General features: G+C 59.9%; 44 protein-coding genes (1 of these 44 only partly in view). 27 read left to right on the top strand and 17 right to left on the bottom strand.

The features are described from left to right. On the top strand, positions 1-1,021 hold a 1,021-nt coding region (gene rlmF, locus KGA81_RS22705; RefSeq protein ID WP_223548647.1), incomplete at its 5' end, for a 23S rRNA (adenine(1618)-N(6))-methyltransferase RlmF. A gap of 66 nt (positions 1,022-1,087) precedes the next feature. On the opposite strand, the gene KGA81_RS22700 is transcribed toward rlmF, so the two are convergent. Continuing rightward, the gene (locus tag KGA81_RS22700; RefSeq protein ID WP_007905514.1) at positions 1,088-1,369 is read right to left on the bottom strand and encodes an HU family DNA-binding protein; all 282 of its coding nucleotides are present in this window, start codon (positions 1,367-1,369) and stop codon (positions 1,088-1,090) included. A gap of 396 nt (positions 1,370-1,765) precedes the next feature. On the opposite strand from KGA81_RS22700, the gene yejK reads away from it, so the two are divergent. Together yejK and KGA81_RS22690 are read left to right on the top strand one after the other, a co-directional pair. After that, on the top strand, positions 1,766-2,770 hold the full coding sequence (gene yejK / locus KGA81_RS22695) for a nucleoid-associated protein YejK (protein WP_007972706.1): 1,005 nt from the start codon (positions 1,766-1,768) through the stop codon (positions 2,768-2,770). After that, positions 2,770-3,120, top strand: a complete 351-nt coding sequence (locus KGA81_RS22690) for a glutaredoxin family protein (RefSeq protein WP_223548645.1) — start codon at positions 2,770-2,772, stop codon at positions 3,118-3,120. The genes yejK and KGA81_RS22690 overlap by 1 nt, the downstream gene beginning before the upstream one ends. A gap of 46 nt (positions 3,121-3,166) precedes the next feature. On the opposite strand, the gene KGA81_RS22685 is transcribed toward KGA81_RS22690, so the two are convergent. The 4 genes from KGA81_RS22685 to KGA81_RS22670 all read right to left on the bottom strand — a co-directional run bounded on the left by KGA81_RS22685 (position 3,167) and on the right by KGA81_RS22670 (position 5,755). Beyond that, on the bottom strand, positions 3,167-4,102 hold the full coding sequence (locus KGA81_RS22685) for a glutathione S-transferase family protein (protein WP_223548643.1): 936 nt from the start codon (positions 4,100-4,102) through the stop codon (positions 3,167-3,169). Positions 4,103-4,190: 88 nt separating this feature from the next. Then, positions 4,191-4,511, bottom strand: coding sequence for a GIY-YIG nuclease family protein (locus KGA81_RS22680; RefSeq protein WP_223548641.1), 321 nt, complete (start codon positions 4,509-4,511; stop codon positions 4,191-4,193). A gap of 40 nt (positions 4,512-4,551) precedes the next feature. Then, the gene (locus KGA81_RS22675; RefSeq protein ID WP_223548639.1) at positions 4,552-5,022 is read right to left on the bottom strand and encodes a nuclear transport factor 2 family protein; all 471 of its coding nucleotides are present in this window, start codon (positions 5,020-5,022) and stop codon (positions 4,552-4,554) included. A 106-nt stretch (positions 5,023-5,128) separates the two neighbouring features. Then, positions 5,129-5,755, bottom strand: a complete 627-nt coding sequence (locus tag KGA81_RS22670; protein ID WP_223548656.1) for a response regulator — start codon at positions 5,753-5,755, stop codon at positions 5,129-5,131. Between the two features lie 383 nt (positions 5,756-6,138). Between KGA81_RS22670 and KGA81_RS22665 the strand changes: the two genes are divergently transcribed. The 4 genes from KGA81_RS22665 (at position 6,139) to KGA81_RS22650 (ending at position 11,381) form a co-directional block, all read left to right on the top strand. Beyond that, positions 6,139-6,765: a DUF1120 domain-containing protein gene (locus tag KGA81_RS22665; protein ID WP_223548637.1), complete on the top strand. Its 627-nt coding sequence runs from the start codon at positions 6,139-6,141 to the stop codon at positions 6,763-6,765. A gap of 156 nt (positions 6,766-6,921) precedes the next feature. Further along, positions 6,922-7,638: a fimbria/pilus chaperone family protein gene (locus KGA81_RS22660; RefSeq protein WP_223548635.1), complete on the top strand. Its 717-nt coding sequence runs from the start codon at positions 6,922-6,924 to the stop codon at positions 7,636-7,638. 109 nt (positions 7,639-7,747) lie between these two features. Next, positions 7,748-10,228 (top strand): fimbria/pilus outer membrane usher protein, encoded by a 2,481-nt coding sequence (locus KGA81_RS22655; protein WP_223548633.1) that lies wholly within the window; start codon positions 7,748-7,750, stop codon positions 10,226-10,228. A 10-nt stretch (positions 10,229-10,238) separates the two neighbouring features. After that, positions 10,239-11,381 carry a DUF1120 domain-containing protein gene (locus KGA81_RS22650; protein ID WP_223548631.1) on the top strand — a complete coding sequence of 381 codons (1,143 nt, stop codon included), beginning with the start codon at positions 10,239-10,241 and terminating at the stop codon, positions 11,379-11,381. Positions 11,382-11,393: 12 nt separating this feature from the next. On the opposite strand, the gene KGA81_RS22645 is transcribed toward KGA81_RS22650, so the two are convergent. The 6 genes from KGA81_RS22645 to KGA81_RS22620 form a co-directional block, all read right to left on the bottom strand. Continuing rightward, positions 11,394-12,698, bottom strand: a complete 1,305-nt coding sequence (locus KGA81_RS22645; protein ID WP_223548629.1) for a CynX/NimT family MFS transporter — start codon at positions 12,696-12,698, stop codon at positions 11,394-11,396. Then, positions 12,688-13,347 carry a FadR/GntR family transcriptional regulator gene (locus KGA81_RS22640; protein ID WP_223548627.1) on the bottom strand — a complete coding sequence of 220 codons (660 nt, stop codon included), beginning with the start codon at positions 13,345-13,347 and terminating at the stop codon, positions 12,688-12,690. The genes KGA81_RS22645 and KGA81_RS22640 overlap by 11 nt, the downstream gene beginning before the upstream one ends. A 232-nt stretch (positions 13,348-13,579) precedes the next feature. Beyond that, complete coding sequence (locus KGA81_RS22635; protein WP_003171943.1) at positions 13,580-14,344, bottom strand: amino acid ABC transporter ATP-binding protein; 765 nt, start codon at positions 14,342-14,344, stop codon at positions 13,580-13,582. A 28-nt stretch (positions 14,345-14,372) separates the two neighbouring features. Further along, positions 14,373-15,470, bottom strand: a complete 1,098-nt coding sequence (locus KGA81_RS22630; protein WP_223548625.1) for an amino acid ABC transporter permease — start codon at positions 15,468-15,470, stop codon at positions 14,373-14,375. 10 nt (positions 15,471-15,480) lie between these two features. Continuing rightward, entirely contained in the window at positions 15,481-16,662 is a 1,182-nt protein-coding gene (locus KGA81_RS22625; RefSeq protein WP_223548623.1) for an amino acid ABC transporter permease, read from the bottom strand. Between the two features lie 65 nt (positions 16,663-16,727). Then, positions 16,728-17,759, bottom strand: coding sequence for an amino acid ABC transporter substrate-binding protein (locus KGA81_RS22620; RefSeq protein WP_007972676.1), 1,032 nt, complete (start codon positions 17,757-17,759; stop codon positions 16,728-16,730). A 468-nt stretch (positions 17,760-18,227) separates the two neighbouring features. Between KGA81_RS22620 and KGA81_RS22615 the strand changes: the two genes are divergently transcribed. From KGA81_RS22615 to KGA81_RS22595, 5 genes are all read left to right on the top strand, one after another. Continuing rightward, a complete protein-coding gene (locus KGA81_RS22615; RefSeq protein WP_223548621.1) occupies positions 18,228-18,884 on the top strand; it encodes an alpha/beta hydrolase in 657 nt (218 codons plus the stop codon). 98 nt (positions 18,885-18,982) lie between these two features. Further along, on the top strand, positions 18,983-20,473 hold the full coding sequence (gene rhlB / locus KGA81_RS22610) for an ATP-dependent RNA helicase RhlB (protein ID WP_223548618.1): 1,491 nt from the start codon (positions 18,983-18,985) through the stop codon (positions 20,471-20,473). A 123-nt stretch (positions 20,474-20,596) separates the two neighbouring features. After that, positions 20,597-21,541, top strand: a complete 945-nt coding sequence (locus KGA81_RS22605; protein ID WP_223548616.1) for an ornithine cyclodeaminase family protein — start codon at positions 20,597-20,599, stop codon at positions 21,539-21,541. Between the two features lie 134 nt (positions 21,542-21,675). Next, entirely contained in the window at positions 21,676-22,803 is a 1,128-nt protein-coding gene (locus KGA81_RS22600) for an NAD(P)/FAD-dependent oxidoreductase (RefSeq protein ID WP_223548614.1), read from the top strand. Between the two features lie 90 nt (positions 22,804-22,893). Further along, a complete protein-coding gene (locus KGA81_RS22595; RefSeq protein ID WP_108214957.1) occupies positions 22,894-23,535 on the top strand; it encodes a transcriptional regulator in 642 nt (213 codons plus the stop codon). 133 nt (positions 23,536-23,668) lie between these two features. Here KGA81_RS22595 and KGA81_RS22590 read toward each other — a convergent pair whose 3' ends face one another. The 6 genes from KGA81_RS22590 to KGA81_RS22565 form a co-directional block, all read right to left on the bottom strand. Further along, positions 23,669-24,445: an ABC transporter substrate-binding protein gene (locus KGA81_RS22590; RefSeq protein ID WP_223548612.1), complete on the bottom strand. Its 777-nt coding sequence runs from the start codon at positions 24,443-24,445 to the stop codon at positions 23,669-23,671. A 320-nt stretch (positions 24,446-24,765) separates the two neighbouring features. Next, entirely contained in the window at positions 24,766-25,218 is a 453-nt protein-coding gene (moaE, locus tag KGA81_RS22585; protein ID WP_223548610.1) for a molybdopterin synthase catalytic subunit MoaE, read from the bottom strand. A 3-nt stretch (positions 25,219-25,221) separates the two neighbouring features. Next, positions 25,222-25,464, bottom strand: coding sequence for a molybdopterin converting factor subunit 1 (gene moaD / locus KGA81_RS22580; protein ID WP_223548608.1), 243 nt, complete (start codon positions 25,462-25,464; stop codon positions 25,222-25,224). Further along, positions 25,461-25,934 carry a cyclic pyranopterin monophosphate synthase MoaC gene (gene moaC / locus KGA81_RS22575; protein WP_223548606.1) on the bottom strand — a complete coding sequence of 158 codons (474 nt, stop codon included), beginning with the start codon at positions 25,932-25,934 and terminating at the stop codon, positions 25,461-25,463. Before moaC ends, moaD begins: the two co-directional genes overlap by 4 nt. A 227-nt stretch (positions 25,935-26,161) precedes the next feature. Beyond that, positions 26,162-27,556, bottom strand: coding sequence for a PhoH family protein (locus KGA81_RS22570; RefSeq protein ID WP_223548604.1), 1,395 nt, complete (start codon positions 27,554-27,556; stop codon positions 26,162-26,164). A 336-nt stretch (positions 27,557-27,892) separates the two neighbouring features. Then, entirely contained in the window at positions 27,893-29,017 is a 1,125-nt protein-coding gene (locus tag KGA81_RS22565; protein WP_223548602.1) for a polysaccharide deacetylase family protein, read from the bottom strand. Positions 29,018-29,284: 267 nt separating this feature from the next. On the opposite strand from KGA81_RS22565, the gene yaaA reads away from it, so the two are divergent. From yaaA to KGA81_RS22490, 15 genes are all read left to right on the top strand, one after another. Continuing rightward, on the top strand, positions 29,285-30,064 hold the full coding sequence (gene yaaA, locus KGA81_RS22560) for a peroxide stress protein YaaA (RefSeq protein WP_223548600.1): 780 nt from the start codon (positions 29,285-29,287) through the stop codon (positions 30,062-30,064). Positions 30,065-30,890: 826 nt separating this feature from the next. Next, a complete protein-coding gene (locus KGA81_RS22555) occupies positions 30,891-32,207 on the top strand; it encodes a nucleotide sugar dehydrogenase (RefSeq protein ID WP_046041959.1) in 1,317 nt (438 codons plus the stop codon). Between the two features lie 200 nt (positions 32,208-32,407). Further along, entirely contained in the window at positions 32,408-33,889 is a 1,482-nt protein-coding gene (gene alg8, locus KGA81_RS22550; protein ID WP_411736572.1) for a mannuronan synthase, read from the top strand. A 36-nt stretch (positions 33,890-33,925) separates the two neighbouring features. Beyond that, a complete protein-coding gene (locus KGA81_RS22545) occupies positions 33,926-35,095 on the top strand; it encodes an alginate biosynthesis protein Alg44 (RefSeq protein WP_223548598.1) in 1,170 nt (389 codons plus the stop codon). Positions 35,096-35,110: 15 nt separating this feature from the next. After that, the gene (gene algK / locus KGA81_RS22540) at positions 35,111-36,610 is read left to right on the top strand and encodes an alginate biosynthesis TPR repeat lipoprotein AlgK (RefSeq protein WP_223548596.1); all 1,500 of its coding nucleotides are present in this window, start codon (positions 35,111-35,113) and stop codon (positions 36,608-36,610) included. Continuing rightward, positions 36,607-38,088 (top strand): alginate export family protein, encoded by a 1,482-nt coding sequence (locus KGA81_RS22535; RefSeq protein WP_223548594.1) that lies wholly within the window; start codon positions 36,607-36,609, stop codon positions 38,086-38,088. The genes algK and KGA81_RS22535 overlap by 4 nt, the downstream gene beginning before the upstream one ends. Before the next feature lie 26 nt (positions 38,089-38,114). Beyond that, on the top strand, positions 38,115-39,704 hold the full coding sequence (gene algG, locus KGA81_RS22530) for a mannuronan 5-epimerase AlgG (RefSeq protein ID WP_223548592.1): 1,590 nt from the start codon (positions 38,115-38,117) through the stop codon (positions 39,702-39,704). A gap of 10 nt (positions 39,705-39,714) precedes the next feature. Next, complete coding sequence (locus KGA81_RS22525; RefSeq protein WP_223548591.1) at positions 39,715-41,166, top strand: alginate O-acetyltransferase; 1,452 nt, start codon at positions 39,715-39,717, stop codon at positions 41,164-41,166. Positions 41,167-41,174: 8 nt separating this feature from the next. Next, entirely contained in the window at positions 41,175-42,299 is a 1,125-nt protein-coding gene (locus KGA81_RS22520; RefSeq protein WP_223548589.1) for a mannuronate-specific alginate lyase, read from the top strand. Positions 42,300-42,428: 129 nt separating this feature from the next. After that, positions 42,429-43,994: an MBOAT family O-acyltransferase gene (locus KGA81_RS22515; RefSeq protein WP_223548587.1), complete on the top strand. Its 1,566-nt coding sequence runs from the start codon at positions 42,429-42,431 to the stop codon at positions 43,992-43,994. 11 nt (positions 43,995-44,005) lie between these two features. Beyond that, a complete protein-coding gene (locus KGA81_RS22510) occupies positions 44,006-45,181 on the top strand; it encodes an alginate O-acetyltransferase (RefSeq protein WP_223548585.1) in 1,176 nt (391 codons plus the stop codon). A gap of 14 nt (positions 45,182-45,195) precedes the next feature. Further along, complete coding sequence (locus KGA81_RS22505; protein ID WP_223548582.1) at positions 45,196-45,852, top strand: alginate O-acetyltransferase AlgF; 657 nt, start codon at positions 45,196-45,198, stop codon at positions 45,850-45,852. 214 nt (positions 45,853-46,066) lie between these two features. Beyond that, complete coding sequence (locus KGA81_RS22500; RefSeq protein ID WP_218426788.1) at positions 46,067-47,518, top strand: mannose-1-phosphate guanylyltransferase/mannose-6-phosphate isomerase; 1,452 nt, start codon at positions 46,067-46,069, stop codon at positions 47,516-47,518. 289 nt (positions 47,519-47,807) lie between these two features. Next, positions 47,808-48,272 (top strand): multidrug transporter, encoded by a 465-nt coding sequence (locus KGA81_RS22495; RefSeq protein ID WP_223548652.1) that lies wholly within the window; start codon positions 47,808-47,810, stop codon positions 48,270-48,272. 33 nt (positions 48,273-48,305) lie between these two features. Next, positions 48,306-48,734, top strand: partial view of an SDR family oxidoreductase gene (locus KGA81_RS22490; protein WP_223548580.1) — the 5' portion only. 396 nt of this gene lie beyond the right edge of the window; 429 of the gene's 825 nt are visible here — the first part of the coding sequence; the start codon lies at positions 48,306-48,308; its stop codon lies beyond the right edge, outside the window.

Here is a 48,734-nt window from a genome sequence, read left to right as displayed (position 1 = left end):
CCGCCCCCCCAAGCCTGCGCGCAAAAAGCCTGCCCCGAAGACCCCGGCCGCGGCCGTCGCCCCGAAGGAAAAGGCCAGCCTGCACCCGCGCAATCGCCATCAGGGTCGCTACGACTTTCCGGCGCTGATCAAAAGCGCCCCGGAATTGAAGAAATTCGTGATCATCAATCCGTACGGCAAGGAAAGCATCGACTTCGCCAGCCCCGACGCCGTACGGGTGTTCAACCGGGCGCTGCTCAAGTCGTTCTATGGCATCGCTCACTGGGACATTCCGGCCGACTACTTGTGCCCACCGGTGCCAGGCCGTGCCGATTACGTGCACTTCCTCGCCGACCTGCTGGCCATCAGCAATGACGGTGTGATCCCCCGGGGCGCCGCCGTGAAGGTGCTGGACATCGGCATGGGTGCCAACTGCGTGTATCCGCTGATCGGTTACAGCGACTATCGCTGGCAGTTCCTTGGTTCCGATATCGATGCGACCGCCATTGCCGCGGCGAAGGCCATCATTCAATCCAATGGCTTGAACAAAGCGATCCAGGTACGCCAGCAGAGCAACCCCAAGCAGATCCTCACAGGCTTGCTGGAGAGCGCAGAGCGGTTCGACCTGACCATGTGCAACCCGCCATTCCACGCCTCTCTGGACGAGGCCACACGGGGCAGCACACGCAAATGGCGCGCCCTGGGCAAAGCCGATCCGAAACGCAAGCTGCCGGTGCTGAACTTTGGCGGCCAGTCGGCCGAGTTGTGGTGCGAAGGCGGTGAAGTACGCTTCGTAACCCAATTGGTCAGCGAAAGCGTGCAGGTCGCTCAGCAGGTGCTGTGGTTCAGCACGTTGGTATCAAAGGCGTCGAACCTGCCGGCGATCCAGACCGCCCTGAAAAAGGCCGGCGCCCTGGAGAGTCAGGTAGTGGAAATGTCCCAAGGACAGAAGCAGAGCCGCTTCGTCGCCTGGACCTTCCAGACCAAAGCGCAGCAACAGGCCTGGCGCCAGGCACGATGGAGCACCGCTTCAGCGCAGTGAGCGCTTTATCGCGCCCACAAAAAAACCGTGCCCGGATCGCTCCGGTGCACGGTTTTTTAACAAGTCTTACTTGTTGACAGCGTCGGTCAGGCCTTTGGCCACAACCAGCTTGATCACTTTCTTGGCAGCGATTTCGATGGCAGCGCCAGTCGAAGGGTTACGGCCAGTACGGGCAGGGCGCTCAGTCACTTTCAGTTTGCCGATGCCTGGCAAAGTGATTTCGCCGCCGTTTTCCAGCTGATCGGCAACGATTTGGCCCAGTTGGTCCAGAGCGTTACGCGCGGTGGTTTTCGGCGCGTCGATAGCTTCAGCGATGTCGGCGATCAGTTGGTCTTTAGTAAGAGCCATTTAGTGTTCCTTCCCTATCAAATTCATATGGATTGCAGAGTGCAATGTCAGCCATCGAGCCCGATCTTCTGGATCTGGCACCCTCGGCGAAATAACCTCGGGATCGGGGTTATAGATACCGAAATCAGGGTTTGGTTCGACCTGACAAAAGCTGACTGCAGGCTTAACGCAGTGACTTCGCGCAAGACCGGGCAAAACTAGCACACAGACGTGGAAATATCCGCCTCTAGCTACCCATTTGGTCAGCTTTATTGCGCTAAAACATGAAAAAACCCCCTAAGCGCCGCCGGTCACCCGCCAATTACCCTTCGCACCGCGCCAAAACCAGTGGTTGCGGTACACTGGGCGCTTTTTCGGGGGAGCACGCCCTCCTCTCTTCATTCAGCCGAGAAGCCCATGCCGATCCGTCATTGCATCGTCCACCTGATCGACAAAAAACCCGACGGCACACCTGCGGTTCTTCACGCCCGTGACTCTGAACTGGCTGAGTCCGCGGCCATCGAGAACATGCTCGCCGACCTCAACGAAAGCTATAACGCCAAACAGGGTAAAGCCTGGGGCCTGTTCCATCCGGAATCCGGCGCGTTCCCGTTCAGCGGCTGGCTGAAGGAATACCTGGAGGGTAGCCAGGATTTCACCGCATTCAGCCGAGTGGCGGTCGAGCACCTGCAAAAACTGATGGAAGAGTCAAACCTGTCGGTCGGCGGCCACGTGCTGTTCGCGCACTATCAACAAGGCATGACCGACTACCTGGCCATCGCCCTGCTGCACCACAGTGAAGGCGTGGCCGTGACCGACGAACTGGACGTGACCCCGTCCCGTCACCTGGACCTTGGCCAGTTGCACCTGGCGGCGCGGATCAACGTGTCCGAGTGGCAGAACAACAAACAATCCAAACAGTACATTTCGTTCATCAAAGGCAAGAATGGCAAAAAGGTTTCGGAGTATTTCCGCGACTTCATTGGCTGCCAGGAAGGTGTCGACGGTCCCGGTGAAACCCGCACCCTGCTCAAAGCCTTCAGTGATTTCGTCGAAAGCGAAGACCTGCCGGAAGACGACGCCCGCGAGAAGACCAAGACCCTGGTGGATTACGCCAGCAGCCAGGCCAAACTCGGCGAACCAATGGGTCTGGAAGAGTTGTCGGGACTGATCGACGAAGAACGCCCGAAGGCTTTCTACGATCACATCCGCAATAAGGATTACGGCCTGTCGCCGGAAATCCCGGCTGATAAACGCACTCTGAACCAGTTCCGTCGTTTCACCGGCCGCGCCGAAGGCCTGTCGATCAGTTTCGAAGCGCACCTGCTGGGATCGAAGATCGAGTACGACGAAGAGGCCGGCACGTTGATCATCAAGGGCCTGCCCACTTCGCTCACCGATCAGTTGAAGCGTCGCAACTGATGCTCGGCGGCATGCTGAAAAAATTCCTGCTGATCCTGCTGGTGGTCGCGGCTTACCAGAACTGGGGCAAGCTCGAGCGGGTGTTCAATCCTTCGCAAGTCGTATCGGAACAGACACAGGCCCAGGCCAACGTCGTGCTCTACGCCACCGAATGGTGTGGTTACTGCAAACTGACCCGGCGCTTTCTCGATCAGAAAGGCATTGCGTACAAGGAATTCGATATCGAGAAGGATGCCGTCGCGCGCGGGGACTATCAGGCACTGGGCGGTGGTGGCATTCCGATCATCGATGTGAACGGAACCCTGATTCGCGGGTATGACCCGGATGCGATTCTGGCAGCGTTGAAGTAACCCCACCTTGCAGGAGCTGGCTTGCCAGCTCCTGCAGGATTTGGGCTTACTGCGCTTCGATACGAAATCCAAAGCGCGGGAAGTGCACATGCACCACGCCGCCACGCTCGTCCTTGCGACGCACAATCAGTTCTTCGCTGCCGGCAAACAGCAGCTCTCCCACGACCGGATCAACGCCATAGTCCGTGGCCGCGATCACTACCTGTTGCCCCGCCTTGAATCCATTGGGATCGACGAACTGCTCATCCGGCAATGCCGCTGGCGTGGACGTGCGCGCCACTGCCAGAGCCTCCTCGGAGCTCATCTCGCTGGACGCACCATGACCGAAGCCCATAACCCTCGCATGCCAGGCGGTAACCGCCGGATAAGCATCGACCAGGGGGGCCGTGACCGGCGTCGCCTTGAGAAACCACAGTGAATGAGCCAAGGCGAAGTCGGCAATCGACGGCTCGCCAAACAGGTAATCGCCTTCTTCGCGCTGCAACTGTTGCTCCAGCCGCGACATGATCGTTGGCCACTGATGCCTGGCCTGCTCGGCGGACAGTTTTGTCGCGCTGCCGCCACTGAACAAACCGGCACGGTCAGCCAGAAACGCCTTGATCGCTTCCGGCGATAAATTGCCAAAACGCACCGCTATCGACTCCGGCTGGAACACCAGGCTGACCGCATGCTGGAACACCACTGAGTCGGCCCAGGCTGCAAATGACGCGGTGATCATTTCTTGACCCTCAGGGAAAAACGCCGGCAAGGCTTTTTCCTGCTCCAGTCGCCGGGCAATCAATGCCGTATCGCAATAGATATCTGCACCGACCTGCAACACCGGTGTCTTGCGATAGCCACCGGTCAGCGCCGTGAGATCCGGTTTGGGCATCACTGGCGGGATCTTCACCGAGCGCCAGGACAAGCCCTTGAAGCCCAGCAACAGGCGGGCCTTCTCGGCAAAGGGGGACGTCGGGTAATGATGCAGAATCAACTCGGACATGCTCGGCTCCGCCGCAAGAATCAGGAACCAGCAGCTTAGCGCGCAATCAGCTGGCAGCCTACAGATCTGCCTGATGGGAACCGATCATTCAGAGTGATAAGCCAGAGTCGGCGCTCGCCGCGTTCGCCACCAGGCATTCCTTGGCACTCTTCTTGAGTTTTTTGATCAGCCGTTCCTGACGCAACGCATCGCTTTTGTCGCGACAGCGTTCGGTGTAGACCAGGGCCATGGCCGGGCTGGAGAGAAAGAATCGTGCGCCCTTGCCGCTTTGATGCTTGGCGAAGCGCCGCAAGGGATCATCGCTGATCCCACAATAGAGCGAACCGTTGGCCGCGCGAACGAGGTAGACGAACCAGGTTTTGCTCGCGCAGGTGTCGGTGTCGACAGGGCTTTCGCTGAGGGTGGTCACGTAACGGTCCGGGCTTGAGGAAAAACAGGCCGGGATCTTATCAGCGACTGGCCTGGAATGCCTTCAGCCCCTTCAATGCCTGGGCGCGAACAGCGTTGCGCACCAGTGGCGTCCAGCCCAGCAACAGACCTTTGAAACCCAGCGCCTGACGCGACCAGGCCCACAGATCAAAACGGTCATGATGCTCACAGATCTTGCCATCACGAAAGACGAAACGCGCCTGGATATCGTTGATCACGATGTTGCCGGTCTGGCTGAACAGATAGGTCGCGACCCAGTGGGAACCGCCGGTGCGCTCATCGGCGTGAACATGGTCGAACGTCAGGGAAAAATCTTTGGCCCGAGTGGTCAGCATGCGCCACATGTCACCGGCATCGCGACCGCGAAGCTCGCCGAACGCCGGATCACTGAACACCACGTCATCGGTATAGCAGGCGCTCATGGCCTCGGCATCCAGCCGCTGAAACGCTTGATAGAACCGGGTAATCAATGCGCTGTTGGCGTCACTCATGCACAAGCTCCGTAAAATTGAGAATGCCTGCACGATAATCCGTAAATGCGCTGAACACTATTGGCATTCGCCACGAAAATATCAGGACTGCCAATCTACCACTAGGCTAGGGCGATATTCCGCTGTCACGGGCATAGGAGAAAAGATCGACATCCGTAGAGATGCCCAGCCTGAGCATGGCCATGTTTTTTTGTTTGCTGATGGTTGAGACGCTGCGTTTGAAGTGGCTGGCGATTTCGCTGACGGTCATGCCGCTGGCCAGCATCCGGACCACTTCATGCTCTTTGGCCGACAGTCGCGATTCGAGCAACTGACTGCTCGTATTGGCCAGCAGCGTGCGCAAACGCTCACTGAGGTAGCGTCGTCCGTCACACACCGCGTTGATCGCCAGGGACAGTTCGGTTGCCGAGTCGGCTTTGGCGACGATGCCCGATACTCCTTGAGCCAACGCCGCCTTCGCCGTTGTCATACTGGTAAACATCGTCACCAGAATGATCGGCAATGTCGGGTAGCGTCGCTGAATCGTATTCAGCATTTTCAAACCATCGGCGTGCTGCCCGCCCGGCATGGCGAAATCGGTAATCAGCAAATCACAGGGCGTTTCTGCAAGCAGGCTCATCAGGCTGTCCGCACCATCAGCCTCTCCCACAATTTCACATTGCCGGCTGGCATTGACGAGTATCCGCAGACCGATGCGAACGACGGAATGGTCATCTGCAATTACGACTCGCACCGTGGGAATCCTCCTACTTGTGGCTGGAAGATTCGGAAAATAGCGTCGTTCTGCGCCCTCCACAACGCCCCTAAAAAGCCTCGTTTTGACTTTCCTCAATGTATTCAGGGGCCGGGGCTTTTTACCCAGCAAACAACAGAAACGGCCTACATCGTTTCGCGCACCAGGCTACAGAGAAAGACTATCTCCTGACCGCACTCCGAAAGAATGCTTTTTGTAGTCGCAACATCCTTGAATACAAACAGCCATCCCTTTTCGTATTTGTTGCATTCCTCCCAAACACCCTTCTCGCTAAGTTGCGCCTATCAAGCAGTTTGTCTGCACCGGCGTTGTGCCGGACCCACCGTCACCTCATCCAACTTTTTTCAAGAACGAGTGAATACATGAACAAGACACTGATGACCCTAGGCACTGCATTACTCTTTAGCGTGACTTCGTTCGCTTACGGCAGCTCCAGCACCGACCTGACCGTCACGGGCGTGATTACACCGGCAGCCTGCACACCGAGCCTGTCCGGTGGTGGTGTTGTGGATTATGGGAAAATCTCCGCAAAGGATCTGAATCAGGACACCCACACCCAGTTTCAAGACAGAACCCTCCAACTGACCGTGAGCTGCGACGCACCTGTGCGATTTGCAATTGTTCCCGTCGACAACAGGGCCGGCACCTCGTCTACTGCCGGCGCCTTCGGATTAGGCCTGATCAACGGCAATGAAAAGCTCGGGCGTTATTTTTTGCACTACCAGAATCCGGTCGCAAACGTTCCTTCGCTGGCGATTCAGTCTCAGGACAACGGCCAAACCTGGCTTGAACTTGCCAACTCCGCGCTTCAACCTGATGACCTGCTTTCATTCGGCAACACCAAGACAGGCGTCACCGCGCCCCACGATGTTCAAGATGTCGTCGTGGACATTTTGCTCTTGACCGCCATCGCCCCGGCCAACGGCCTTACGCTAACCGACGAACAGAAAATCGATGGTTCGGCAACCCTGCAGATCATCTACCTGTAACTCGATAGTGTCTTCGGACAACGGCTGACTCCAGCCGTTGTCCGTGCTCTGAAGGGTTCCCGCCAAAGTCCTCGCTTCTGCCTCTCGCGCTATCGGTGATTCACGAGTACGGCCCATGTCAGCGACCTTTTTTCGTGACCATCAATAAGGCACGTCATGACGATGTTTTTAAAATTCGCACGCCATATGATCCCCTTCGGTGTCGGTGCACTTGCATGGTTCCTGCCCCAGCTGGCTCAAGCCGACGGCATGGTTCCCGACACCTCCGTGGTGATCGTCAACGAGGCCAACGGTGAGGCATCCGTATCCGTGACCAATACCGATGACAGCCTGGTGTTGCTGCACGTCACCCTTGAAAACATTCCAGAAGACACCGAGCCCCTGGTGTTCGTGACGCCACCGCTGGCCCGGGTTGAACCGTCCAGGACCCAGTTGATCCGCTTCATCCTGCAATCGGAAAAGCCCCTGCTCACCCAGCGGTTGAAACGCGTGATCTTTGAAGGCATCCCCCAAGGCAAGCCAGCTGCCGAAGCCGGGCATGCCCGGGTGGGTGTAACGGTGCGCCAGAACCTGCCGGTCATCCTTCACCCCGCTGGCCTGGCGCCTAACCGCACTCCGTGGACCGACCTGCGATGGACGCTGCAGGATGGCCAACTGACCGTGAGCAACCAGACACCTTACGTCGTACGCCTGGCTCAGGAAATACAGATGCTGCCTTCCGGGGACCCCGCAATGCTGCCGCGAACCTACCTGTTGCCCGGTGACCGGATCAGCGTGTCGGTGCCAGCAAGAACCGCCACCCAGGTACGCCTTCAACCGGCGACCGTCTACGGCTTTGCAGTGCCGCCCTACGACGCCCCGATCACCCCTTAGAACCGGAACACCGATAGCCCCAACCGGGAAAAGCGGGCGCTGATGTTCCAACGCGAACCTGATGCCGTAGTGGTCCAGGCCAGCGCACAGGTCAACCCAAGTGAACCCCATGAACACTGTACTGAAATACCGTGGCGGCGAAGCCATGCCTGCTTTCAGGCGTGCCGACACTCGTCCTCGACTGCCGCCGCTGTGCACCGGCGTGGTGTTGCTGATGACCAACATGCTGATGGTGCTCGACGCTCGCGCCGAAGATCCCGGCAGTGCTTCGTTACTGACCTCGTTCGACCAGAAGACGCTGGTCCAGCGCGGTATCGATCCGGCGCTGGCGACCCAACTGCTGAACGCCCCGCGATTCGCCGCGGGCCACCATCCGATCACACTCACCGTCAATGGTCAGCGCCAGGGACGCGTAGACGTTACGTTCAACAATGAGGGCGACTTGTGCTTTGACCACGCCTTGCTTGATGCGGCAAACCTGAGCGAGCCCACCGCCTCCACCAACGACCCTCGTTGTTTTGACGTTCTCGGTACTTGGCCGCAAACCCTGATCGAACAGGACCCCGCCAATCTCGGTCTGTCATTGATCGTGCCCACGGACGCCATGCGTGCAAAGGTCCGGGACTTCTCGGGTTATCAGACCGGTGGCTTCGCCGGACTGCTCAACTATGACGTCAACAGCCTATACAGCCATTACGGTAGCCAATCGAATCGCTTCCTGTCGGCCAACACCGAAGTCGGTTTCAACGCCGGCGACTGGATCGTTCGCAGCCGCCAGGTGCAGACCTGGCAGAACGATGTGTCCCGCACCAGTCACCTGGCGGCGTACGCCCAACGTACCTTCACCGCTCATCAAGCGGTGCTTCAGGCCGGTCAGATCAACCTCTATAACCCGGTACTGGCCACTGCGCAGATTACCGGCGTGCAACTGATGACCGAGCAGGCGCTGCAGACCGAAATCCAAGGCAGGCCCATCGAAGGCATTGCCCACGGCCAGGCCCAGATCGAAATTTGGCAGAACGGGTCGCTGATCCACTCGACCGTGGTGCCCGCGGGCCCCTTCTCCCTGAGCAACGTTCAGCGTCTCGACAGTCGTTCCGATGTCGAGGTCGTGGTCAAGGAAACCACTGGCAGCGAGCAGCGCTTTACCGTCCCGGCGTCTCTGCTCGGGATGGACCTCCCGGCGCCTGGCTTTTCGCTGACAGCCGGCCAGCTACGTCAGCCAGGCGATACACAGACCAACGATCCCTGGCTGATCAGCGGCAGCTGGAGCGGGGCATTGAATCCCCACGTCATGCTCAGCACGGGCGCCACGGGGGCCGCGGATTATCGAGCAATGGGCGCAGGCGTGGGCTTGCTGCCCTGGACCGGCACACAGCTGCAGACAACCCTGCAAACCTCCGAAGCCAGCTCCGGCCACCCGGGAAAAGGCATTCAGGCCGATTTGAACCTGTCGCATCGCTTGGGTGAACAATGGTCGATGAATGCCGGGACGTCCCACCGGACCTTCGGTTATCGCGAACTGTCGCAAGCGGTGCTCGAAACCGAGTCGCGCAACCGGTCCCGTTATCGCGACCAACAAAACCTGGGGCTGTCCTGGTCGCCTCCCGGGACTGGTGCACTCAGCGCCAGCCTCAGCCGCTCAACGTCCTTCGACGGACAAAGCAGCAGCCGCGCCATGGCATCCTGGGGCACCCTCATCGGTGGTGTATCGGTCTCGGCCACGGTGCAATGGCAAGTCAGCGGCACCCGGCATATCGATGACAGTGCCTATCTGAACCTCAGCATTCCGTTGGGTGAAAACCGTCGGGGGCGAACCTGGGTTCGCAGCTCTGCCGGCGAATATCGCAGCGGTGTGGGTTTGAACGAACAACTCAACGATCACTTGAGTTACCGGGTCGGCGTTGAGCATGACAGTCGCGACAGACAAGTGCAGTCTTCCGCCGGTGTTTCTATCCTGCCACGCTACAGTCAGCTGGACGTGAGCTATACCCGCACTGATGCCGAGCGCCCCAGTTACCAGGTGGGAGCACGCGGTGGGGCGGTGTTGCATGGCGATGGCCTGACACTGTCTCCTTATCCCGTGCGCGACACCTTCGCGTTGCTGTCGGTAGGCGATGCCGCCGCCATCAAAGTCTCCACCCCCAGCGGCCCGGTGTGGACCGATTGGCAAGGTCGAGCCGTGGTTCCTCACGTGACGGCCTATGGCCGCAACCCGGTGGAAGTCGACACCCGCTCGCTGCCGCGCAATCTCGATATCAACAACGGCCTGGCGGTGATATCCGCCGGGCGCGGCGCCGTCGACAAGGTCGAGTTCGGGGTCATTCAGACTCGCCGCGCCTTGCTCAAAGTCACTCTGGACAACGGCGCATCGCTGCCCCGTGGCGCAACGGTGAGCACCGGTGATGACGAATTCGTCACGCTTGCACAGGAAGGCGGGCTGGTGTTTCTGCCCAATGTCCTAGCGACTCCCACCCTGTGGATAACCGCACCTGGCATGGATCGCTGTGAACTGCACTTCGAGTTGCCGGCCAAGGCCGACGCCCAGGCGTACTTCGAAACCGCCCTCGCCCAATGCCGCACGCCATAAGGATGACTGCATGAAACTGCCCGCACCTTTGATGCTGACCTTCGCCACCCTGACGCTGGGCGGGCTCATGCCTGATGCCCGGGCGCTCGCCGATGACTGCCGGCTCAGCCTGAGCCAGTCGGTACTCGATTACGGTTTGATGCAAAGGGCGATTCGCACTCCCGAACCCCAGGAGCAAACCTTGGGTGAGCGTCGCGTGAGCTTGAACCTGAATTGCCCGCAACCCGCCGACATGAGTGTGTTTTATCGCGCCATCGCTGCGACCGCAGAGCGCTATCGGCTCGCCGACCACGGCAGCTACACCGTACACATCAGTGATGCGGTGCTAGATGGACAACCGGTGGACCTGGGTTTGATTTCCACTGCCGGCCAAGCACCGCAGGCCACAGCCTCAGGCCTGCCTTGGCGACCCGGGCAGGCCATTGTTCCAGTGCGCAGTGGCGTCGCCGTGCGAGGGAAAAACCTGTCAGCTCAACTTCAACTGACAGCCTGGACACAGGCGCAGGTGTCGCAGCTTCGTGACGCCGCTGTCTGGGAATCCTCCGGGCTGTTCGAGCCGGTCGCCGCGGGGCGCTCCGCAGAGATAACCCTGCGTGCACGTTTTGCGCCCGCCGCCTGTCACGTGAAACTGTCCAATGGCGGTCGGGTGGATTTCGGTCGGATGTCGAAAAACGATCTTGATCGCGACAACAGCACTCGTCTGCCACCCAAGAGCTTGACCCTACAGGTTGGCTGCGATGCCCCGACCCCCTTTGCCCTGCTCATGCACGACAACCGCGCAGGCTCGGCTGCCGTCAACAGCGAGATTTACTACGGCCTCGGTCTGGACAACAGCAGCAATAAAATCGGCCTGTATTCACTGAACGTCGACCCCACGGATGCCAGCGCCGACCATTTCTCCCGCCTGTACCGAACCGACTCCACCACCGACGGGACGGCCTGGAGCCGCGCCAGTTCGAACCCGATACCGATGGCTCAGAGAAGTCTCCTGGGGTTTACCCATAATGCCGGCAGCCTCTCAGGCCCGGTGCCGATCCAGAACCTCACCACGAAGGTAACGGTAGAGGCCGTCATTGCCCCCACTTCGACCCTGGATCTCACCGACAAAGTGATCCTCGATGGTTCTGCGACGCTGGAAGTCCTGTATTTGTAGTGCTTGACTGCTTTAAATTCTCTCGCTGACCACCTGCACATACAGCGCCCGCCCGGCACCCAGCCCGGCGGTGATCGCACCGAGGCCAATGACGCCAAAAATCCAGCCCACGGCCGTCCAGCCGCCGGTCCAGTCATGCACGATACCGACCGCGAACGGCCCCATGGACGCCAGGGTGTAACCGAAGCCCTGGGCCATGCTCGACAGGTTCGCCGCCACATGGGAATCGCGCGAGCGCAGCACGATCAGGGTCAATGCCAGGCTGAACGTGGCGCCCTGCCCCAACCCGAGCATGATCGCCCAGCCCCACAAGCCTTCGATCGGTGCGTACAGGCAACCGAACAGACCGCCGAGCGTCAGGGCCATCACGATCACAATCGCCAACCGCTGATCCTTGCCGCGCGTCGCCAGCCATGGCGCGGCGAGGGAGCTGACCAGTTGCACGATCACCGAACCCGACAACACCAGCCCGGCCTGGGTCGGAGTCAGGCCACGTCCGATCAGAATCGACGGCAACCAGCCGAACACGATGTAGGCCAGGGACGATTGCAAGCCCATGTACAAGGTCACCTGCCAGGCCAGCGGGTCACGCAATAGTCCCCGAACGCGGTAGGCGACATGGTGCGCTCCGTGTTTCTGGCCGACTTGCGGCAGCCAGAACAGTGCCGCCGCAAAGGCCGGAATGACCCAGAAGCCGAGACCCACCGCCCAGCTTTTGTCGAAATGCTCACTGAGCGGCACTGTCGCACCCGCCGCCATCGCCGCCCCCAGGCATAGGGCCATGGTGTAGACGCCGGTCATGGTCCCGGCCTGTTTCGGGAAGTCACGCTTGACGATGCCCGGCAGCAAAACGCCGATCACGCCGATGCTGGCACCGGCGAGCACGCTGCCAGCAAAAAGACCGATCTCACCGAACGAACTGCGCAGGATGATCCCGCCCGCCAGGGTCAGCAGAATGCCCAGCACCACCCGCTCGGCACCGAAACGACGCGCCAGCACCGGCGCCAATGGTGCAAACAGGCCAAGGCACAGCACGGGCAACGTCGTTAGCAAACCGGCCTGCGATGCGGACAAGCCCAGGGACTTCGACACTTCGCTGAGCATCGGCGCCATGCTCGACAGCGCCGGGCGCAGGTTCAGCGCCACAAGTATCAGGCCCATCAGCAACAGCCACGGCCGGCGCAGAACCGGGTGGGTTTGCTGGACCTGTTCGTCATCGGCCTCGGCGTCGATCAACAGCTCTTCCAGCTCTGCCGAACGTTTTGACACTGTGGATAAATCACTGCGGTGCATCGACTTCTCGGTTTCAAGGTTCATCGATCAACTGCCTCGACAGGGTTTTGGCCCGTTCCGGGTCGCTTTGTTCGACGGCATCGAGCAACGCGATGTGCAGGTCGAACACTTCCTGGCGGCGCGGGACGATGCTCAGGGTCTGGCGCAACTGTGCGCCGACGATGCTGGAGAAATAGCGGTACAACTCACTGAGGGTCGGGTTGTGCGCAGCGTCCACCAAGCGGCGGTGAAACACCAGATCGCAGGCGATGTAGGTGTCGAGATCGCCGTGGTAGTGGCTACCGCTGACACCCAGCGCCTCGCGCAATGCCACCAGGTCTTCATTGGTGCGGCGCATGGCTGCCAGGCCGACGGCCTCGACTTCAAGGATGTGCCGGGTTTCCCGGGCCTGCTCAAGGGAGCAACGGGACAGCGCCTTCAAGGTATCGAGCGGATCGATCACCGCGCGCAGGTAACTGCCGTCGCCCTGACGGATTTCGATCAAACCGGAAAACGCCAACACGCGCATGGCTTCGCGCACGGTGTTGCGGCTGATGCCCAGCTCGGCGGACAACTCAGGCTCGGTAGGCAACCGCTGACCCACGACCCAGACGCCTTGGTTGATGCGCAGGCGCAGTTGGTCCAGGGCCTGATCGACCAGGGATCGTTTCACTATCGGGGATATTTCAGACATGGAATTCGCCCCCTCATCCAATCATAGGATGAATTTCCTGACATATTAGTCAGACCAGGCAATCCACACAACCCCTGTAGGAGCTGGCTTGCCAGCGAAAGCGGTATATCAGGCACATAATGCTGAATGGACGATCGCCTTCGCTGGCAAGCCAGCTCCTACAGGTGGACGTAAATCGCACCAAAAATAAACCCGGAACTCGGTCCGGGTTTATTTCAGTGCCTGGGTTCGATCAATGCAGGATCTGGCTCAGGAACAGCTTGGTGCGATCATTCTGCGGGTTATCGAAGAAGTCGTTCGGCGCCGCCTGCTCGACGATTTCACCCTTGTCCATGAAGATCACGCGATTGGCCACGGTGCGGGCGAAGCCCATTTCGTGGGTGACGCAGAGCATGGTCATGCCGTCTTCGGCCAGGCCGATCATGGTATCGAGTACTTCCTTCACCATCTCCGGGTCGAGCGCCGAAGTCGGTTCGTCGAACAGCATGATTTTCGGTTTCATGCACAGCGCGCGGGCGATCGCCACACGCTGCTGCTGACCGCCGGACAGTTGCCCCGGGAACTTATGCGCCTGCTCCGGAATGCGTACGCGTTCCAGATAGTGCATGGCAATTTCCTCGGCCTTGCGCTTGGGCATCTTGCGCACCCACATCGGCGCCAGGGTGCAGTTCTGCAAGATGGTCAGGTGCGGGAACAGGTTGAAGTGCTGGAACACCATGCCGACTTCACGGCGGATCGCCTCGATCTGCTTGAGATCGTTGGTCAGTTCCACGCCATCGACCACGATGCGGCCCTGCTGGTGCTCCTCCAGACGGTTGAGGCAGCGGATGGTGGTGGACTTGCCGGAACCCGACGGCCCGCACAGGACGATACGCTCGCCCTGCTTGACGTTGAGGTTGATGTCTTTGAGCACGTGGAACTGGCCGTACCACTTGTTCACGCCCTGCATCTGAATAATGCCTTCAGGGCTCACAGGCTGTTTGATTGCTTCGCTCATAAAAGAACTTCCTAAATTAGGTAGCGACTTAGCGCTTGTGGCCTGTGTCGAGCTTGCGTTCCAGATGCATGGAATAGCGCGACATACCAAAACAGAAAATCCAGAACACCAGGGCGGCGAACACATAACCTTCGGTGGCCATGCCCAACCATTTCGGGTCGGCCGCAGCTTGCTTGACGCTGTTGAGCAGGTCGAACAGGCCGATGATGATCACCAGGCTCGTGTCCTTGAACAGCGCAATGAAGGTGTTGACGATGCCGGGGATCACCAGCTTCAGGGCTTGCGGCAGAATCACCAGGCCCATGCTGCGCCAGTAGCCCAGCCCCATCGCGGCAGCGGCTTCGTACTGACCTTTGGGAATCGCCTGCAGACCGCCACGCACCACCTCGGCCACGTAGGCCGACTGGAACAGAATCACGCCGATCAGCGCCCGCAGCAGCTTGTCGAAGTTCATGCCTTCGGGCAGGAACAACGGCAGCATCACCGAGGACATGAACAGCACCGTGATCAACGGCACGCCACGCCAGAATTCGATGAAGGTCACGCAGACCACGCGAATCGCCGGCATGTTCGAACGGCGACCCAGGGCCAGGACAATCCCCAGCGGCAGCGCACCGGCAATGCCGACGGTGGCGATCACCAGGGTCAGCATCAGGCCGCCCCATTGGCTGGTCGCCACATCGGTCAGGCCGAAGATGCCACCGTGCAGCAAGAAGTAGGCAAAGATCGGGTACAGCACCAGGAAGCTCAGCCCGTACACCGCTTTATGATGAAAGCGCGAGATGAACAACGGCGCCACGCCAACGATCGCCAGCCACACCGTCAGGTCCACGCGCCAGCGCATTTCCGGCGGGTAGTAGCCATACATGAACTGGCCGAAACGCTGCTGGATGAACACCCAGCAGGCGCCTTCCTTGGTGCAGTCGGCGCGGGTCGTGCCCACCCAGTTGGCGTCGAGAATGGCCCAGCTCAGGATCGGCGGAATCACCAGGTAAATCAGATAAAACGCAAACAGGGTCAGCAGGGTGTTGAGCCAGCTGGAGAACATGTTCGCGCGCATCCACGCCACCACACCGATGCTGCGGCCCGGTGGAGGCATGTCAGGTTTGAAAGTATGAGTGCTCATGCGCTTTTCCTTACCGCTCGATCAGCGCAATGCGCTTGTTGTACCAGTTCATCAGCAGGGAAATGCTGATACTGATCGCCAGGTACACGCTCATGGTGATGGCAATCACCTCGATCGCCTGCCCGGTCTGGTTGAGCACGGTGCCGGCGAACAGCGAGACCATTTCCGGATAACCGATACCGGCCGCCAGCGAGGAGTTCTTCGCCAGGTTCAGGTATTGGCTGGTCAGCGGTGGAATGATCACGCGCAGCGCTTGCGGGATGATCACCTTGCGCAGGGTCGGACCGTTACGCAGCCCCAGCGAGTGCGCCGCTTCGGTCTGGCCATGGCTGACCGACTTGATGCCCGAGCGCACGATCTCGGCGATGAACGCCGCGGTGTATACGGTCAGGGCCAGGGTCAGCGCCAGCAGTTCCGGGATCAGCACCCAGCCACCGACGAAGTTGAAGCCTTGCAGCTTCGGCATTTCCCAGTGCAGCGGCACGCCGAAGATCAGTGCGCACAGCGCGGGGATGACCAGGAACATCGCCAGGCCGACCCAGAACTTGTGGAACGGCACACCCGTGGCTTCGAAGCGCTTGGTCGCCCAGCGGCTCATCAGCACGATGGCGACGATGGCCACTACAATACTGGCTACGAACGGCCAGAAACCATCGGCCATCAACGCGGCGGGCATGTTCAGGCCGCGGGCGCTGACGAAGAAGGTGTCGCCGAAGTTATGGCTGTTGCGCGGCCCCGGCATGGTCAGGAACACCGCGAAATACCAGAACAGGATCTGCAGCAGCGGCGGAATGTTGCGAAAGACCTCCACGTAGACCGTGGCCAGTTTGGCGATGATCCAGTTCTTCGATAGCCGTGCCACACCGACGATGAAGCCGAGGATTGTCGCCAGGATCACGCCGATGAAGGTCACCAGCAAGGTGTTGAGCAGGCCGATGACAAACACCCGGGCATAAGTGTCCGCTTCGGTGTAGTCGATCAGGTGTTGAGCGATGCCGAAACCGGCACTGCGCTCCAGAAAGTCGAAACCGGAGGTAATGCCCCGGTGTTGCAGGTTGGTCTGGGTGTTATCGAACAGATACCAGCCCATCGAGACCACCGCCACAATGGTGATGATCTGGAATAGCCACGCACGCACTTTTGGATCGCTGAGGCTGAGCCTCTGCTTTGGTGCGCCGATTGAATTTTGCATGAAGTGCCCCGCAAATAATGGAACAGAACATCACCCGGCGGTTGGCCCACCGGGTGATAGAACCATCAGCGCACTGGTGGTGCGTATTGAATGCCGCCAGCGTTCCACAGAGCGTTCAGCCCGCGGTCGATTTCCAGCGGAGTGCTCTTGCCGAGGTTTTTCTCGAACACTTCACCGTAGTTACCCACTTGCTTGACGATCTGTACGACCCAGTCTTTCTTCACTTTCAGGTCTTTGCCGTATTCACCGTCGGTACCCAGCAGACGGGCAACGTCCGGGTTCTTGGTGCCCTTGGCTTCGGCTTCGACGTTCTTCGAAGTGATGCCGGCTTCTTCAGCGTTGAGCATGGCGTAGCCAGTCCAGCGCACGATGGCCAGCCACTCGTCGTCGCCATTACGCACGACCGGGCCCAGAGGTTCCTTGGAAATGGTTTCCGGCAGAACCACGTAGTCCTTTGGCGAAGCCAGCTTGCTGCGCTGGGCGAACAGCTGGGATTTGTCGGAGGTCAGTACGTCGCAACGACCGGATTCCAGCGACTTGGCGCTTTCGTCGGAGGTGTCGAAGGTGATCGGGGTGTATTTCAGGCCGTTGCCGCGGAAGTAGTCGGAAACGTTCAGTTCGGTGGTGGTACCGGCCTGGATGCAGATGGTTGCACCGTCCAGTTCCTTGGCGCTTTTGACGCCCAGCTTGTTGTTTACCAGGAAGCCGATGCCGTCGTAGTAGGTGATGAAGCCAGGAAACTTCAGGCCCATGCCCGCGTCACGGGAGCTGGTCATGGTGGTGTTGCGCGACAGGATGTCGATTTCGCCGGATTGCAGCGCGGTGAAGCGCTCCTTGGCGTTCAACTGGCTGAACTTGACCTTGGTCGCGTCGCCGAAGACAGCCGCCGCTACTGCACGGCAGTAGTCAGCATCGATACCTACGATCTTGCCGGTGGAATCCGGAACCGAGAAGCCTGGCAAGCCATCGCTGACGCCACACTGCACGAAACCTTTCTTCATCACTGCATCCAGGGTTGCGCCCGCCTGGGCAAACCCGCTGACACCGAGTACCGCGGCTGCAGTCACGATAGCCAGGGTGGATTTCAACATCTTCATTCAAACCTCCAGTTTTGCTCTTGTTGTGTCGGAGCGTGAGTCCTGTCGCACCCTTTTGAGGCGTAGTCGACCCGTGTTGGCTTTTTTTGGGGTCAACCGACGTAAGACATTAGCTATGAGTCTAGTAGGAGAAAATCCACGTCATGGAAAACTCGCTCTCACCAGTCGGCCGAACGGGGCTGTAGCCCTTTCACGTTCGCGAAGCCCCGTAGCGGCCCTTGGCGAACATCCATCACCGGAATCATTGCTATCCCACAGTCGGCAGTACACTGATAGTGTTACCGCCAGGTGCGAGATGCATTGCACCGTTTCTCCATAGCAAAGCCCGTACCACACCGCCCGCGGAAGCGCTTCAGCTGCAGGTCAATAGCAAAACTTGTACCCTTGCGACATCTTCTTAACGGATCAACCTGACGCGCACTTGGATCACGCACTTAATGAGCGCGCACGCACAACATTGGAGCAGCCATGACCAACCCCTTGATTCTTGAACCCGTCAAGACCGCAGACGCCTGCGTCATCTGGCTGCATGGCCTGGGCGCCGACCGCTATGACTTCCTGCCAGTGGCCGAAGCGCTACAGGAAAGCCTGCTGAGCACCCGCTTCGTTTTGCCCCAGGCACCGAGCCGCGCCGTGACCATCAATGGCGGTTACGAGATGCCGAGCTGGTATGACATATTGGCCATGAGCCCGGCACGCGCGATCAATCGCGAACAACTCGAAGAGTCGGCCGACTGGATCATCGAACTGGTTGAAATGCAGCGCACCAGCGGAATAGACGCCTCGCGGATTGTCCTGGCAGGTTTTTCCCAGGGCGGTGCCGTGGTGTTGCACACCGCATTCCTGAAATGGCAGGGACCACTGGGTGGCGTACTTGCCCTTTCTACTTATGCGCCGACTTTCAGCGATACGCTCGAACTGTCCGCCAGCCAGCAGCGCATTCCCGTGCTTTGCTTGCATGGCCAGTACGACAACGTGGTGCAAAACTCAATGGGACGCAGCGCTTACGAACACTTGAAGCTGCGTGGTGTCACCGTGAGATGGCAGGAATACCCAATGGAGCACGAAGTGTTACCCGAGGAGATTCGCGACATCGGCGTCTGGCTCGCCGAGCGTTTGCGCTGAGCGTTCAGGATTAAAAGCGCCCTTTGATCCATCCCCCTACGCCGCGCCCGGTTCTTGCATTACACTGGCCGGCGTACATTCCTTAACCAATTGATGAGATGACCGTGCTCAAAGCACTCAAGAAAATGTTCGGTAAAAGCGAGACTGAGCAACTCGCGCCAGTTCCCAGCCCTGCGTCTCACGCTCCCAGCCACCGCACCGACGGTAATCAGTCTGAACGGGCCGCCCCTACCGCGGCACCCAAGCATGAGCCAAAGACCGCAAAAGCTGCCCAACCTGCGGCAGTAACAGCCCCGGAACAGCCACACAGCGAAACGCCGAAACCCGCCAAACCGCGCCGCGAACCCAAGCCCAAGGCGCCGGTCATCCCATGGAAACTCGAAGACTTCGTCGTCGAACCCCAGGAAGGCAAGACCCGCTTCCACGATTTCAAACTCGCCCCTGAGCTGATGCACGCCATCCAGGACCTGGGCTTCCCGTATTGCACGCCGATCCAGGCCCAGGTGCTGGGCTTCACCCTCGCGGGCAAAGACGCCATCGGCCGCGCCCAGACCGGTACCGGAAAAACCGCCGCGTTCCTGATCTCGATCATCACCCAGTTGCTGCAAACCCCGCCGCCGAAAGAGCGCTACATGGGTGAGCCGCGGGCGCTGATCATCGCGCCGACCCGCGAACTGGTGGTGCAGATCGCCAAGGACGCCGCCGACCTGACCAAGTACACCGGCCTCAACGTCATGACGTTCGTCGGCGGCATGGACTTCGACAAGCAGCTCAAGCACCTCGAAGCCCGCCACTGCGACATCCTTGTGGCCACACCAGGCCGTCTGCTGGACTTCAACCAGCGCGGCGACGTGCACCTGGACATGGTCGAAGTGATGGTACTGGACGAAGCCGACCGCATGCTCGACATGGGCTTCATCCCGCAAGTGCGCCAGATCATTCGCCAGACGCCACCGAAGTCCGAGCGTCAGACGCTGCTGTTTTCCGCGACCTTCACCGAAGACGTGATGAACCTGGCCAAGCAATGGACCACCGACCCGTCGATCGTCGAGATCGAAGCGCAGAACGTGGCCAGCGAAAACGTCGAGCAGCACATCTACGCGGTGGCCGGCGCCGACAAATACAAACTGCTCTACAACCTGGTCAACGACAATGGTTGGGAGCGGGTGATCGTGTTCGCCAACCGCAAGGATGAAGTGCGACGCATTGAAGAACGCCTGGTGCGCGACGGCATCAACGCCGCGCAACTGTCCGGCGACGTGCCGCAGCACAAGCGCATCAAGACCCTGGAAGGTTTCCGCGAAGGCAAGATCCGCGTACTGGTGGCCACCGACGTGGCCGGCCGCGGCATCCACATCGACGGCATCAGCCACGTGATCAACTTCACCCTTCCGGAAGTGCCGGACGACTACGTGCACCGCATCGGCCGAACCGGTCGTGCTGGCGCCGACGGTGTGTCCATCAGCTTTGCCGGTGAAGACGACTCCTACCAGCTACCGTCCATCGAAGAACTGCTGGGGCGCAAGATCAGCTGTGAGACGCCACCGACGCATCTGCTACGGGCCGTTGAACGCAAACGTCCTCATTAAGCGAGGCTCAAAAGACAAGCGCAGCCGGAAACGGACTGCGCTTTTTTTTGCTTTGGATATTGCTCGCGATAACTAAAAGTCCATAATAGACAAATTAGTTTACTTTCAATTCCGGAGCCGACCATGTCCAGTACGCCCCAAGTGATCAACCAGAACCAGGCTCGCGAGTTGCTGGCGCAGGTCGACGTACCGCAGATCCTGCGCAAAATGTTCCGTGACCTGGCGACCGGGCAAGCAGTGCAACCGGCGCAGCAACTGGTGGAGTTCCCACAGGGTGCCGGCGACTTCATCAACTACTTGGGTGTGTTGGCCGAAGACGGCGTGTACGGGATCAAGACTTCGCCGTACATCGTCCGTGATCAGGGACCATTGGTGACCGCGTGGACTCTGCTGATGTCGACGCAGAGCGGCCAGCCGCTGCTGCTGTGCGATGCCGGCGAACTGACCACCGCGCGTACTGCGGCAACCACCGCCGTAGCGGTCGACGCCCTCGCCCCGATCACAGCCAGTCGCCTGGCCATCATCGGCAGCGGTAAAGTGGCCCAGGCGCACCTGCATTACGTGAAAGGCCTGCGCGACTGGCAGAGCATCAGCCTGTACTCGCCGAACCTGAGCGACGATCCTGACACCGTCGGCCTGCTGAAAAACATCGAACCACGCCTGAACATCCTCGACAGCCGCGAAGCCGCCGTTGAGGACGCCGACGTGATCATGCTCTGCACCTCCTCCCCCGGCCCGGTGATCGATCCGTCTCACTTACGCAAACCGGCACTGATCACCTCCATCAGCACCAACGCGCCACGTGCCCACGAAGTGCCGCCGCAGAGCCTCAATGACATGCAGGTGTTCTGCGACTATCGTCTGACCACTCCGGGCTCGGCCGGCGAAATGCTGATCGCCGCCGAACGGCACGGCTGGGACAAGGGCGCGATTGTCGGCGACCTGCCCGACCTGCTCAGCGAAAAAGTCCTGCGCCCTGATTACGATCGCCATGTGTTTTTCCGCTCCATCGGCCTGGGCCTGGAAGACATTGCGCTGGCCAATGCGATCTATCGCCTGCAGCACTAATCCCCCCCTGTAGGAGCGAGCTTGCTCGCGATGGTGTGTCAGCTGACACAGCGGTGCCTGATCCACCATCGCGAGCAAGCTCGCTCCTACAAGGGTACCGAACCATTGGCATCGCGCGTTATCAGGAGACGTTCATGAGCCAGGCAGATTTCATCATCATCGGCGGCGGGATTGCCGGCGCTTCCACCGGTTTCTGGCTGTCGCAGCACGGTCGCGTGATCGTGCTCGAACGCGAATCCCATCCGGCCTATCATTCCACCGGCCGTTCGGCGGCGCTGTACACCGCGGCCTACGGCACCCCGCAAGTGCGGGCGCTGACCCTGGCCAGCCGGGACTTTTTCGACAACCCGCCCAACGGTTTCTGCGAACACCCGCTGCTGACTCCGCGCGGCGAGATAACCGTGGATTTCACCGGTGACCCGGATGAACTGAACAGGCAATACCAGAGCGCAAAAACCACGGTGCCAGAGATGCAATTGCTCGGCGTCGATGAGGCCTGCGCATTGGTGCCGATCCTGCGCCGGGAAAAAGTCCACGGCGCCATCTACGACCCGACCGCCAGCGACATCGACACCGATGCCCTGCACCAGGGCTATTTGCGCGGCATCCGCCGTAATCAAGGCGAAGTGCATACCGACCGCGAAGTCGTCAGCCTGAGCCGCGACGATCAAGGCACATGGCACGTCCAGACCAGCAACCAGACGTTCAGCGCGCCGATCATCATCAACGCCGCTGGCGCCTGGGCCGACAAGATCGGTGAATTGGCCGGTGCGAAGCCCTTGGGCCTGCAACCCAAACGCCGTGCCGCGTTCATCTTCGCCGGCCCCGAAGGCGTGGACATCCACCATTGGCCGATGCTGGTCAGCCTCGACGAATCCTTCTACATGAAACCTGACGCCGGGATGTTCCTCGGCTCGCCGGCCAACGCCGACCCGGTGGAACCCCACGACGTGCAGCCCGAAGAGCTGGACATCGCCATGGGTATCTACCAGATCGAAGAAGCCACGACCCTGACCATTCGCCGTCCGACCCGCACCTGGGCCGGCCTGCGCAGCTTCGTCAGTGACGGCGACCTGCTGTCCGGTTTCGATCCACAAGTGCCGGGGCTGTACTGGGTCGCGGCACAGGGCGGTTATGGCATCCAGACCTCGCCGGCCATGGGCCAGGCCAGCGCAGCCCTGGTGCGCGGTGCAGCGCTGCCCGAGTCGCTCGGCCGTTTCGGCCTGAATGCCGAAATGCTCTCCCCTGCCCGCCTCGGCTGATCCTGATCCTCAGGTGACGCGCCCACACGATTACGGCACACTTTCAGCGCCCCTTTGATGGGGCGCTGACGCTGCCTGGAGTTCCACTGTATGAACGCCCCCGAAAAAGACTCGGTCCCGAACACTGCGTCGCTGGATAACTTCCGGGCGATCGCCGATGCCATCGCCACACTGTTCTTTCCCCACGCCGAAGTGGTGCTGCACGACCTGCGTACGCAAAAGGTCGACTACATCGCCAACAACCTGTCCAAACGGGAAATCGGCGACGACTCGGCGCTGGAGGACATGCTCAGCGACGATGTCAGCGAACGAAACATCGGGCCGTACGAAAAGCTCAACTGGGATGGTCAGAAGATTCGCAGCCTCAGCACGGTGCTACGGGACAGCGAAGGTCATCCGCTGGCGGTGCTGTGCATCAACCTGAACATTTCGTTGTTTGAAAATGCCAAGGCCGCTTTGGACCTGTTCCTGTCGCCGACCAAGCTGATCCCACAACCGGATTCACTGTTCCGCGATGACTGGCAGGAGCGGATCAACACTTTCCTCCACGCCTGGCTGCGCGAACGCCAGCTGAGTCTGAATCTGCTGACCCGCGACCACAAGCGTGAACTGGTGCTGGCGTTGCACGCCGAAGGCGCGTTCAAGGGCAAAAGCGCCTCGAACTACGTGGCCAATGTGCTGAACATGGGCCGCGCGACGGTGTACAAGCATTTGAAGGAATTGAAGGGCTAAGTCTCAAGAGATGTATTGGCTGGCAGGGCCTCATCGCGAGCAAGCTCGCTCCCACATTGGTTCTGCGTAAAACACAAATTCTGTGTTCTGCAGAGATCCCTGTGGGAGCGGGCTTGCCCGCGATGGCGATCTATCAGTCGCCGTAGATGTCGGACTTGAAATACTTATCGGAAATCTTCTGGTACTCGCCACTGCTGCGAATGCCATCAATGGCCGTGTTCAGCTCGCTGACCAGTTCGGTATTGCCCTTGCGCACGGCAATCCCGGCACCCTCGCCTACATACTTCGGATCTTTCAGCTCCGGCCCGACAAAGGCGTAACCCTTGCCACGGGGCATCGACAGGAAATCATTGAGCGGAATGGTGTCGGCAAAAATCGCGTCGAGGCGACCGGCTGCCAGATCCATGTAGATTTCTTCGTTGTTGCTGTAGCGCTTGACGTTGATGCCCTTGGGCTCGAACACCTCGGTGGCGTAACGGTCGGTGGTGGTGGCACGCTGCACGCCGACGGTCTTGCCCTTGAGGCTGGCGTACTGGTCATCCACCACCGCGCCATCCTTCATCACCAGACGCGACGAGGTGAAATAGTACTTGTGGGTGAAATCCACCGACTTCTTGCGGTCTTCGTTGATGGTCATGGACGACAGCGCCATGTCGATTTTCTTCACCTTCAGGGAAGGAATCAGACCGTCGAACTCGCCTTCGACCCACACACACTTGACCTTCATCTGTGCGCACAAGGCATTGCCGATGTCATAGTCGAAACCGACGATTTCGCCCTTGTCGGTTTTCGAGGCGAACGGTGGATAAGCCGCTTCGATACCGATGCGCAAGGTTTTCTCGGCGGCAAACACAGAACTGCACGCCAACAGGCTCAGGGCCAGACCGGTGATGAGGGGGAACTTCTTCATGTTCGTTTTCTCGCGGTTGTTGTTGGTTTGGCAAGACAGAAGAAAAAGCTGAAACGGGCGGAAACCTTTTTTGTACTTATAATTCCATACTGGACTTTTATGTATAAATCGTCAATGAGGCAAATGCAGCCCGTGCCGGCCGATGGTCGGGTGGTGGTTCTTCAAGATTTTTAGTGGTGCAGATGACGCCATCGCGAGCAAGCTCGCTCCCACAGTGGATTTGGTTGTATACAAATTTTGTGTACGACGCAGAACCCTGTGGGAGCGAGCTTGCTCCGGGCGGCGCTCCGACGATGACTGACTTGAAAACGCCGCAGGACTTACTGCTTCCAGCGATCCGCCGCCGCATGATCACTGTCACGCCCTTCGACCCATCGCGGCCCGTCGCTGGTGTTTTCTTTCTTCCAGAACGGCGCACGGGTTTTCAGGTAATCCATGACAAAGGCGCAGGCGTCGAATGCCGCCTGACGATGGGCGCTGGCGGTGCCGACGAAGACAATCGGCTCGCCCGGTTCCAGGGCGCCGACGCGGTGCAGCACTTCCAGCTTGAGCAGCGGCCAGCGCTGCTGGGCCTCGGTGGCGATCTTGCCGAGGGCTTTTTCGGTCATGCCCGGATAGTGCTCGAGGAACATCCCGGCAACGTCGAGGCCGTCATTGAAGTCGCGCACATAGCCGACAAAACTCACCACCGCACCCACACCGACATTGGCATCGTGCATGGCGTTGACTTCGGCACCTGGGTCGAACGGCGTGGACTGCACGCGAATGGCCATGGTTCAGCCCCCGGTCACAGTCGGGAAGAACGCCACTTCATCGCCTTCGCTGACCGGCTCGTTGAGCTGACAGAGGTCTTCGTTGCGGGCACACATCAGGTTTTGCTCGCTCAACACCTCGGCACCGTCACGCTGGGCCAACAATGCGCGAACGTCGTCGACGGTGGCGAAATCGCCTTGAACCTTCACAGAGTCCAGCCCCAGCGCTTCACGATAACGGGCGAAAAACTTCACGGTAACGTTCATGACTGCTCTGCCTGGAAATGACCACTCTTGCCGCCGACCTTCTCCAGCAGACGCACGCTTTCGATGGTCATGCCGCGGTCCACGGCCTTGCACATGTCGTAGATGGTCAGCGCGGCGACGCTGGCGGCGGTCAGGGCTTCCATTTCGACGCCGGTCTGCCCGGACAGCTTGCAGCGCGCCACGATGCGCACCGAATCGTCGCCTTCGGCACTGAGTTCGACCTTGACGCCGGTCAGCATCAACGGATGGCACAGGGGAATCAGATCGCTGGTTTTCTTCGCTGCCTGAATGCCGGCAATGCGCGCCACGGCAAACACATCACCCTTGGGGTGGCCGCCGCTGACAATCATCTGCAGGGTTTCGGGCAGCATGCGCACCAGCGCTTGGGCCGTCGCCTCACGGAACGTCACGGTTTTTTCAGTGACGTCGACCATGTTGGCGCGACCTTGGGAATCGAGATGAGTCAGCACGGGATTACTCCTGATCAGGAGCATCGATTGTAAACCTGCAGATCAATTTTCCGCACGCCTGATTATCAGACGGACGCATTCCTGTAGGAGCTGGCTCGCCAGCGAAGACGGCCTTGAATTCAACGCAAGCCTCAAAGCAGCCTTCGCTGGCAAGCCAGCTCCTACAAGGTTTTGTGTCGGGCATAAAAAACCGGGCGGCTTCCAGGCCGCCCGGTTCCGGTGGACAGTTACAAATGCGATTCGGCGTATTCGGCCAGGATCGAGCGTGGTACCCCTTGCAGGGTGATGTGCACCCCGTTCGGGAAGTCCTTGAAGCGTTCAGTGAGGTAGGTCAGGCCGGAGCTGGTCGCGGACAGGTAAGGGGTGTCGATCTGCGCCAGGTTGCCCAGGCACACCACTTTGGAGCCGGCGCCGGCACGGGTGATGATGGTTTTCATCTGATGCGGCGTGAGGTTCTGGCATTCATCGATCAAAATCAGGCTCTGCTGGAAGCTGCGGCCCCGGATGTAGTTGAGGGATTTGAACTGCAACGGCACTTTGCTGAGGATGTAGTCGACGCTGCCATGGGTGCTTTCGTCGTCCATATGCAAGGCTTCGAGGTTGTCGGTGATGGCGCCCAGCCACGGCTCCATTTTTTCCGCCTCGGTGCCGGGCAGGAAGCCGATTTCCTGATCCAGACCCTGCACGCTACGGGTGGCAATGATGCGGCGATAACGTTTGCTGACCATGGTCTGCTCGATCGCAGCGGCCAGCGCCAGGATGGTTTTACCGGAACCCGCGGCACCCGACAGGTTGACCAGGTGAATGTCCGGATCGAGCAAAGCGTACAACGCCAGGCTCTGATAGATATCACGCGGTTTCAGGCCCCAGGCTTCCTGGTGCAGCAACGGTTCCTGGTGCAAGTCGAGAATCAGCAAGCGGTCTACTTCGATCTCCTTGATCCAGCCGACAAAGCCCTGTTCATCAATGATGAATTCGTTGATGTGCACCGCTGGCAGGTTGTCGATCAACTGTACCTGATGCCAGGTGCGGCCGTGGTCCTGACGGGTTTCGACCTTGCTCACGCGGTCCCAGAAAGAGCCGGTCATGTTGTGGTAGCCGTTGGGCAGCAAGGACACGTCGTCGACCAGTTGGTCGGTGCTGTAGTCCTCGGCCTCGATCCCGCAGGCGCGCGCCTTGAGGCGCATGTTGATGTCTTTGGTGACCAGCACCACGGGCTTTTTCGGGTCGCGTGTGTGCAGATCGATCAGTTGGTTGATGATTCTGTTGTCGTTCAGGTGCTCGGGCAGAATCAGATTCGGCTCGGCGTTCCTGCTCATCAGAATTGACAGCAAACCCTTGGGTCCGCTTTTGCCACGCTGGATCGGCACACCCTGCTCGACATCTTCGGGTGAGGCATCGCCCAGGGTCTTGTCGATCAGGCGGATGGCCTGGCGGCATTCGGCGGCAACGCTGTGATGCCCGCTCTTGAGTTTGTCGAGCTCCTCAAGCACGGTCATCGGGATGGCGACGTGGTGTTCTTCGAAGTTGAGCAGCGCGTTTGGATCGTGAATCAATACGTTGGTATCGAGTACATAAAGGATTGGCTGGTTGGAAGAAGAGCTACGTCCGTGATCATCCATACTCGGTCACCTTTGTGGGAGCCATTCGACGCAATACCTTGACGGTGCTGCGCCTCGAAGTGACTGCCGAATACACCTGCGGGGACTCAAGTGTTCTGCATACATGCGGGGTCTTGGAAGACGCCACCTGTGTTGCAGGTTTCGGCGGTCTGTCTTCGTAATACTCCAAAACGTGTGACAGAAAAAAGTACTTTGACGCTTTTTTGAAGTTTATTTTTCAGAATGACCAATAGCACTTGGCGGACTGCCATCACCCGTTTACAGTCGTAAGTCGACCTGCAACGAATCCCCTTCCAAAATCGCCAAAAACCCGATGTTTACGGGGTTTTGTCGTTTTCAGCGAAACGCATCCTGGCAATCTTCCCAGCCGATTCCGACCGGCGCCGTTTGCGTGACCAGCCACGGCAACGCCGTTTTCACCCCATCCTGCTTCACATTGAAATTGATCACCCCGTGCCGCCACAGCAACATCAGGGTCAGCACCCGTTGTGCACTCGGGTTGCCCTTGAGTTTTCCGGCGCCGTCCTGGGCGTCGATGTCCCACAGCGCGACCTGCAGACCCTGAGCCTTGAAGAAGCCTTCGGCATCGGAACGGCGTTGGCCATCAGGCGGACGGAACAGTGGCACGTAGTTCTCCGGCAGCTTGCTTTTGACCAGTTCGGCGCTGCGGCGCACCGAGTCCTGCCAGTCCTGCCAGTGGCTGTGGGAGCGGAATTCCCAGCCTTGTACGCCAATGCACTGGGTCGAGTAGGTCGCTTGCAGGTTGCTGACCGAATGCTCGGCCAAACGGGCCTGGATGTCCTTGCCGAGGACGAAGAATGTCCCGCTCATATTCGACTTGCGCAGGTACTCGGTGACCCAGGCGGTATTGTCCGGCGCGGCGTTGGCGGCGCTGTCGAAGGTCAGCAGAAACAGCCGGTCATGCATCTCGTCGCCGCTGCGCTCATAGTCGCCAAAACGATCGACTTCGCTGCTGGTTTGCGGGAACAGCGCGGCCTTGCGCAACTGCTCGTCCAGGTATTGGGTGTGAAACACGCGGCTCGGCTCGGCCCACTTGATGTAGTAGCTGTCTGCGCTGACCTGGAACCTGACGGCCTGTTCGTGCAGGGTCGGCATGTCTTCGACCAGAAAACAGAAGGAGGCATCCTGGTCGCAACTCTGCTGGGCGTAGTTGTAGTTGGCCAGCAACCGTTGCCACATACGCTGACGAACCCGGTTGACCGACTCCAGATTGATCGTGCGCAGGCCCAGGCGCTGGGCCAGGGCGGGTTCATCCAGCGACTCACTGGCCAACAGCACATTGGAAAACATGAGGATCTCGGCCCTCGATGCCACGTCGAACAGCGTCGGGTTGCCGAGTTTTTCTGGCCAGGTGCCGCGATCGAGCGTCGCCACATCGCCAGGTGCCGCGAGGGCGCCGAAGCTCAGTAGCCAGATCGAGATGAGAAAAGCGATACGCAATGGGATGTCTCCATAACAAAACCCGCGCGGCACTATAGCTGATCCAGACACACCTCCTGCAGCAACACTGAACCACTGTGGGAGCGAGCTTGCTCGCGATAGCAGTAGTTCAGGCACCATCTTTGGTGAATGTCATACCGCAATCGCGAGCAAGCTCGCTCCCACAGGGTTTTATGCAAGCCACCGGCCATCACCTATGGACGCGATAGCTGGAGTCAACGAGGACAACCCCCTAGAATCGCCGCCACGATTAAAGGAGACGACTTCATGCTGATGGTGATTTCACCCGCCAAGACCCTCGATTATGAAACACCGCCGGCGACCCAGCGCTTCACCCAGCCGCAGTACCTCGACCACTCCCAGGAGTTGATTCTGCAATTGCGCGAACTGACGCCCGCGCAGATCAGCGAGTTGATGCACGTTTCCGACAAGATCGGCGGGCTCAATGCCGCGCGTTTCGGCAGCTGGACGCCCGCGTTCACCCCGGAAAACGCCAAGCAGGCGCTGCTGGCCTTCAAGGGTGATGTGTACACCGGCATGAATGCGCAAACCTTCAGCGAAGCCGATTTCGATTACGCCCAGAAACACCTGCGCATGCTCTCGGGCCTCTATGGCCTGCTGCGCCCGCTGGACCTGATGCAACCCTATCGCCTGGAAATGGGCACCAGGCTGGCCAACGCCCGGGGCAAGGATTTGTATGCTTTCTGGGGTACACGCATCAGCGAATGGCTGAACGAAGCCCTGGTCGATCAAGGCGATGACGTGCTGCTCAACCTGGCGTCCAACGAGTATTTCTCGGCGGTCAAACGCAACGCCTTGAACGCGCGCATCATCAATACCGAATTCAAGGACCTGAAGAACGGCCAGTACAAGATCATCAGCTTCTACGCGAAAAAGGCCCGTGGTTTGATGAGCCGCTTCGTCATCGAAGAACGCATCAACGACCCGGCCACCCTCAAGCAGTTCGACGTTCAAGGCTATCGCTACAGCGCCGAACAATCCAGACCGGACAATCTGGTGTTTCTGCGCGATCACGCACCAGAGTGATGCATCCAGTCGGCGCACGCCCTCCACATCCCCTCGTGCGCCGACCCTTGATTCACTTCAACCTTCCTCGCCTTTTCGCCATATTTATGGCGCCAAAAAATCATCACCCGATTTTCTAACTTTAGTTTCACTCGACTTCGAACATTTTTTTGCGTAGTGGCACTGACTTTTTTTAACAGTAGTGGCAAAAAAATATCCCACCCAATGATCCGCCTATATATAAAGGGCGAAACGGCAAGTGCTATCAATTTGAGAGCAGTGCCATCTTTCTCAATATTTCAAGAAATTTCAGATTTCACGATGAGCGGACTGGAACTATGTCCAAACGCGCCGCTCATACCACCGGTAACGATTCTCGCCGAGCGTGTACGAGATAACTTACGCAGATAAGCGATTCATGTAGCGAAGTTGAAACACTAACTTGCGCTGACTAATCACTGATTTGGACAACAGCAATCGAACAGGAGATAACGCGGTATGACTATCCCCTACAAGGCCACGACAGCGCCCCTATAAACGTGCTCACCCGAGCACCCAACCGCTTGATCTACGGGCTTTCGGCCTGACATCGAGCGTGCAAGGCCGTTGCACCTGCATCCTTCCGACAGGAGGATAGGCTGCATAACAGGGCAAACCATAACAACAAGGCCTAGTTGCGCACACCTTGAGTGCATTTATTTAGACACTCGTAACTTATATGCCAGCACAGGGCATCGTTGTGCCTGTAAGGCACACTTGCGAGTGCACTAAAACACGCTGAACACCATTAACTCCGGCCATCTAATGGCTTGATGTATACAGGCTTGATAACAGAGAGGTAATTGCGATGCGCATCAGCATTTTTGGTTTGGGTTACGTCGGCGCGGTATGTGCCGGTTGCCTGTCTGCACGGGGCCATGACGTCGTAGGCGTCGATGTGGCCAAAGACAAGATCGATATGATCAATGCCGGCAAATCGCCGATCGTTGAACCGGGCCTGGGCGAACTTCTGGCCCAAGGCATCCAGACAGGTCGTCTGCGTGGCACCACCAACTTCGCCGAGGCGATTCGCGACACCGATCTGTCAATGATCTGCGTGGGCACGCCGAGCAAGAAGAACGGCGACCTGGAGCTGAACTACATCGAGGCAGTGTGCCGCGAAATCGGTTTTGTCCTGCGTGACAAGACCACCCGCCACACTATCGTCGTGCGCAGCACCGTACTGCCGGGTACCGTGGCCAACGTGGTCATCCCGATTCTCGAAGACTGCTCCGGCAAGAAGGCCGGCGTTGATTTCGGCGTGGCCGTGAACCCTGAGTTCCTGCGCGAAAGCACCGCCATCGCCGACTACGACCAGCCGCCAATGACCGTCATCGGCGAATTCGACAAGGCGTCCGGCGACGTTCTGCAATCGCTGTACGAAGAGCTCGACGCACCGATCATCCGCAAGGACATCGCCGTCGCCGAGATGATCAAGTACACCTGCAACGTGTGGCACGCCACCAAGGTCACCTTCGCCAACGAGATCGGCAACATCGCCAAGGCGGTCGGCGTCGACGGTCGCGAAGTGATGGACGTGGTCTGCCAGGACAAGACCCTCAACCTGTCCCAGTACTACATGCGCCCGGGCTTCGCCTTCGGCGGCTCGTGCCTGCCCAAAGACGTGCGTGCCCTGACCTACCGCGCCGGTTCCCTGGACGTGGAAGCGCCGTTGCTCAACTCGCTGATGCGCAGCAACGAATCCCAGGTGCAGAACGCTTTCGACATCGTTTCCAGCCACGACAAACGCAAAGTCGCCCTGCTGGGCCTGAGCTTCAAGGCCGGTACCGACGACCTGCGTGAAAGCCCGCTGGTCGACCTGGCGGAAATGCTGATCGGCAAGGGTTATGACCTGAGCATCTACGACAGCAACGTCGAGTACGCCCGCGTTCACGGTGCGAACAAGGACTACATCGAGTCGAAGATCCCTCACGTCTCGTCCTTGCTGAACTCCGACTTCGACGCGGTGATCAACAACTCCGACGTGATCATCCTCGGCAACCGTGACGAGAAATTCCGCGCTCTGGTGCAGGACGTCCCGCACGGCAAGCAGGTGATCGACCTGGTGGGTTTCATGTCCAAGGCCACCAGCACCAATAGCCGGGCTGAAGGTATCTGCTGGTAACGCGGTATCTGTAGGAGCTGCCGCAGGCTGCGATCTTTTGGCGCCGGCGTGATTGCTGAAGATCAAAAGATCGCAGGCTTCGCCAGCTCCTACAGGGATTCTGGCGTCATCCAGAGCGGGTGCCGCCAGTTTTCACAGGCCTGCCTTAACCCCATCGGGCCACCCCAAAGGCTCGCCCGAGATCGAGACGGATGCAGATTATGCACAGGCTAAAGCACGGCCTACTCCAGGCCGCCGGTTGGCTGTTCTACCTGAGTTTACTGATGGGCCTCGCCATGGCGTTGCCCGTGTCCACGTTCGACTCCGAGTCGAAGGACTTCATTTTCCTGATTGGCGCCGTGGGTATCTGGCGCTATTCGATGGGTGCCACGCACTTTGTGCGCGGCATGATCTTTCTGTACATCGTCTACCCCTACCTGCGGCGCAAAGTGCGCAAGCTGGGTAAAGCGGCTGACCCGTCCCACGTGTTCCTGATGGTCACCAGTTTCCGTATCGACGCCCTGACCACTGCGCAGGTCTACAGCTCGGTAATCCGCGAAGCCATCGACTGCGGCCTGCCGACCACCGTGGTCTGCTCCATCGTGGAAATGTCCGATGAGCTGCTGGTGAAAAGCCTGTGGAACCGGATGAATCCGCCGTCCCGGGTCAAGCTCGATTTCGTGCGCATTCCCGGCACCGGCAAACGCGATGGCCTGGCCTACGGCTTCCGTGCCATCTCCCGGCACCTGCCGGATGATCGTGCGGTGGTCGCGGTGATCGATGGCGACACCGTGCTGGCCGAAGGCGTGGTACTCAAGACCGTGCCGTGGTTCCAGATGTTCGGCAACGTCGGTGGCCTGACCACCAACGAATTCTGCGAAGTGCGCGGCGGCTACATCATGAGCGAATGGCACAAGCTGCGTTTCGCCCAGCGCCACATCAACATGTGCTCCATGGCCTTGTCCAAGCGCGTGCTGACCATGACTGGCCGCATGTCGGTGTTCCGCGCCACCGTGGTCACCAACCCGGACTTCATCGCCGACGTGGAAAGCGACTCGCTGCAACACTGGCGCCTGGGTCGCTTCAAGTTCCTTACCGGCGATGACAAGTCGAGCTGGTTCAGCCTGATGCGTCTGGGCTACGACACGTTCTACGTGCCCGACGCGGCGATCAACACCGTTGAACACCCGCCGGAAAAGAGCTTCATCAAGGCCAGCCGCAAACTGATGTTCCGCTGGTACGGCAACAACCTGCGCCAGAACTCCCGTGCCCTGGGCCTGGGGATCAAACGCCTCGGCGTGTTCACTTCGGTGGTGCTGTTCGACCAGCGCGTGTCGATGTGGACCTCGCTGCTGGGCCTGACCGTGGCGTTGATCGCCAGCTTCAAGTACGGCACCGCGTTCATCCTGGTGTACCTGCTGTGGATCGGCATCACCCGGTTCATCCTGACCTTGTTGCTGTCGTGCTCCGGACACCGGATCGGCCCGGCCTACCCGGCGATTCTCTATTACAACCAGATCGTCGGTGCGCTGGTGAAGATCTACGTGTTCTTCCGCCTCGATCAACAGTCCTGGACTCGCCAGCCCACTTCTCTGACCCGTGATCTCGCCAGCTTTCAACGTTGGTTCAACACCTGGTCGTCTCGGACCATGACCTTCTCTGCCGGCAGCATTTTTGTCGCCGTGCTGCTGTTGATGGTCTGACCGAACTCGCCTGAATTAACTAGGAAAACGCCCCCTATGAATACCGCCGTCAACGCCAACGTAGTGCATGAATCCGAAGCCCAGCGCCAACACGCCCGCGTGAAAATCCCGGCCAAGCTGCGTTTCTTCGGCCCCGACCGGACACCGGTCGAAGCCCGGGTGATCGACCTGTCCGCCGGTGGCCTGGCGTTCAACGCCGGTCAATTGCCGCTGAAGATCGGTGACGTGTACAAGGCCCGCCTGCAATTTCTCATCGACAACCTCGGCCTGGCCATGGACGTCGAATTGCAGGTCCGCTCCTTCGACCGCCAGACCGGACGCGCCGGCTGCCAGTTCCAGAATCTGGAACCACGGGACATCTCGACCCTGCGCCACCTGATCACTTCGCACCTGGCTGGCGACATCGTCAGCGTGGGTGAAATGCTGGCGACCCTGCAGCGCGACAATTTCACCAAGGCGCGCAAGATGAAGGACGGCGGCCACGGCATGACCGCGTTCGGCCGCCTGAAAGCCGTGACCTTCAGCCTGGGGGTCTTCGTTGTCGGCCTGACTGCATTCGGCTTTGTTTTCAAATCGGTGTACGGCATGTACTTCGTCAGCCACGCCCAGGCCGGTCTGGTCAGCGTGCCGGGCGTGAACATCACCATGCCCCGCGACGGCACCGTGCAAAGCCTGGTGAAAGCCGACGGCGTGGCCGCCAAGGGCGCACCGCTGGCGACCTTCAGCACCAGCATGCTCGACGTGCTCAAGGGCCATCTGGACGAAGACCAACTGCAACCGGCCAAGGTTGCAGAACTGTTCGGCAAGCAGATGACCGGCACCCTGACCTCGCCTTGCGACTGCACCGTGGCCCAGCAAATGGTCGCCAACGGTCAGTACGCCAGCAAGGGTGACGTGATCTTCCAACTGGTGCCACGCAACAGCGAAGCCAATGTTGAAGCGCGCTTCTCCTATCGCCAGTTCGGTGACGTACGCCCAGGTACTTCGGTGCGCTTCCAGATCGCCGGCGAAGACAAGAGCCGCACCGGCAAGATCGTCAGCAGCACCAGCCTGAAAAGCGCCGATCTGTCATCGGACATCCGCGTGCTGATCCAGCCGGACGAAACCCTGGACAGCTCCCTCGCCGGCCGCCCGGTGGAAGTCAACAGCGACCGTGGCCCGAACCTGAACTGGCTGATCGACAAAGCCATGGCTGTCGGTCTTTAAGTCGAGGACATGCCTGTGACTACTCCAACCCTCAACACGCCACCGACCCTGTGGGAGCGAGCTTGCTCGCGATGGGATCCGCGCGGTTTGTCTGATGTACCGAGCCAGCCGCATCGCGAGCAAGCTCGCTCCTACATGGGTCCGCTGTGTGCAGTTGCATTGGCGGTGAGCCTGGCCGGTTGCGCCGGCCTGCCCGACCAGCGCCTGGCCAACGAAGCGCTCAAACGTGGCGATACCGCCACCGCCGCGCAGAATTACCGGCAACTGGCAGACCTGGGCTACAGCGAAGCCCAGGTCGGTCTGGCCGATATCCAGGTCGACAGCCGTGACCCGGCGCAGATGAAACAGGCCGAGGCGACTTACCGCGCCGCGGCCAGCGTTTCGCCGCGCGCCCAGGCACGCCTCGGTCGCTTGCTGGTGGCCAAGCCCGGTTCCACCGAAGCGGAACAACACGAAGCTGAAACCCTGCTGAAAAAAGCCGCTGCGGCAGGCGAAGGCAACACGCTGATCCCGCTGGCAATGCTGTACCTGCAATACCCGCACAGCTTCCCCAACGTGAATGCGCAACAGCAGATCAGCCAATGGCGTGCCGAGAACAAACCGCAAGCCGGTCTGGCGCAGGTGCTGCTCTATCGCACCCAGGGCACCTACGACCAGCATCTGGATGACGTGGAAAAAATCTGCAAGGCCGCGCTCAGCACCAGCGACATCTGCTACGTCGAACTGGCCACGGTCTATCAGAAACAGGCCAAGCCCGAGCAACAGGCCGAGCTGATCAAGCAGATGCAAGCGGCGCACGCCCAAGGCACCATTTCGGCGCAGCGCGTCGACAGCGTCGCCCGCGTGCTCGCCGATTCGACGCTGGGCAAGACCGACGAGAAGACCGCACAGTCGCTGCTCGAACCGATCGCACCGGGCTACCCGGCGTCGTGGGTCAGCCTCGCGCAACTGCTCTACGACTTCCCGGAACTGGGCGACGTCGACCAGATGATGAAGTACCTGGACAACGGCCGCGCCGCCGACCAGCCCCGCGCCGAACTGTTGCTGGGCAAGCTCTACTTCGAAGGCAAACTGGTGCCGGCTGACGCCAAGGTCGCCGAAGAGCATTTCCAGAAAGCCGTTGGTCGCGAAGTCGCCGCCGATTACTACCTTGGCCAGATCTATCGCCGTGGTTACCTGGGCAAGGTCTACCCGCAGAAGGCTCTCGACCATCTGCTGACCGCTGCACGCAACGGCCAGAACAGCGCCGACTTCGCCATTGCCCAACTGTTTTCCCAAGGCAAGGGCACCAAGCCTGATCCGCTGAACGCCTACGTCTTCAGCCAATTGGCCCTGGCCCAGAACACCCCGCAAGCCACTGAGCTTGCACAAACAATCCAAACGCAATTGCCGCCCGACCGGTTGGCCGAGGCCCAACGCCTGTTGAAACAAGAACAGGCCATGCGCGGTGCCCTGAGCCCGAACACGCCGGAACTGCACACCCTGCAAGAAGAAGTCAGCGAGGAATCCAAATGAAGTTGAATCCATTCATGAAGGCCGGCATCGGCCTGACATTCGCGCTGATCTGGTCTTGCCCGACGCTCGCTGCGATGACTGAAACCAAGAACTTCGGCCTGGACGTGAAAATCACCGGCCAGTCCGAAGACGACCGTGACCTCGGCACCGCTCCCGGCGGTGACGTCAATGGCGTCGGCCTCGACCTGCGTCCGTGGGTCTACGGCGAAAGCGGCGCGTGGAGCGCCTACGCCATGGGTCAGGCAGTGACGTCCACCGACATCATCGAGACCGACACCCTGCAACAGTCCGATGGCGCCGAAAACTCCGACAACAATGATCGCCAGACCAAGAAAAACTACCTGGCCATGCGCGAATTCTGGGTCGGCTACAGCGGCTTCACGCCCTACCCCGGCGAGATCCTGAAGTTCGGTCGCCAGCGCCTGCGCAATGACGACGGCCAATGGCGTGACACCAACATCGAAGCCCTGAACTGGACCTTCGACACCACCTTGCTACGCGCCAACGTCGGTATCGCCGAACGCTTCAGCGAATACCGCACCGACCTCAAGGAGCTGTCGCCGCAAGACAAGGATCGCCTGCACGCCTACGCCGATGCCGCGTACCAGTGGACACCGGGCAACTGGGTCGGCATTCGCGGTCATCACACCCACGACAACGGCAAGCTCGACTTCCCGGAGCCGGGTGTGCCGGCGGATTCGCTGGACAAGAAACAGAACGGCGACATCAGCTGGCTCGGCCTCACCGCCGACAGCGACGCCTACAACTGGCGCAATACCAACACGGTCAATTACTGGGGCAGCATCACCGGCATGAGCGGCGACATCGACAAGGTCAACCCGCTGAACGCCGATGGCACGCCGCCGGCTGAAGCCAAGCGCGGTGAAAACCTCAACGGCTGGGCCACCGATGTCGGCGTGCGCCTGCGTCTCGATCCGCAATGGCAAGTCGGTGCCGCCTATGCCCGCGCCAGCGCCGAGTACGAACAGAACGGCCTGGAAAGCAACCGTTCGAACTACACCGGCACCCGCTCACGCGTGCACCGCTTCGGTGAAGCCTTCCGTGGCGAAATGAACAACATGCAGAGCGCCACCCTGTTCGGTTCGTGGATGCTCAACGACGAATACGACGCCAGCCTGATCTACCACAAGTTCTGGCGCGTCGACGGCAACAAGCCGGTCGGCAGCAATGGCATCAACGCCGTCCAGAACAACACCGACGACGTCACCGGCGCGATCCTCTCCAGCACTTCGCTGCCGCTGAACGATGGCGAGAAAGACCTCGGTCAGGAGATGGACCTGGTGGTCACCAAGTACTTCAAGCAAGGCCTGTTGCCGGCGTCGATGAGCCAGGCGATCGATGAGCCGTCAGCCCTGGTGCGTTTCCGTGGCGGCGTGTTCAAGCCAGGCGATGCGTATGGCAAGGAAGTCGATTCGTACATGCACCGCGCGTTCATCGACGTGATCTGGCGCTTCTGATGCACATTGCGAAGGGAGTCTCCCAGATGAATCATCCAGCCCGAAAAGGCTCGATCAGCCTGTTGGCCGGCGCGATGCTGCTGGCCAGTGCGACTGGCTTCGCCAATGTAGAGCAGGCCAATGCGGAGCCGGCCAAGCCGGCAACCGTGGCCAAGGAACTGCAACAGGCCAAGACCTACACCGTCAGCAGCGCACCGACCGCGCCACTGGAGCTGGCCAAGCCGAAACTGCCGGACGTTTCCGGCTACACCGCCGAGGCTATCGCAGCGAAAATCGTGCGCAGCAAGGCCGGCAAGATCAGCGTGCGCCGGATGATGCAGGAAGACGCCCTCAAGGACTTCATCGGTGGCGACAACAAGATGGCCGAGTGGGTGGTGCGTCAGCACGGCATCCCCCAGGCGATTTTCGTCGACGACGGCTACATGAACCTCAAGGACCTGGCGAAGAAGCTGCCCAAGCAGTACTTCAGCGAAACATCGCCAGGTGTGTTCCTCTCCCGGTTGCCGATCGTGGTCGGTCGCCACGGCATCCTGGAAATCGACAAACAGACTCAGGAACTGCGCCTGTCCCAGGAGGCCGGTGCGTTCCTGGTCAACGACGGCCAGCTGTTCGTTCGCGATACCAGAATCACTGGCTGGCGCGAGAAGGACAACGGCCCGGCGACGTTCACTTCGCCCAAGGAATTCCGTCCGTTCCTGCTGGCCTGGGGCGGCACCGAGACCTACATCGCCAACAGCAAGATCGCCAGCTTCGGCTACGCCAACAGTAAATCCTACGGCGTGAGTATTTCCCAATACACGCCGAACATGGCCAAGGTGCTCAAGCGCCCTGAGCCGACCGGCTGGATCGTCGGCTCCGAATTCTCGGACATGTGGTACGGCTTCTACTGCTACGAAACCCGCGACTTCGTGGTCAAGGGCAACACCTACAAAGACAACATCGTCTACGGCATCGACCCGCACGACCGTTCCCACGGTCTGATCATTGCCGACAACACGGTGTATGGAACGAAGAAGAAGCACGGGATCATTATTTCCCGTGAGGTCAACGACAGCTTCATCTTCAACAACCGCAGCTACGACAACCACCTCTCGGGGCTGGTGATCGACCGTAACAGCGTCAACAACCTGATTGCCCACAACGAGATCTACCAGAACCACACCGACGGCATCACCCTCTACGAGAGTGCCGACAACCTGCTGTGGGGCAACCGCGTGTTGAGCAACAAGCGCCACGGCATCCGCATTCGTAACAGCGTGAACATTCGCCTCTACGAAAACGTCGCCATGGCCAACGGCCTGACCGGTGTCTACGGGCACATCAAGGACCTGAGCAACACCGACCGTGACATCAAGCTCGACCCGTTCGACGCCCAGGTGTCGTTGATCGTGGTCGGCGGTGAACTGGCGGCCAACGGCAGCGGCCCGCTGTCCATCGACTCGCCGCTGAGTGTCGAGCTGTATCGCGTGTCGATGCTCGCCCCAACCAAATCCAGCGGCATCAGCTTCACCGGCATCCTTGGCGATCGCCAGGATGAAATTCTCGACTTGCTGGTACGCCAGCAGAAAGCCGTGCTGATCGACCCTGTCGAACGCCAGACCGAAATGCGGGACTGAGGATAATCTTATGCACCCACACTTGATCAAATTACTCAGCCTGTCGGCCCTGACCGCCGGCATTCTCGCGGCCAGCGGTGGTGTTCGCGCCGATGAAACCAAAGCGCCGAGCTTCACCGCGGAACCGTGCTGCAGCCTGTGCCCGGCTGCTCACGATCCGAAGAACTACACCACCCGTTACCAGCAGAACTTCACCACGCTGGTGCAGGCCCAGGGTGATTGGTTGTTCCGTACCCAGGAAGACTTGCGCACCGAGTTCGACACCACGCCCGCCGGCTACAAACGCATGAAACAACTGCACGATGCGTTCAAGAGCAAAGGCGTGGAGCTGGTTGTCGTGTACCAGCCGACCCGTGGCCTGGTGAACCGCAACAAACTCAACCCGGCGGAGAAAGCCAGCTACGACTTCGACAAGGCACTGAAGAACTACAAGTCCATGCTCGGTCGTTTCGCGCAGATGGGCTATGTCGTTCCGGACCTGTCGCCGCTGACCAACGAGTCGTTGCCCGACACCCTGCCCGCCCACGATTTCTACTTCCGCGGCGACCAGCACTGGACCCCGTACGGTGCCCAGCGCACGGCGAAGATCGTCGCCGAGAAGGTCAAGCAACTGCCTGAATTCGCCGACATTCCCAAGCGCGAATTCGAGACCAAAAAGTCGGGGCGCATGGGCAAGACCGGCACCTTGCACAACATGGCCGGCCAACTCTGCGGCACCAGCTACGCGATCCAGTACATGGATCAGTTCACCACCGAGCCGAAGGGCGAAGCGGGTGATGGCGATCTGTTCGGCGACTCCGGTAACCCGCAGATCACCCTCGTCGGTACCTCCCACAGTGGCAAGAACTACAACTTCGCCGGATTCCTCGAAGAGGCCATCGGCGCCGACATCCTCAACGTGGCGTTCCCCGGCGGCGGCCTGGAAGGTTCGATGCTGCAGTACCTGGGCAGCGATGAATTCCAGAAGAACCCGCCGAAGATTCTCATCTGGGAATTCTCGCCGCTGTACCGCCTCGATCAGGAAACCATCTACCGCCAGATGATGGCGTTGCTGGACAACGGTTGCGAAGGCAAGGATGCGCAGATGTCCGGCAGCGCCACGCTCAAGCCGGGCAAAAACGAGTTGATGGTCAACAGCAAGAACTTGGACCTGCGCAACGCTAGCCACCAGGTCGACATCCGCTTCGCCGACACTTCGGTGAAAACCCTGCAAGCCACCCTCTGGTACATGAACGGTCGCCACGAGGACATCAAGATCGACAAACCGGAAACCTCCGAGACTGACGGGCGTTTCGCTTTCGAGTTGCGCACGGACGAAGACTGGGCCTCGCAGAACCTGCTGGCCGTTGAAGTCCAGGGCCCGGAACAAGCGGGTGCAGCGCCACAGAAAGTCGAAGCGAAAATTTGCAAACGCAACGTGTTCCCGGGCGCCGAGCAGCGTACTGCTTCGGTCGGGCAATGAGGTCTGCCATGCGCAATCCGAAATTTTCAACACTGTTGGCACCGACGCTTTTGAGCCTGGCGATGTTCGCCGGGGCCACACAAGCGGCTGCGCCACTGCGTCCACCCCAGGGCTATTTTGCGCCTGTGGATAAATTCAAGACGGGCGACAAAAGCGAAGGCTGCGATGCGATGCCGACGCCGTACACCGGCTCGTTGCAATTTCGCAGCAAGTACGAAGGTTCGGACAAGGCCCGCGCGACCCTGAACGTGCAGTCGGAAAAAGCCTTCCGCGAAAGTACCGCCGACATCACCAAGATCGAGCGCGGCACCAGTAAACGCGTGATGCAGTTCATGCGTGACGGCCGCCCGGAACAACTGGAGTGCACGTTGAACTGGCTGACGACCTGGGCTCGGGCGGATGCCTTGATGTCCAGGGACTTCAACCACACCGGCAAGTCGATGCGCAAATGGGCGCTGGGCAGCATGGCTTCGGCGTATATCCGCCTGAAGTTTTCCGACTCCCATCCGCTGGCCACCCATCAGCAGGAAGCCCAGCTGATCGAAGCCTGGTTCAGCAAGATGGCCGACCAGGTGGTCAGTGACTGGGACAACCTGCCGCTCGACCAGACCAACAACCACTCGTACTGGGCCGCCTGGTCGGTGATGGCCACTTCCGTCGCCACCAACCGTCGCGACCTGTTCGACTGGGCGGTGAAGGAATACAAGGTCGGCGCCAACCAGATCGACGCCGACGGCTACCTGCCCAATGAACTCAAGCGCCAGCAACGGGCGCTGGCCTACCACAACTACGCCCTGCCGCCGCTGGCGATGATCGCCAGTTTCGCCCAGGTCAACGGCGTGGACTTGCGCCAGGAAAACAATGGCGCACTCAAACGCCTGGGTGACCGGGTACTCGCCGGGGTGAAAGACCCGGATGAGTTCGAGGAAAAGAACGGCAAGGAACAGGACATGACCGACCTGAAAGAGGGCATGAAATTCGCCTGGCTCGAGCCGTTCTGCTCGCTCTACGCCTGTACGCCGGACGTGCTTGCGAAGAAGCACAAGATGCAACCGTTCAAGAACTTCCGCCTAGGCGGTGACCTGACCAAGGTCTACGACCCGGCCAATGAAAAGGGCAGCAAGGGTTCCTAAAGCCAAACACAACCCCCTGTAGGAGCTGGCTTGCCAGCGAAAGCGTCCTCACAGCCGACAAAGACGTCGCCTGATACATCGCCTTCGCTGGCAAGCCAGCTCCTACACATCAAACAAGGAGAGACCGGGATGGTTTTTTCATCCAACGTGTTCCTGTTTTTGTTCTTGCCGATCTTCCTCGGCTTGTACTACCTGAGCGGGCAACGCTATCGCAATCTGCTGCTGCTGATTGCCAGTTACGTGTTCTACGCCTGGTGGCGTGTGGACTTCCTCGCGCTGTTCGCCGGCGTCACGCTGTGGAACTACTGGATCGGCCTGAAAGTCGGTGCCGCCGGGGTCAGGACCAAACCGGCGCAGCGCTGGCTGCTGCTCGGCGTGGCCGTCGACCTGTGCATCCTCGGCTACTTCAAGTACGCCAACTTCGGCGTCGACAGCATCAACGCGATGATGACGTCGGTGGGTCTTTCGCCGTTCATCCTGACCCACGTGCTGCTGCCGATCGGGATCTCGTTCTACATTTTCGAGTCCATCAGCTACATCATCGACGTATACCGTGGTGATACCCCGGCGACCCGCAACCTGATCGACTTCGCGGCGTTCGTGGCGATTTTCCCACACCTGATCGCCGGCCCTGTACTGCGTTTCCGCGATCTGGCCGACCAGTTCAACAACCGCACCCACACCCTCGACAAGTTCTCTGAGGGCTGCACGCGGTTCATGCAGGGTTTCATCAAGAAAGTCTTCATCGCCGATACCCTGGCGGTGGTGGCCGACCACTGCTTCGCCCTGCAAAACCCGACCACGGGCGATGCCTGGCTCGGCGCGCTGGCGTACACCGCGCAGCTGTATTTCGACTTCTCCGGTTACAGCGACATGGCCATCGGCCTGGGCTTGATGATGGGTTTTCGCTTCATGGAGAACTTCAAGCAGCCTTACGTCAGCCAGTCGATCACCGAGTTCTGGCGGCGCTGGCACATCAGCCTGTCGACCTGGCTGCGTGACTATCTGTACATCACCCTCGGCGGTAACCGTAAGGGCACGCTGATGACCTATCGCAACCTGTTCCTGACCATGCTGCTCGGCGGTCTGTGGCACGGCGCGAACATCACCTACATCGTCTGGGGTGCGTGGCACGGCATGTGGCTGGCGATTGAAAAAGCCATCGGCCTGAACACCTCTCCACGCAGTTTCAACCCGATCCGCTGGGTGATGACCTTCCTGCTGGTGGTGATGGGCTGGGTGATCTTCCGCGCGGAAAACCTTCACGTCGCCGGGCGCATGTACGGCGCGATGTTCAGCTTCGGCGACTGGTCGCTGTCGGAACTCAACCAGGCCAGCCTCACCGGCCTGCAAGTGGCAACGCTGATCGTGGCTTACGTGACCCTGGCGTTCTTCGGCCTGCGCGATTTCTACACCAACCAGCCACCGGCCAAGACCAAGCCTGCCGTGAACGTCGATGCCGACGGCCCGGCCGCTGCGACACCGGGAACGATCAAGGCCGTGCCTGGGGATAACCCGGCAAACATCCACCAGCCTGGCTACACCGTCGGCGTCGACGCCCAGGTGCAACCGGCCTATTGGACCGCTGACTGGTCGCGCTACGTGATGCGTGCGCTGGTGCTGCTGCTGTTCATCGCCTCGATTCTCAAACTCTCGGCGCAAAGCTTCTCGCCGTTCCTTTACTTCCAGTTCTGAGGGATCTGACCATGACCCGCTCATTACGCATCTTCTACATCGCGCTGTTCCTGGTGACCCTGCTGGTACTGGGTCTGTGGTCGGTGCGCAGCTTCTTCGGCTTCAGCACCAACGCCGACGCAACGGTGCTCAACGGTCGCTGGACCAAGGCCGTGGAAACCCACTACGACGACGAGTTCCCGATCAAGCGCCTGGGCACCAATCTCTGGGCCGCGCTGGATTTCAAACTGTTCAACGAAGGTCGTCCGGGCGTGGTGCTCGGTCGCGACCAATGGTTGTACAGCGATGAAGAATTCCACCCGGTGGTCAACGAAGAGTTGAACCTGCAAGGCAACTACGCGCTGGTCGAAGGCGTGCGCCAGACACTGAAAGAGAAAGGCGTGCAACTGGTGATGGCGGTGGTGCCGGCCAAAGTGCGCCTGTACCCGGAACACCTCGGTGAGGTGAAACCGGCGAGCATCCACGCCAACCTCTACAAGGATTTCCACCAACGCCTGGCCGCCGACCGGATTCCAGCCCCTGACCTGCTCGGCCCGCTGCAACAGGCCAAACAGGATGGCCAGCAAGTGTTCCTGCGCACCGACACCCACTGGACGCCGCAAGGTGCCGAGATCGCCGCCAACCGTCTGGCCAAGACCATTGCCGACAAGTACCCGCTGAGCGGCGAGCCGCAGCGTTTCGTCACTGAGCCGGCGGAGACCATCACCCACAAGGGCGATCTGCGTCTGTTCCTGCCGCTGGACCCGCTGTTCGAAAACCTGATGCCCAAGACAGAACCCTTGCAGAAGCGCAATACGGTCGCGGCTGAAGATCAGCCCGCCGGCGACGACGCGCTGTTCGCCAATACCGAAGTGCCGGTGGCCCTGATCGGCACCAGCTACAGCGCAAACCCCAACTGGAACTTCGTCGGCGCGCTCAAGCAGGCGCTGCACAGCGACGTGGTCAATTACGCCGAAGACGGCCACGGCCCGATTCTGCCGATGCTCAGCTACCTGAAAAGCGATGCCTTCAAGAACAGCCCCCCACAGGTGCTGATCTGGGAGTTCCCTGAACGATATCTGCCTGTGAACAACGAAATCGGCGACGCCGACCCGCAGTGGGTCGCAGAGCTTAAACAAGCCGGCGCTCGCCAACAAAACGTAGCCGCAAACACTAAATCCGAGACGCCCGACCGGGCGCAAAACTGAAAGAGAGGTACACCATGACTTTCACTACAACTCCGCGTCGTCTCGCCAAACGCTTTGCCCTGGTTGCCGGCCTCAGCGTGCTGTCGATACAGGCTTTCGCCGGTGGCGACGCCGCCCTGTACGGCCCGACCGCGCCGAAAGGCTCGACCTTCGTGCGCATCTACAACGCCAGCAACGCCGAAGTCAGCGCCACCGTCGGCAGCACCAACCTGAGCGACGTCGCACCGCTGTCGAGCAGTGACTTCAGCTTCATGCCGGGTGGCGACTACAGCGCCAAGGTCGGCAGCCAGACGCTGCCGGTGAAACTGGCCGGCGACCACTATTACACCCTGGTCAACAACGCCAGCGGCGCACCGCAACTGATCGAAGAGCCGCCGTTCAAGAACAAGCAGAAGTCCCTGGTACGCCTGCAAAACCTCAGCGACAAGGCGCTGACCCTGAAGACCGCCGATGGCAAGACCGACGTGGTCCCGAGCGTGGCAGCCAAAGGCCGTGGCGAGCGTGAAATCAACCCGGTGAAGGTCAGCCTGGCCTTGTACGACGGCACCACCAAAGTCGGCGACGTGAAACCGGTCGCGCTGGAACGCGGTGAAGCCGCGGTGCTGTACGTCACCGGCAGCGGCAGCAGCCTGTCGCCGGTCTGGGTGAAACGCCCGGTGTCGACGCGCTAATACATTTTTCAGGCTGACCCATGTCTCCTGTAGGAGCGAGCATGCTCGCGAAAAACGTCAGGGCAACGCGTTTATCCAGACAGCGCGCGTTTTCGTTGACGTCCATCGCGAGCAAGCTCGCTCCTACAAAGGCCAGCCGGACACGGAACAAAAACAAGAGTGAAACGACAGAACTCTCGTGGCTCTAACCAATCGATATTCAAGGAGTAACAACATGATTCCGGTGATCTTGTCAGGTGGTAGTGGCTCACGTCTTTGGCCGCTTTCCCGTAAGCAATTCCCTAAGCAGTTCCTGGCCCTGACCGGCGAACACACCCTGTTCCAGCAAACCCTGGAACGCCTGGTGTTCGAAGGCATGGATTCGCCAATCGTGGTCTGCAACAAGGACCACCGCTTCATCGTCAACGAGCAGTTGGCCGCCCGCAAGCTGGAATCCCAGCGCATCCTGATGGAGCCGTTCGGTCGCAACACTGCGCCGGCCGTGGCCCTGACCGCGATGATGCTGGTCAGTGAAGGTCGCGACGAGCTGATGCTGGTGCTGCCGGCCGACCATGTGCTGGAAGACCAGAAAGCCCTGCAACGCGCCCTGGCCCTGGCCACCGTCGCCGCCGAAAACGGTGAAATGGTGCTGTTCGGCGTGCCGGCCACCAAGCCGGAAACCGGTTATGGCTACATCAAGTCGACCAACGACTCGCTGCTGCCTGAAGGCGTCAGCCGCGTCTCGCACTTCGTCGAAAAACCCGACGTGAAGCGCGCCACCGAGTTCGTCCAGTCCGGCGGTTACTTCTGGAACAGCGGCATGTTCCTGTTCCGCGCCAGTCGCTTCCTCGAAGAGCTGAAAAAGCACGATCCGGACATCTACGACACCTGCCTGCTGACCCTGGAACGCAGCCAGCAGGATGCCGACACCATCACCTTCGACGAAGCCACCTTCGCCTGCTGCCCGGACAACTCCATCGACTACTCGGTGATGGAAAAAACCCAACGCGCCTGCGTCGTGCCGCTGACCGCTGGCTGGAGCGATGTTGGCTGCTGGTCGTCGCTGTGGGAAGTCAATAAAAAAGACGCCAACGGCAACGTCACCAAAGGCGACGTGGTGATCCAGGACAGCAAAAACTGCATGATCCACGGCAACGGCAAGCTGGTGTCGGTGATCGGCCTGGAAAACATCGTCGTGGTGGAAACCAAGGACGCCATGATGATCGCCCACAAGGACAAGGTCCAAGGCGTGAAGCAGATGGTCAACACCCTCAACGAACAGGGCCGCAGCGAAACCCAGAACCACTGCGAAGTCTACCGTCCGTGGGGCTCCTACGACTCGGTGGACATGGGCGGTCGTTTCCAGGTCAAGCACATCTCGGTCAAGCCGGGCGCGTGCCTGTCGCTGCAGATGCACCACCACCGCGCCGAGCACTGGATCGTGGTCAGCGGCACCGCCGAGGTGACCTGTGACGAGAACGTGTTCCTGCTGACCGAGAACCAGTCGACCTACATTCCGATCGCTTCGGTGCATCGCCTGCGTAACCCGGGGAAGATTCCGCTGGAGATCATTGAGGTCCAGTCGGGCAGCTATCTGGGCGAAGACGATATCGAACGCTTCGAAGATATCTACGGGCGGTCGACGCCGATTGAGCGTGGGGTTGCGGTGAAGACGATCGCGCAGTAAGCAATCGGTAGAACAAGAAGCCCCCATCCAGTCCACTGCGTTCCCTATCCGCAGCAGGCTGGGCGGGGGCTTTTTTTGCACTGAGTTTTGTATTGCCTTGCCTGGCCTCATCGCGAGCAAGCTCGCTCCCACAGGGTATTGGGTTGATCACAGATTTTGTGTTCGGCTCGGACCATTGTGGGAGCGAGCTTGCTCGCGATGGGGTCAGTCGGCACACCACCGAATCGCCCATCGCCAACCCCACCTGCGCTTAGGTAGGATGACCCTCTCTATTCCCGAGATTTACGTCATGTTCATCGGCGCCTTGCTGGTCATCACCTGGCTGGTCCTGTTGCTGCGCTATCCGGCCAAGGCCTTGCCCGTTTCCATGGCCGCCGCCGTGGGGCTGGGCATCGTCGCTACCTGGGTCATCTGGATGGACCATCGCGAACTCAAGCAGCTGCAACGCCTGGAGTTGCGCATCAGCTACGCGCCGCAGCAATGTCCCGCCGATCGACCGCTGCAATTGACCCTGAACAATGGCAACGACGTGCCGCTCACTGAGTTGCGCTGGCGGGTCGCGGCCTATGCACCGGGCGATACGGTGAACCTGGCCGACAATCAATACACCGCACCGCGCTATCGTGGCCCAGGCGAACTGCAGGCCGGAGGCAACTGGGAAGACTGTTTGCCGCTGCCGCCACTGCGCCCTGGCTACCGTCCGGAAACCCTGGAGTTTCGCGCCGAGCGGTTGCAGGGTAGTTTTTCCGACTGATCACTCCCCCATTTTTTGCACAAGGAATGCGCCATGCCCGTTGCGTTGATTACCGGTTGTTCCAGTGGCATCGGCCGTGCCCTTGCCGATGCGTTCAAGGGCGCCGGCTATGAGGTCTGGGCCAGTGCGCGCAAGTCTGAAGACGTCGCCATGCTGAGCGCTGCCGGATTTACCGCCGTGCAACTTGACGTAAACGATGGTGTTGCCCTTGAGCAACTGAGCGACCGCATCAACCAGGAGCGTGGTGGTCTCGACGTGCTGATCAACAACGCGGGTTATGGCGCCATGGGGCCACTGCTCGATGGTGGTGTGCCAGCCATGCAACGCCAGTTCGAAACCAATGTATTCGCAATCGTCGGCGTCACCCGCGCGATGTTTCCCGTGCTGCGCCGGACCAAAGGATTGGTCGTGAATATCGGCAGCGTTTCGGGTGTGCTGGTCACGCCATTCGCCGGCGCCTAC

The organism is Pseudomonas sp. A-B-19 (genome assembly GCF_019947515.1).
Lineage (GTDB): Bacteria > Pseudomonadota > Gammaproteobacteria > Pseudomonadales > Pseudomonadaceae > Aquipseudomonas.
This window is presented reverse-complemented; position numbering and strand designations above follow the sequence as displayed.

What these genes read in the sequence shown, in the direction of transcription:
- KGA81_RS22665 (WP_223548637.1), top strand. Translation starts at nt 6,139, where the DNA reads ATGAACAAGACACTGATGACCCTAGGCACTGCATTACTCTTTAGCGTG.
- KGA81_RS22615 (WP_223548621.1), top strand. Translation starts at nt 18,228, where the DNA reads ATGACCAACCCCTTGATTCTTGAACCCGTCAAGACCGCAGACGCCTGC.
- KGA81_RS22640 (WP_223548627.1), bottom strand. Translation starts at nt 13,347, where the DNA reads ATGTCTGAAATATCCCCGATAGTGAAACGATCCCTGGTCGATCAGGCC.
- KGA81_RS22495 (WP_223548652.1), top strand. Translation starts at nt 47,808, where the DNA reads ATGTTCATCGGCGCCTTGCTGGTCATCACCTGGCTGGTCCTGTTGCTG.
- KGA81_RS22605 (WP_223548616.1), top strand. Translation starts at nt 20,597, where the DNA reads ATGTCCAGTACGCCCCAAGTGATCAACCAGAACCAGGCTCGCGAGTTG.
- KGA81_RS22545 (WP_223548598.1), top strand. Translation starts at nt 33,926, where the DNA reads ATGAATACCGCCGTCAACGCCAACGTAGTGCATGAATCCGAAGCCCAG.
- KGA81_RS22600 (WP_223548614.1), top strand. Translation starts at nt 21,676, where the DNA reads ATGAGCCAGGCAGATTTCATCATCATCGGCGGCGGGATTGCCGGCGCT.
- KGA81_RS22625 (WP_223548623.1), bottom strand. Translation starts at nt 16,662, where the DNA reads ATGCAAAATTCAATCGGCGCACCAAAGCAGAGGCTCAGCCTCAGCGAT.
- KGA81_RS22510 (WP_223548585.1), top strand. Translation starts at nt 44,006, where the DNA reads ATGACCCGCTCATTACGCATCTTCTACATCGCGCTGTTCCTGGTGACC.
- KGA81_RS22570 (WP_223548604.1), bottom strand. Translation starts at nt 27,556, where the DNA reads ATGGATGATCACGGACGTAGCTCTTCTTCCAACCAGCCAATCCTTTAT.
- KGA81_RS22685 (WP_223548643.1), bottom strand. Translation starts at nt 4,102, where the DNA reads ATGTCCGAGTTGATTCTGCATCATTACCCGACGTCCCCCTTTGCCGAG.
- KGA81_RS22650 (WP_223548631.1), top strand. Translation starts at nt 10,239, where the DNA reads ATGAAACTGCCCGCACCTTTGATGCTGACCTTCGCCACCCTGACGCTG.
- rhlB (WP_223548618.1), top strand. Translation starts at nt 18,983, where the DNA reads ATGACCGTGCTCAAAGCACTCAAGAAAATGTTCGGTAAAAGCGAGACT.
- KGA81_RS22590 (WP_223548612.1), bottom strand. Translation starts at nt 24,445, where the DNA reads ATGAAGAAGTTCCCCCTCATCACCGGTCTGGCCCTGAGCCTGTTGGCG.
- KGA81_RS22655 (WP_223548633.1), top strand. Translation starts at nt 7,748, where the DNA reads ATGAACACTGTACTGAAATACCGTGGCGGCGAAGCCATGCCTGCTTTC.
- KGA81_RS22515 (WP_223548587.1), top strand. Translation starts at nt 42,429, where the DNA reads ATGGTTTTTTCATCCAACGTGTTCCTGTTTTTGTTCTTGCCGATCTTC.
- KGA81_RS22620 (WP_007972676.1), bottom strand. Translation starts at nt 17,759, where the DNA reads ATGAAGATGTTGAAATCCACCCTGGCTATCGTGACTGCAGCCGCGGTA.
- moaE (WP_223548610.1), bottom strand. Translation starts at nt 25,218, where the DNA reads ATGGCCATTCGCGTGCAGTCCACGCCGTTCGACCCAGGTGCCGAAGTC.
- yejK (WP_007972706.1), top strand. Translation starts at nt 1,766, where the DNA reads ATGCCGATCCGTCATTGCATCGTCCACCTGATCGACAAAAAACCCGAC.
- moaD (WP_223548608.1), bottom strand. Translation starts at nt 25,464, where the DNA reads ATGAACGTTACCGTGAAGTTTTTCGCCCGTTATCGTGAAGCGCTGGGG.
- KGA81_RS22520 (WP_223548589.1), top strand. Translation starts at nt 41,175, where the DNA reads ATGCGCAATCCGAAATTTTCAACACTGTTGGCACCGACGCTTTTGAGC.
- KGA81_RS22675 (WP_223548639.1), bottom strand. Translation starts at nt 5,022, where the DNA reads ATGAGTGACGCCAACAGCGCATTGATTACCCGGTTCTATCAAGCGTTT.
- KGA81_RS22645 (WP_223548629.1), bottom strand. Translation starts at nt 12,698, where the DNA reads ATGAACCTTGAAACCGAGAAGTCGATGCACCGCAGTGATTTATCCACA.
- KGA81_RS22660 (WP_223548635.1), top strand. Translation starts at nt 6,922, where the DNA reads ATGACGATGTTTTTAAAATTCGCACGCCATATGATCCCCTTCGGTGTC.
- KGA81_RS22635 (WP_003171943.1), bottom strand. Translation starts at nt 14,344, where the DNA reads ATGAGCGAAGCAATCAAACAGCCTGTGAGCCCTGAAGGCATTATTCAG.
- KGA81_RS22690 (WP_223548645.1), top strand. Translation starts at nt 2,770, where the DNA reads ATGCTCGGCGGCATGCTGAAAAAATTCCTGCTGATCCTGCTGGTGGTC.
- yaaA (WP_223548600.1), top strand. Translation starts at nt 29,285, where the DNA reads ATGCTGATGGTGATTTCACCCGCCAAGACCCTCGATTATGAAACACCG.
- KGA81_RS22535 (WP_223548594.1), top strand. Translation starts at nt 36,607, where the DNA reads ATGAAGTTGAATCCATTCATGAAGGCCGGCATCGGCCTGACATTCGCG.
- KGA81_RS22630 (WP_223548625.1), bottom strand. Translation starts at nt 15,470, where the DNA reads ATGAGCACTCATACTTTCAAACCTGACATGCCTCCACCGGGCCGCAGC.
- KGA81_RS22595 (WP_108214957.1), top strand. Translation starts at nt 22,894, where the DNA reads ATGAACGCCCCCGAAAAAGACTCGGTCCCGAACACTGCGTCGCTGGAT.
- alg8 (WP_411736572.1), top strand. Translation starts at nt 32,408, where the DNA reads ATGCACAGGCTAAAGCACGGCCTACTCCAGGCCGCCGGTTGGCTGTTC.
- algG (WP_223548592.1), top strand. Translation starts at nt 38,115, where the DNA reads ATGAATCATCCAGCCCGAAAAGGCTCGATCAGCCTGTTGGCCGGCGCG.
- KGA81_RS22555 (WP_046041959.1), top strand. Translation starts at nt 30,891, where the DNA reads ATGCGCATCAGCATTTTTGGTTTGGGTTACGTCGGCGCGGTATGTGCC.
- KGA81_RS22505 (WP_223548582.1), top strand. Translation starts at nt 45,196, where the DNA reads ATGACTTTCACTACAACTCCGCGTCGTCTCGCCAAACGCTTTGCCCTG.
- KGA81_RS22500 (WP_218426788.1), top strand. Translation starts at nt 46,067, where the DNA reads ATGATTCCGGTGATCTTGTCAGGTGGTAGTGGCTCACGTCTTTGGCCG.
- KGA81_RS22525 (WP_223548591.1), top strand. Translation starts at nt 39,715, where the DNA reads ATGCACCCACACTTGATCAAATTACTCAGCCTGTCGGCCCTGACCGCC.
- KGA81_RS22700 (WP_007905514.1), bottom strand. Translation starts at nt 1,369, where the DNA reads ATGGCTCTTACTAAAGACCAACTGATCGCCGACATCGCTGAAGCTATC.